The sequence below is a fragment of the Buchnera aphidicola (Aphis nasturtii) genome (assembly GCF_005083345.1).
Taxonomy (GTDB): domain Bacteria; phylum Pseudomonadota; class Gammaproteobacteria; order Enterobacterales; family Enterobacteriaceae; genus Buchnera; species Buchnera aphidicola_R.
The window spans coordinates 173,015-230,685 of the sequence record NZ_CP034888.1; the positions used below are offsets into that span (position 1 = coordinate 173,015).

52 protein-coding genes, 1 other RNA gene and 1 pseudogene (2 of these 54 running past the window's edge) are annotated in these 57,671 nt (G+C 24.3%); 31 read left to right on the forward strand and 23 right to left on the reverse strand.

Translation table 11 applies throughout. The annotated features are described in order from the left end of the window. The 5 genes from nuoL to folC all read left to right on the forward strand — a co-directional run. Positions 1-1,320, forward strand: partial view of an NADH-quinone oxidoreductase subunit L gene (nuoL, locus tag D9V63_RS00830; RefSeq protein ID WP_158368517.1) — the 3' portion only. Its footprint begins 513 nt before the window's first position; 1,320 of the gene's 1,833 nt are visible here — the last part of the coding sequence; the start codon falls outside the window, past its left edge; the stop codon is at positions 1,318-1,320. Between the two features lie 56 nt (positions 1,321-1,376). Beyond that, positions 1,377-2,906 (forward strand): NuoM family protein, encoded by a 1,530-nt coding sequence (locus D9V63_RS00835; protein WP_158368519.1) that lies wholly within the window; start codon positions 1,377-1,379, stop codon positions 2,904-2,906. A 6-nt stretch (positions 2,907-2,912) separates the two neighbouring features. After that, the gene (locus D9V63_RS00840) at positions 2,913-4,373 is read left to right on the forward strand and encodes an NADH-quinone oxidoreductase subunit N (protein ID WP_158368521.1); all 1,461 of its coding nucleotides are present in this window, start codon (positions 2,913-2,915) and stop codon (positions 4,371-4,373) included. A 93-nt stretch (positions 4,374-4,466) separates the two neighbouring features. After that, positions 4,467-5,405: a TerC family protein gene (locus D9V63_RS00845; protein ID WP_158368523.1), complete on the forward strand. Its 939-nt coding sequence runs from the start codon at positions 4,467-4,469 to the stop codon at positions 5,403-5,405. Positions 5,406-5,485: 80 nt separating this feature from the next. Continuing rightward, on the forward strand, positions 5,486-6,733 hold the full coding sequence (gene folC, locus D9V63_RS00850) for a bifunctional tetrahydrofolate synthase/dihydrofolate synthase (protein WP_158368525.1): 1,248 nt from the start codon (positions 5,486-5,488) through the stop codon (positions 6,731-6,733). 545 nt (positions 6,734-7,278) lie between these two features. On the opposite strand, the gene D9V63_RS00855 is transcribed toward folC, so the two are convergent. Next, positions 7,279-8,226, reverse strand: coding sequence for a ribose-phosphate pyrophosphokinase (locus tag D9V63_RS00855; protein WP_158368527.1), 948 nt, complete (start codon positions 8,224-8,226; stop codon positions 7,279-7,281). Between the two features lie 22 nt (positions 8,227-8,248). Beyond that, positions 8,249-9,145, reverse strand: coding sequence for a 4-(cytidine 5'-diphospho)-2-C-methyl-D-erythritol kinase (ispE, locus tag D9V63_RS00860; RefSeq protein WP_158368529.1), 897 nt, complete (start codon positions 9,143-9,145; stop codon positions 8,249-8,251). Between the two features lie 190 nt (positions 9,146-9,335). Here ispE and prfA point away from each other — a divergent pair, with 190 nt between their 5' ends. The 3 genes from prfA to sirB1 all read left to right on the forward strand — a co-directional run bounded on the left by prfA (position 9,336) and on the right by sirB1 (position 12,179). Then, positions 9,336-10,421 carry a peptide chain release factor 1 gene (gene prfA / locus D9V63_RS00865; protein ID WP_158368531.1) on the forward strand — a complete coding sequence of 362 codons (1,086 nt, stop codon included), beginning with the start codon at positions 9,336-9,338 and terminating at the stop codon, positions 10,419-10,421. Continuing rightward, entirely contained in the window at positions 10,418-11,245 is an 828-nt protein-coding gene (gene prmC, locus D9V63_RS00870) for a peptide chain release factor N(5)-glutamine methyltransferase (protein ID WP_158368533.1), read from the forward strand. Before prfA ends, prmC begins: the two co-directional genes overlap by 4 nt. Before the next feature lie 124 nt (positions 11,246-11,369). Then, the gene (gene sirB1 / locus D9V63_RS00875; protein ID WP_158368534.1) at positions 11,370-12,179 is read left to right on the forward strand and encodes an invasion regulator SirB1; all 810 of its coding nucleotides are present in this window, start codon (positions 11,370-11,372) and stop codon (positions 12,177-12,179) included. Between the two features lie 8 nt (positions 12,180-12,187). Here the strand turns inward: sirB1 and nadE are convergent, their stop codons facing one another. After that, complete coding sequence (gene nadE, locus D9V63_RS00880; RefSeq protein WP_158368536.1) at positions 12,188-12,994, reverse strand: ammonia-dependent NAD(+) synthetase; 807 nt, start codon at positions 12,992-12,994, stop codon at positions 12,188-12,190. 168 nt (positions 12,995-13,162) lie between these two features. Between nadE and D9V63_RS00885 the strand changes: the two genes are divergently transcribed. Together D9V63_RS00885 and pta are read left to right on the forward strand one after the other, a co-directional pair. Then, positions 13,163-14,371: an acetate kinase gene (locus tag D9V63_RS00885; protein WP_158368538.1), complete on the forward strand. Its 1,209-nt coding sequence runs from the start codon at positions 13,163-13,165 to the stop codon at positions 14,369-14,371. A gap of 40 nt (positions 14,372-14,411) precedes the next feature. Further along, the gene (gene pta, locus D9V63_RS00890; protein WP_158368540.1) at positions 14,412-16,541 is read left to right on the forward strand and encodes a phosphate acetyltransferase; all 2,130 of its coding nucleotides are present in this window, start codon (positions 14,412-14,414) and stop codon (positions 16,539-16,541) included. Between the two features lie 10 nt (positions 16,542-16,551). Here pta and yfaE read toward each other — a convergent pair whose 3' ends face one another. The 4 genes from yfaE to gyrA form a co-directional block, all read right to left on the reverse strand. Next, positions 16,552-16,812, reverse strand: coding sequence for a class I ribonucleotide reductase maintenance protein YfaE (yfaE, locus tag D9V63_RS00895; RefSeq protein WP_158368542.1), 261 nt, complete (start codon positions 16,810-16,812; stop codon positions 16,552-16,554). Position 16,813: 1 nt separating this feature from the next. After that, positions 16,814-17,944: a class Ia ribonucleoside-diphosphate reductase subunit beta gene (gene nrdB / locus D9V63_RS00900; RefSeq protein WP_158368544.1), complete on the reverse strand. Its 1,131-nt coding sequence runs from the start codon at positions 17,942-17,944 to the stop codon at positions 16,814-16,816. Between the two features lie 42 nt (positions 17,945-17,986). Further along, positions 17,987-20,275 carry a class 1a ribonucleoside-diphosphate reductase subunit alpha gene (gene nrdA, locus D9V63_RS00905; protein WP_158368546.1) on the reverse strand — a complete coding sequence of 763 codons (2,289 nt, stop codon included), beginning with the start codon at positions 20,273-20,275 and terminating at the stop codon, positions 17,987-17,989. Positions 20,276-20,380: 105 nt separating this feature from the next. Beyond that, complete coding sequence (gyrA, locus tag D9V63_RS00910) at positions 20,381-22,891, reverse strand: DNA topoisomerase (ATP-hydrolyzing) subunit A (protein WP_158368548.1); 2,511 nt, start codon at positions 22,889-22,891, stop codon at positions 20,381-20,383. Positions 22,892-23,144: 253 nt separating this feature from the next. Between gyrA and D9V63_RS00915 the strand changes: the two genes are divergently transcribed. Further along, on the forward strand, positions 23,145-23,876 hold the full coding sequence (locus D9V63_RS00915; RefSeq protein WP_158368550.1) for a DUF2076 domain-containing protein: 732 nt from the start codon (positions 23,145-23,147) through the stop codon (positions 23,874-23,876). 96 nt (positions 23,877-23,972) lie between these two features. Here D9V63_RS00915 and D9V63_RS00920 read toward each other — a convergent pair whose 3' ends face one another. Continuing rightward, a complete protein-coding gene (locus D9V63_RS00920) occupies positions 23,973-24,569 on the reverse strand; it encodes a peroxiredoxin (protein ID WP_158368552.1) in 597 nt (198 codons plus the stop codon). Positions 24,570-24,719: 150 nt separating this feature from the next. Between D9V63_RS00920 and ung the strand changes: the two genes are divergently transcribed. Then, on the forward strand, positions 24,720-25,319 hold the full coding sequence (gene ung / locus D9V63_RS00925; RefSeq protein ID WP_261979540.1) for a uracil-DNA glycosylase: 600 nt from the start codon (positions 24,720-24,722) through the stop codon (positions 25,317-25,319). A gap of 93 nt (positions 25,320-25,412) precedes the next feature. On the opposite strand, the gene D9V63_RS00930 is transcribed toward ung, so the two are convergent. Further along, positions 25,413-25,988: a nucleotide exchange factor GrpE gene (locus D9V63_RS00930; RefSeq protein ID WP_158368555.1), complete on the reverse strand. Its 576-nt coding sequence runs from the start codon at positions 25,986-25,988 to the stop codon at positions 25,413-25,415. Between the two features lie 114 nt (positions 25,989-26,102). On the opposite strand from D9V63_RS00930, the gene nadK reads away from it, so the two are divergent. Both nadK and D9V63_RS00940 read left to right on the forward strand, forming a co-directional pair. Next, positions 26,103-26,981 carry an NAD(+) kinase gene (gene nadK / locus D9V63_RS00935; RefSeq protein ID WP_158368557.1) on the forward strand — a complete coding sequence of 293 codons (879 nt, stop codon included), beginning with the start codon at positions 26,103-26,105 and terminating at the stop codon, positions 26,979-26,981. Positions 26,982-27,083: 102 nt separating this feature from the next. Beyond that, a complete protein-coding gene (locus D9V63_RS00940; protein ID WP_158368559.1) occupies positions 27,084-27,401 on the forward strand; it encodes an outer membrane protein assembly factor BamE in 318 nt (105 codons plus the stop codon). 28 nt (positions 27,402-27,429) lie between these two features. Here the strand turns inward: D9V63_RS00940 and ssrA are convergent. After that, positions 27,430-27,802, reverse strand: a transfer-messenger RNA (tmRNA) gene (gene ssrA / locus D9V63_RS00945). Between the two features lie 150 nt (positions 27,803-27,952). Here ssrA and grxD point away from each other — a divergent pair. Then, positions 27,953-28,276, forward strand: coding sequence for a Grx4 family monothiol glutaredoxin (grxD, locus tag D9V63_RS00950; RefSeq protein WP_158368561.1), 324 nt, complete (start codon positions 27,953-27,955; stop codon positions 28,274-28,276). A 109-nt stretch (positions 28,277-28,385) separates the two neighbouring features. On the opposite strand, the gene rnt is transcribed toward grxD, so the two are convergent. Then, positions 28,386-29,027 carry a ribonuclease T gene (gene rnt / locus D9V63_RS00955; RefSeq protein ID WP_158368563.1) on the reverse strand — a complete coding sequence of 214 codons (642 nt, stop codon included), beginning with the start codon at positions 29,025-29,027 and terminating at the stop codon, positions 28,386-28,388. Between the two features lie 201 nt (positions 29,028-29,228). Here rnt and D9V63_RS00960 point away from each other — a divergent pair, with 201 nt between their 5' ends. The 3 genes from D9V63_RS00960 (at position 29,229) to ychF (ending at position 31,660) form a co-directional block, all read left to right on the forward strand. Next, the gene (locus D9V63_RS00960) at positions 29,229-29,840 is read left to right on the forward strand and encodes a Fe-Mn family superoxide dismutase (RefSeq protein WP_158368565.1); all 612 of its coding nucleotides are present in this window, start codon (positions 29,229-29,231) and stop codon (positions 29,838-29,840) included. 133 nt (positions 29,841-29,973) lie between these two features. Then, positions 29,974-30,507, forward strand: coding sequence for an aminoacyl-tRNA hydrolase (pth, locus tag D9V63_RS00965; RefSeq protein ID WP_158369273.1), 534 nt, complete (start codon positions 29,974-29,976; stop codon positions 30,505-30,507). 64 nt (positions 30,508-30,571) lie between these two features. After that, a complete protein-coding gene (gene ychF / locus D9V63_RS00970) occupies positions 30,572-31,660 on the forward strand; it encodes a redox-regulated ATPase YchF (protein ID WP_158368567.1) in 1,089 nt (362 codons plus the stop codon). 85 nt (positions 31,661-31,745) lie between these two features. Here the strand turns inward: ychF and thrC are convergent, their stop codons facing one another. Genes thrC through thrA form a run of 3 tightly spaced genes read right to left on the reverse strand, consistent with a single transcriptional unit; the run spans position 31,746 to position 36,437 of the window. Next, positions 31,746-33,035: a threonine synthase gene (thrC, locus tag D9V63_RS00975; RefSeq protein WP_158368569.1), complete on the reverse strand. Its 1,290-nt coding sequence runs from the start codon at positions 33,033-33,035 to the stop codon at positions 31,746-31,748. Between the two features lie 3 nt (positions 33,036-33,038). Continuing rightward, the gene (gene thrB, locus D9V63_RS00980) at positions 33,039-33,968 is read right to left on the reverse strand and encodes a homoserine kinase (protein WP_158368571.1); all 930 of its coding nucleotides are present in this window, start codon (positions 33,966-33,968) and stop codon (positions 33,039-33,041) included. A gap of 21 nt (positions 33,969-33,989) precedes the next feature. Next, positions 33,990-36,437: a bifunctional aspartate kinase/homoserine dehydrogenase I gene (gene thrA / locus D9V63_RS00985; RefSeq protein ID WP_158368573.1), complete on the reverse strand. Its 2,448-nt coding sequence runs from the start codon at positions 36,435-36,437 to the stop codon at positions 33,990-33,992. A 681-nt stretch (positions 36,438-37,118) separates the two neighbouring features. Between thrA and hpt the strand changes: the two genes are divergently transcribed. After that, complete coding sequence (gene hpt, locus D9V63_RS00990) at positions 37,119-37,652, forward strand: hypoxanthine phosphoribosyltransferase (protein WP_158368575.1); 534 nt, start codon at positions 37,119-37,121, stop codon at positions 37,650-37,652. A 9-nt stretch (positions 37,653-37,661) separates the two neighbouring features. On the opposite strand, the gene panC is transcribed toward hpt, so the two are convergent. From panC to dksA, 3 genes are all read right to left on the reverse strand, one after another. Next, the gene (gene panC / locus D9V63_RS00995) at positions 37,662-38,519 is read right to left on the reverse strand and encodes a pantoate--beta-alanine ligase (RefSeq protein ID WP_158368577.1); all 858 of its coding nucleotides are present in this window, start codon (positions 38,517-38,519) and stop codon (positions 37,662-37,664) included. Positions 38,520-38,549: 30 nt separating this feature from the next. Next, entirely contained in the window at positions 38,550-39,341 is a 792-nt protein-coding gene (panB, locus tag D9V63_RS01000; protein WP_158368579.1) for a 3-methyl-2-oxobutanoate hydroxymethyltransferase, read from the reverse strand. A 101-nt stretch (positions 39,342-39,442) separates the two neighbouring features. Then, positions 39,443-39,898 carry an RNA polymerase-binding protein DksA gene (gene dksA / locus D9V63_RS01005; protein WP_158368581.1) on the reverse strand — a complete coding sequence of 152 codons (456 nt, stop codon included), beginning with the start codon at positions 39,896-39,898 and terminating at the stop codon, positions 39,443-39,445. Positions 39,899-40,164: 266 nt separating this feature from the next. Between dksA and truA the strand changes: the two genes are divergently transcribed. The 8 genes and pseudogenes from truA (at position 40,165) to D9V63_RS01040 (ending at position 46,409) form a co-directional block, all read left to right on the forward strand. Continuing rightward, positions 40,165-40,977: a tRNA pseudouridine(38-40) synthase TruA gene (truA, locus tag D9V63_RS01010; RefSeq protein WP_158368583.1), complete on the forward strand. Its 813-nt coding sequence runs from the start codon at positions 40,165-40,167 to the stop codon at positions 40,975-40,977. An 809-nt stretch (positions 40,978-41,786) separates the two neighbouring features. Then, positions 41,787-42,014, forward strand: a pseudogene (locus tag D9V63_RS01015) (transglycosylase domain-containing protein); the annotation flags it as partial. Further along, a complete protein-coding gene (locus D9V63_RS01020) occupies positions 41,962-42,270 on the forward strand; it encodes a hypothetical protein (protein ID WP_158368587.1) in 309 nt (102 codons plus the stop codon). The pseudogene D9V63_RS01015 and the gene D9V63_RS01020, both read left to right, overlap by 53 nt. Continuing rightward, positions 42,257-42,484, forward strand: coding sequence for a hypothetical protein (locus D9V63_RS01025; RefSeq protein WP_158368589.1), 228 nt, complete (start codon positions 42,257-42,259; stop codon positions 42,482-42,484). Before D9V63_RS01020 ends, D9V63_RS01025 begins: the two co-directional genes overlap by 14 nt. 138 nt (positions 42,485-42,622) lie before the next feature. Then, on the forward strand, positions 42,623-42,757 hold the full coding sequence (locus D9V63_RS03140; RefSeq protein WP_261979542.1) for a hypothetical protein: 135 nt from the start codon (positions 42,623-42,625) through the stop codon (positions 42,755-42,757). A 45-nt stretch (positions 42,758-42,802) separates the two neighbouring features. Continuing rightward, positions 42,803-43,096 (forward strand): hypothetical protein, encoded by a 294-nt coding sequence (locus tag D9V63_RS01030; RefSeq protein WP_158368591.1) that lies wholly within the window; start codon positions 42,803-42,805, stop codon positions 43,094-43,096. A gap of 269 nt (positions 43,097-43,365) precedes the next feature. Further along, positions 43,366-45,984 carry a preprotein translocase subunit SecA gene (gene secA, locus D9V63_RS01035; protein WP_158368593.1) on the forward strand — a complete coding sequence of 873 codons (2,619 nt, stop codon included), beginning with the start codon at positions 43,366-43,368 and terminating at the stop codon, positions 45,982-45,984. A gap of 131 nt (positions 45,985-46,115) precedes the next feature. Continuing rightward, positions 46,116-46,409, forward strand: coding sequence for an NUDIX domain-containing protein (locus D9V63_RS01040; RefSeq protein WP_261979553.1), 294 nt, complete (start codon positions 46,116-46,118; stop codon positions 46,407-46,409). Between the two features lie 13 nt (positions 46,410-46,422). On the opposite strand, the gene coaE is transcribed toward D9V63_RS01040, so the two are convergent. Then, positions 46,423-47,076 carry a dephospho-CoA kinase gene (gene coaE, locus D9V63_RS01045; protein ID WP_158368595.1) on the reverse strand — a complete coding sequence of 218 codons (654 nt, stop codon included), beginning with the start codon at positions 47,074-47,076 and terminating at the stop codon, positions 46,423-46,425. A gap of 152 nt (positions 47,077-47,228) precedes the next feature. Between coaE and D9V63_RS01050 the strand changes: the two genes are divergently transcribed. The 4 genes from D9V63_RS01050 (at position 47,229) to lpdA (ending at position 53,825) form a co-directional block, all read left to right on the forward strand. Then, the gene (locus D9V63_RS01050) at positions 47,229-48,278 is read left to right on the forward strand and encodes a GMP reductase (protein ID WP_158368597.1); all 1,050 of its coding nucleotides are present in this window, start codon (positions 47,229-47,231) and stop codon (positions 48,276-48,278) included. A gap of 230 nt (positions 48,279-48,508) precedes the next feature. Next, positions 48,509-51,172, forward strand: a complete 2,664-nt coding sequence (gene aceE / locus D9V63_RS01055) for a pyruvate dehydrogenase (acetyl-transferring), homodimeric type (RefSeq protein WP_158368599.1) — start codon at positions 48,509-48,511, stop codon at positions 51,170-51,172. Between the two features lie 13 nt (positions 51,173-51,185). Further along, complete coding sequence (locus D9V63_RS01060; protein WP_261979543.1) at positions 51,186-52,349, forward strand: 2-oxo acid dehydrogenase subunit E2; 1,164 nt, start codon at positions 51,186-51,188, stop codon at positions 52,347-52,349. Between the two features lie 51 nt (positions 52,350-52,400). Further along, positions 52,401-53,825, forward strand: coding sequence for a dihydrolipoyl dehydrogenase (lpdA, locus tag D9V63_RS01065; protein WP_158368601.1), 1,425 nt, complete (start codon positions 52,401-52,403; stop codon positions 53,823-53,825). A 124-nt stretch (positions 53,826-53,949) separates the two neighbouring features. Here lpdA and speD read toward each other — a convergent pair whose 3' ends face one another. The 5 genes from speD to ftsZ form a co-directional block, all read right to left on the reverse strand. Next, on the reverse strand, positions 53,950-54,756 hold the full coding sequence (speD, locus tag D9V63_RS01070; RefSeq protein WP_158368603.1) for an adenosylmethionine decarboxylase: 807 nt from the start codon (positions 54,754-54,756) through the stop codon (positions 53,950-53,952). A gap of 27 nt (positions 54,757-54,783) precedes the next feature. Further along, positions 54,784-55,644 (reverse strand): polyamine aminopropyltransferase, encoded by an 861-nt coding sequence (gene speE / locus D9V63_RS01075; RefSeq protein ID WP_158368605.1) that lies wholly within the window; start codon positions 55,642-55,644, stop codon positions 54,784-54,786. A 207-nt stretch (positions 55,645-55,851) separates the two neighbouring features. Further along, the gene (locus D9V63_RS01080; RefSeq protein WP_158369278.1) at positions 55,852-56,562 is read right to left on the reverse strand and encodes a 5'-methylthioadenosine/adenosylhomocysteine nucleosidase; all 711 of its coding nucleotides are present in this window, start codon (positions 56,560-56,562) and stop codon (positions 55,852-55,854) included. A gap of 33 nt (positions 56,563-56,595) precedes the next feature. Continuing rightward, positions 56,596-56,940 (reverse strand): iron-sulfur cluster insertion protein ErpA, encoded by a 345-nt coding sequence (gene erpA / locus D9V63_RS01085; protein ID WP_158368606.1) that lies wholly within the window; start codon positions 56,938-56,940, stop codon positions 56,596-56,598. 234 nt (positions 56,941-57,174) lie between these two features. Next, on the reverse strand, positions 57,175-57,671 hold the end of the coding sequence (ftsZ, locus tag D9V63_RS01090; RefSeq protein ID WP_158368608.1) for a cell division protein FtsZ. Its footprint extends 658 nt past the window's final position; 497 of the gene's 1,155 nt are visible here — the last part of the coding sequence; its start codon lies beyond the right edge, outside the window — the gene reads right to left on this strand; its stop codon occupies positions 57,175-57,177.

A 57,671-nucleotide genomic window follows, 5' to 3' on the forward strand; every position in this document is an offset into this window, starting at 1 on the left:
ATTTTAACACGCATTTCAGATATATTTTTAATCATTGCAATTTTTTTAATATTTCAAAAATACGGAACTTTTGATTTTCAAAAAATAAAATTTTTATCAAATTTTATCCGTGTAGATAACTCGATTATAAATTTTATAACATTTTTTTTGTTAATAGGAGTAATTGGTAAATCAGCGCAATTTCCTTTACAAACTTGGTTATCAGATGCTATGGTGGGCCCCACCCCTGTTTCAGCTTTAATTCATGCCGCGACTATGGTAACAGTAGGTATCTATTTGATAGGAAGAATGTATTTTTTATTTTTATTAACCCCAAATATATTATATATTATGAGTTTTATTGGTGTTATAACAATATTACTTTCGAGTTTTTCTGCATTAGTTCAGACAGATATAAAACGTATTCTTGCATATTCTACTATGAGTCAAATAGGATATATGTTTTTATCGTTAGGTGTGCAAGCATGGTCCGCTGCAATTACACATTTAATTACACATGCTGTTTTTAAAGCATTACTGTTTTTGTCTGCTGGTTCTTTAATTATTTCTTGTAAAAATGAAAAAAATATATTTAAAATATCGAAAATAACTATAAAATGCCCGATTTTATATATAAGTTTTATTTTTGGAGGAGCATCTTTAATTTCATTTCCATTAATTACATCTGGTTTTTATAGCAAAGGTAATATTTTATATAGTGTATTACAAAGTGGTCATATTAATTTGTTTTTATTTGGTTTATTTGGTTCATTATTAACATCTATTTATACATGTAGAATGATTTTTGTTTTGTTTTACAAATGTAGTTTTTCTAATTTTTTAGGTAAGAAAAGATTAGCACATAATTTTCCATTGTTCGTTTTGTTAATACTTTCTAGTATTCTCGGTATTTATATTGTACCTTCACTATCTTTTGTATTTCCTATATTTAAATATTCGATAAATGAAAAAATTTTATTTGAAATTGTATCTAGTTCTGTATCTTTTTTAGGAATTTGGATTGCATATTACTTATGGGTGAAGAATACAAATTTTATTGGTAAAATATTAAAATTAAAAATTTTTCGATCTATACATTATTTTTTATTAAATGGATGGTGTTTTGATTCGTTATATAATTTGTTTTTTGTTAATTCATATTTATATATTTCTAATATTTTATTTTCTGATCCATTTAATAAAATTAATATTTTTTTTATTAATATGATTAAAAATTTTAATTTAATTTTATTAAAAACTGTTAATGGAAATGTAAAATGGTATATAGAATCAATGATATTAGGAGTAAATTTAATTTTTATATTAATTTTATTTTCATAAAAAATTAACTGATTAATTATATAAAATTTTTTATAAATTATAGGAATATATCTCTGATGTTGCTTTCTTTATTAGTTATCATTCCATTTTTTGGCAGTATTATCTCTTTTTTTTCTTTTAAATTAAAAAAATGTATTCCGCGCTATATTGCGATACTAAGTATAGTATTAACACTTTTAATTTCTATTAAAATGTGGTTTTTTGGAGATTTATATACGTATCAAATAAATTATTATCCTAATTGGCATCGTGAATTAATACTAAGTTGGATCCCAAGATTTGGAATTGAATTTCATTTAGCTATTGATAGTTTTTCGATCATCATGTTATTTCTAACTTTTTTTTTAGGAATTATTGCTATTTTATGTTCATGGAACGAAATTAAAGAAAACGAAGGATTTTTTTATTTTAACTTGATGTTAGTTTTAACTGGAGTTATAGGAATTTTTATTGCTTTTGATTTGTTTTTGTTTTTCTTTTTTTGGGAAATTATATTGGTTCCAATGTATTTTTTAATTTCACTATGGGGGAACGATAAAAAAAATAAAACGAATGCGATACATGCTGCAAATAAATTTTTTATATATTCTCAAATATCTGGTTTAATAATGTTAATATCAATTTTTTTATTAGTTTTTAACTATTATCAAAATACTCATATTTTAACATTTAATTATAATTTATTGTTATTTAGTTCGATTAATCCGAATATAGAATATATTGTTATGTTAGGTTTTTTTATTTCCTTTATTATTAAAATACCTATTGCTCCATTTCATGGATGGTTAGCGGATTTTCATGCTGAATCTACATATTGTGGCGCAGTGGATATAGTTGGAGCTTTATTAAAAACTGCTCCTTATGCACTTTTACGTTATAATATGACGCTTTTTCCCAATACAATAGAAAAATTTGCTCCTATTGCAATGTTCCTAGGTTTATTTAGTATTTTTTATGGGGCTGTACTTGCTTTTTCTCAAATAAATATTAAACGTTTAATTGCGTATGCTTCTATTTCTCATATGGGATTGATTTTGATTGCTGTTTATAGCAATAGTGAAATTGCTTTTCAGGGAATAGTTATACAAATAATATCTAGTAGCTTATCTACTTCTGCTTTATGTATTATATCAGGTCAAATTTATAAATATTTTAAAACTCAAAATATTCTTAAAATGGGTGGATTATGGTCCAATATTTATTGGATTCCTGCTTTTTCTTTATTTTTTGCTTTAGCAAATTTAGGGCTACCAGGAACAGGAAATTTTATTGGTGAATTTTTAATTTTATTTGGAATTTTTAACACATATTCGATTGTTTCTATTATTGCTATAATAAGTATTGTTTTTTCTTCTATTTATTCTTTATATATGATTCAAAGAATTTATTATGGTTCTTCGCAAAAAAATTATTCAATAATTTTTCCTAATATTAAAGAATTTGGAATATTAATAATTTTAATCTTTGCATTATTTTTTCTAGGTTTAATACCTCAAAAAATATTAAATATTTCGAAAGATACTATATCTTCTATATACTATTTTCAAAAAAAATTTGTGAATTCTATTTCAAAAACAAGGTTATAATAACAAATGATAATAAATTTACGAGAATTAATTGCTTTATTGCCTTTTTTGATTTTAATAGCAGGTTTAGTAATAGTTATATTTTCTATTTCTTATAATCGAAATCATTTTTTCATTGCTATATTAAGCATATTTATTTTAATTACAACATTTCTTTCATTATATTTTTTAATTTCAATTGTTCCTATAAATATTACTATTTTATTTAATATTAATAGGTATTCTATTTTTTATATTGCTATTATTTTAATTTCTAGTATTGCTACTTGTGTTTTTTCATATTCATGGCTATTAAATTATCCTTTTAATAAAGAAGAATTTTATTTACTACTCCTTCTTTCAACATTAGGTGCAATTTGCTTAACTGTTTCTAATAATATGTCATCAATATTTATTAGTATCGAATTAATGTCATTACCCGTTTTTGGTTTAATCGCATATTCAAATTATGCAAATTACGCTTTAGAAGCGTCTTTTAAATACCTGATTTTATCGGCTATATCTTCTTCTTTTCTATTGCTTGGTATTTCTTGGATATATGTTATTTCTGGAGATTTAAGCATTTCCTCTATTCATGGTTATTTATCATTAACACCTAATAATGAAAAATTAGTTTTATTGTTTGGAATAGTAATGGTGTTATTTTCTTTTTTATTTAAATTATCGTTAGTTCCATTTCATTTATGGACATCAGATATTTATCAAGGTACACCTTCTTCAATTTTATCATTTTTTTCTGTTTCTGGAAAAGTAGCTCTTTTTAGTGTGTTATTAAATATATTTTCATGTAATTTTTTTGAAAATAATACAATGTTATATGTACTATTATCATTAGTAAGTATTTTTTCGATATTATTTGGTAATTTAATGGCTATTTTTCAAGTGAATATGAAAAGATTTTTTGGATATTCATCAATATCGCAATTAGGTTATTTATTAATTGTGTTACTTGCTTTAAAAAACAATTACATTTTTTCTTTAGAAACAGTTATTATTTATCTATTTAATTATTTGTTTATTAACATATCATATTTTGGTATTATTAATTTGTTTTCCCGTTCATCTAATGATTTAGATTTAATTAATTCATATAGAGGATTGTTTTGGTCACAACCTATTTTAAGTTCCATTATGACGCTTGCTTTACTTTCTTTAGCTGGAATTCCTATAACTCTAGGTTTTATTGGAAAATTTTATATTTTATCTATTGTAATAAAAAACCATTTATGGTTAATTGGATTAAGTTTTTTATTTGGAACGATATTAGGTTTCTACGGTTATTTTAGATTAATTATTAATTTGTATTTAAAACCATCAAATCAATTATTAATTAATAAAAAACTTATATTTAATATGTGGTGCATTGATACTCCCTCTAAAATTTTAATATTATTTTCTGGAATAATGTTATTAATATTAGGATTATTCCCGCATCCATTAATATATTTATTCAATTTAACTGCATAGTTTATACTTAATAAATAATATATGTTATTTTAATGAATTGATAAAAAGTAAACAGTTTTTTAAATAAATTTTAATTAAATAAAGAGAGATTTAATGATTAACTTTTTTTTAACTCCACTGTTATTTGGGGGGATTTTTTTTTTAATTTTAATTAATTTTTTTTTTAAAAAATATAGCTTTACAAATAAAATAAAACAATTTTTTTTTCTAAATCGTTTGATTTTTGGTTATTGTATTTCTTTTTTTTTGTTTATTTCTATATTTTGGTTTGTAATATATAAAATTAGTGGAATTAATATTGCGAATAAAAACATTATTTGTTTTATAACAAGTTATTTATTAGAAATTATACTTTCTATAGATAATATTTTTATTTGGTTTTTAGTTTTTAAATGGTTTAAGATACCAATTATTTATCAAAAAAAAGTTTTATTATGTGGATTACTAGTAGGTTTGGTATTACGTTTAATTTGTTCTTTTTTTGGTGTTTTTTTACTCTCTAAATATCATTGGATTTTGTATTTTTTTAGTATTTTATTTGTATTGATAAGTTTAAAAACACTTTTCATACCAAATAAAATAGAGGATAAAAAAAATATAAGCCTATCTTGGGTTTATAAAATATTTAGAATAAGAAATGATACTGAATGCAAAAATTTTTTTTTAAAAATAAATAATAAAATATTTTTTACTCCTTTATTTTTATCTTTAATTTTTATAGAATTTAGTGATATTATCTTTTCAATAGATAGTATACCTGCGGTATTTGCTATCACTGAAAATTTATTTATTATTTTAATGTCTAATATTTTTTCAGTTTTAACTTTAAGATTTATGTATTCATTCATAGCGCCCATGATAAATAAATTTCCTATGATAGAATATGCTTTATCATTAATATTAATGTTTATCGGATTTAAAATACTATTTGAAAAATTTATAACTATTTCAACTTTGCTTACTTTTAGTATTATATTAATAATTTTAATTATTACATTTGTAGTTAACATTATTTTTACTAAAAACAAATGACATCCTAGCAATTATTGATATTTAATGTTTTTAAAAATTTATATAAATATATAAAATTTTTTTTAAAATAAGCTGAAAATATGTGTAAAAAAAATTTTTCTTTTTCTATGTGGATTAAATATTTAGAAAAATTAGAGAAAAAAAATCAAATTAATTTAATAGATATCAAAAATATTGCAAAAAAATTAAATTTATTAAATTTAAAATCTTTTTTTTTTACTATCGGAGGAACTAACGGTAAAGGTACAACCTGCGCTATGTTAGAGAGATTTTTATTAGATTCAGGCTATACAGTTGGTTTATATACCTCTCCACATCTTTTAAATTTTAAAGAACGTATTAAAATTAATGGATTATATCTAAATGAAATGCAATATATTGAAGCTTTTTATACTATACATTCTGCCAAATTCAATTATTCTTTAAGTTATTTTGAATTTATTACATTGACAGCTTTATTTTTATTTAAACAATATTCATTAGATGTTGTTATATTAGAAGTTGGTTTAGGCGGAAGATTAGATGCAACTAATATTATAGACTCAAATATATCTATAATTACTAATATCGGTATAGATCATACTTCTGTTTTAGGTATAAATCGATTTAGTATAGCTCGTGAAAAAGCAGGAATTTTTAGAAAAAATAAAATTGCTGTAATTGGAGAAAAAAATCTTCCAAATTCTCTATATCAAGAAGCTCAAAAAAATCAAACAATATTAAAAATAATTCATCAAGATTGGCATTGGAAAGAATGGAATAATAGCTGGAGTTTCACTCATCCAAATATAAAACTATACAACTTGCCGATTCCTAAAATACCATTACCAAATGTCGCAATTGCTTTGTCAGCATTGTTTTATTCTAATCTTAAAGTTAATAAAGCAATACTAAGTAATTCAATATCTGAAGTGCAATTACAAGGTAGGTTTCAGATTATCTCTTATTCTCCTATTGTGATTCTTGATGTTGCTCATAATTCTCATGCTTCTTCATATCTTGCTCAAAAAATTAATCAAATGGATATACAAGGGAAAATATATGCAATATTTGGTGTTTTTAAAGACAAAGATATTTTATCCATTATTTCTCCGTTAAAAGATAAAGTTTATTATTGGTATGTATCTATTTTGCCGACAGATCGAAGCGCGACTATTAATCAGTTGAAAAAAAATTTACCTAATCAAAATGCATTTTTTTTTAGCAGTGTTTATCATGCTTGGAATGATTTAAAAAAAACATTAACTAAAAAAGATATAGTGTTAGTTTTTGGATCTTTTATGACTGTTGCGGAATTTATTTCTATCAAAAATAAAGAAATAAAATGATAATATAATAATATTATTTTTGGAAAAACTATGATTTTAATAGATTTTATTGTTCTTATTATTATTTTTTTTTCTGTTTTCTTAGGAATATTAAAAGGTTTTTTAAAAGATTTTACATCTACTGTATTTTGGATTTTTTTTGTTTATTTTTTTGTTAATTATGTATATTTTAGTAAATTTTATCCTAATATTTTCTTAAAAAATGAAAATTATTTAGTAATTTTAATTATTATTGTTTTTTTTTTATTATTAAAATATTATTAAATTTTATTTCTAATAAAATAATTAAAAAATTTAAATTGTTATATATTAATATAATTTTAGGAAGTATATTTGGTTTATTTCGTGGAATAATATTAATCTTTTTTATACTAATTTGTGTTAAACAATGTAGTAATACTGTTTATTTAATTTTATTAAATAAATCTTTTTTTATTAATTTATTTTTTGTAATAATTTTAAATTATAAATTCTGATATTTAATTATTTTTTAAAAATACTAAGCACATTATTTTTAAAGATATAGTGTGCTTAGAATGAATTTTTTAATGTTCAAACATTGCAGAAATAGATTCTTCGTTACTAATTCGTCTTATAGCTTCTGCTAACATTCCAGCTAATGTTAGAGTTCGTACGTTTGGCAATAACCTAATTTTTTCTTGTAATGGTATAGTATCACAAACAACGACTTCATCAATGACAGAGCATTTTAAATTTTCCGGCGCTTTACCTGAAAAAATAGGATGTGTAGCATATGCGAACACTCTTTTTGCTCCTCTTTCTTTAAGGGCTTCTGCAGCTTTACAAAGTGTTCCTCCAGTATCAATCATATCATCAACCAAAATACAATCTCGATTTGCAACATCTCCAATAATATTCATAACTTGAGAAATATTAGGACGAGGTCTTCTTTTATCTATAATTGCCATATCAGTATCATAAAGAAGCTTTGCAATTGCCCTAGCTCTAATAACACCTCCAATATCAGGTGATACAACGATGGGATTTTTTAATTCTCTTTGTAACATATCTTCTAAGAGAATTAAACTACCGAATACATTATCTACAGGTACATCAAAAAAACCTTGAATTTGTTCAGCATGTAAATCTACTGTTAATACACGATCTACTCCGATACTAGATAAAAAGTCAGCTACAACTTTAGCTGTAATTGGAACACGTGCGGATCTTACACGCCTGTCTTGACGTGAATATCCAAAATATGGAATTACTGCAGTAATTCTGCCAGCTGAAGCTCTTCTTAGAGCATCTATCATTACAACAAGTTCCATAATATTATCATTGGTAGGAGAACAAGTTGATTGTATGATAAAGACATCACTTCCTCTAACGTTTTCATTAATTTGAACACTAATTTCGCCATCACTAAATCGTCCTACAGATGCATTTCCTAAATTTATATAAAGTCGATGAGCAATAAATTTTGCTAGTTTTGGAATAGAATTTCCAGCAAATAATTTCATATCTGGCATAAAAAACCTTGTTTTTTATTTTTTATTTTAATATTGATTTTGAATTCAAAATATGAGTATTTCTTTTATAAAAAACTTGATGTAATGAAGAAGTATTAACACCTTTAGCAATAAATCCTTTTACGTTCTGAGGAAGTAAAGAAAATATTTTTTGTGCAGATGTTTTATCATCAAATTCTGAAAAAACACAGGATCCTGTTCCAGTTATTCGAGTAGGCGCATAAAGAGATAGTACAGAAAGTAATGTTTTTATTTTTTTGAATTTATTACTTACTATATCTTCAAAATCGTTACTAAATCGAGATTTTAAAAGTAATTTTATTGGTTTTTTTTGACTTGTACTCTTAAGTAAAGAATTAGAAAATATACTTTTTGTTAAAATATGAATTTTAGGATAGACGACTAGATACCATTTTTCTTTTCTTTGAATAGGATGTAATATTTCGCCTATTCCTTCAACAATAGATGTTTTACCCATAATAAATGCTGGAACATCTGATCCTATTTTAAGACTAAATTTTGCTAATTCTTCTAACGTAAATTGTGTTTTCCATAGTTCATTTAATACAATTAATACTGTTGCAGCATTAGATGAACCGCCTCCCAGTCCACTTCCCATAGGTATTTTTTTGTTTAAAAATATTCTTGCTCCAAGAGTATTACAATTTGTTTTTGCATATAGCAGTGCTTTTGATTTTAACAACTTTGCTGCTCTAATAATAGTATTTTCTGTTGTTAAAATTAGTTTTTTCGCAGTAAATAATTCAATATTTCCAGTATTATTTACAATTATTTTTAATGTATCGCCATAATTAAGAAATTGAAATAAACTTTGGATGTAATGGTAATTATCTGAACGAACACCCGTAACGTATAAAAATAAGTTAATTTTTGCAGGAGAAGGCCATATATATGTCATTTTGTATTTATTTTTAAAAAATTATTTTTATGTTAATATTTATTAAAATTATACTGAAAATTATTAAAAATGATATAATCATTTTAATTGGAAGATTTTAATTTTTCATCATTAGAAAGATATTATTTTATTTCAAGTATATAAATATTATTTGAGTTGTTTTATTGGATTTGAAAAAGGATGATATTGTATGAATCCCTCTATTATTAATAAATTAAAATCTTTGAAATATCGTTGTCAAGAAATTGAAGTGCTACTTACTCAAAAAGATACTATATCGGATCAGAACAAGTTGAGAATCTTATCTCAAGAATATTTAAAACTTTCTGAAATCGTTAAATATTTTATTGAATGGGAAAAAATAGAACGTGATATTAAAAATGTTCATTCTTTATTTGATGATAGAGAATTCTATGATATAGCAAAAGAAGAATATCATATACTTAAACAACAAAAAAAAAAAATAGAGAGACAAATTCAAAGATTATTATTACCTGAAGACCCTAATGATCGGCATAGTTGTTTAATAGAAATTCGAGCAGCTACAGGTGGGGATGAATCGTCTATTTTCGCAGGTCAATTATGTAGAATGTATATAAGATATGCAGAAAGTCATATGTGGAAAACAAAAATTATGAGTTCCAGTGAAAATGAAAAAGGAGGATTTAAGGAAATTATCGTTAAAATTACAGGAAAAGGTGCTTCTGGTCGATTAAAATTTGAATCAGGAGGACATCGTGTACAGCGAGTTCCAGAAACTGAGTCACAAGGAAGAGTTCATACCTCCACTTGTACTATTGCTGTAATGCCTGTTCTTCCTAAAACAGAAAAAGAAGAAATTATTCTATCTGATTTAAAAATTGATACATTTCGTTCTTCTGGAGCGGGCGGTCAACACGTAAATACTACTGATTCAGCAATTAGAATTACTCATCTTCCTACTGGATGTGTAGTAGAATGCCAGGATGAAAGATCACAACATAAAAATAAAGCAAAAGCTTTATCTATTTTGTCTGCTCGCTTATATGCTTCAAAATTAGAAAAAAGCCAACAGGAAAATTCTTCTACGAGACGAATCTTATTAGGAAGTGGTGCAAGATCAGATAAAAACAGAACATATAATTTTCCTCAAAATAGAATTACAGATCATAGAATTAATTTAACTATATATAAATTAGACGAAGTATTGGAGGGAAAATTAGATTTTCTTATTAAACCAATAACCCAAGAATATCAAGCAGATATGCTGGCTTCTTTATGTAAGCTTAAAACATGAAAATATATCAATGGTTAAAACAAACAATTAAAAAATTTTCTCATTTTGAACATCCTCAATATGAAGCGGAAATATTATTAAGTTATGCATTAAAACGTTCGCGTTCTTGGATTATAGCTTTTGATAGAATAGAATTAAATGAATTTAATCAAAAAATATTAAAAAATCTTGTTCATCGTCGGTCACGAGGCGAACCCATGGCTTATATATTAGGAAAAAAAGATTTTTGGTCTTTATCTTTACGTGTATCTCCAGATACTTTGATTCCTAGGCCTGATACAGAAATTTTAGTTGAACAAGTATTATCTAAAATTGATAATAATCAAATGCATATTCTTGATTTAGGAACTGGTTGTGGAGCTATCGCGTTAGCACTTGCAAGTGTTTGTTCAAGTTTCAAGATTATGGCTGTTGACAATTCAAAGAAAGCCATTAAAATAGCTAAAACAAATGCATTAGAATTGCAGTTAAACAATATTACTTTTTTTTATAGTAACTGGTTCTCACATATACATAATAAATTTAATATTATTGTGAGTAATCCTCCATATATTAGTTTAAAAGAAATGAAAATTTTTAAAAAAAATCTTGTTTTTGAACCAGTTAATGCATTGTTGTCAGAAAATAATGGATTAAAAGATATTGAATTAATTATACAGAAAGCAAAAAGTTACTTGTTTCATAAAGGTTGGCTTTTTATTGAACATGGATGGAAACAAAAATTAAAAGTGCAATTTTTATTTAAAAAATATAATTTTTTTAGCATAAAATCTTATAAAGATTATGGAGGTAATGATCGTGTTACTATTGGTCAAAAAAAATAGTGATATTTTTTAGAAAGTTATATAAAAATTTTGAATCTAAAAATATAATTAAATATTTTTTTATTGAAATATTTTAAAAATCAATTTTAATTTCTTTATTACCTATAAATATTAATACAATAATATGAAATCTTTTTCAAAAAATAATTTATCTAAGTTATCATTATTTGATTCTATTATAGCTGCATCTCATTTTATTCGAAAAGATTTTCCTACAGATGCTGTAATTTTAGACATGCGAAATAAAATTCAAGAAGCAAAATCTTATGTTTTATCTGAAATAGAGCCAAATAAAAAGCTAAAAAAATTATTAAATTTATTTTATAAAAAATGGAATTTTGGAAGTGCAAGCGGTATTTATAAAATTTCAGATGTATTATGGATTGATAATGTTCTAAAAACTAAACATGGAACTGCAGTATCTTTAGGTGTACTTTTATTACATATTGCAACAGAATTACAATTACCATTAAATCCTGTAGCATTCCCTACACAATTAATATTAAGAGCTGATTGGTCAGATAAAAAAAAGTGGCTCATTAATCCATTTAACGGCGATATATTAGATCAACATACATTAGAAGTATGGTTAAAAGGAAATATTAGTCCAACAGCTGAGTTATATGAAAATGATTTATATCAAGCTGAATCTATTACTGTTTTTCGAAAAATGCTAAATACTTTAAAGTCAGCTTTAATGGAAGAAAAAAATATGGAATTAGCGTTGAATGTTAGTAATGTTCTTCTACAAATAGATCCTAATGATCCATATGAAATTCGTGATAGAGGGTTAATTTATGCCAACTTAGACTGCAATCATATTGCCTTGAAGGATTTACTGTATTTCGTTGAAAATTGCCCAGAAGATCCTATTAGCGAAATAATTAAAGTTCAAATACATGCAATTGAACAAAAAAAAATGATATTGCATTAATATAAAATTTATCCGATAGTAATGATACTTCTTTTATGCTGCGTACTGAAATAAAGTTTTTCAATTATTTTCTTGTCTAATGTATTGATTTGTTTACCTTCTAAATAGGAATCAATTATATTATATTTAACACCTAGAGAAATTTCATCTGGTTTTTGTGGATTATTATCTTCGAGATCTGCTGTCGGTGTTTTAAGGTATAAATTTTTAGGACAATGTAATTCTTTTAGTAACAATTGCACTTGTCTTTTATTAAGTTGAGATATAAGATTAATATCTGTTCCATGATCTCCATGTTTAGTAAAAAAACCTGTAATTATTTCTACTGCATTTCCTGTTCCTATAACTATTCCATTGTACATTGCAGCGATGCTATATTGTACTTTCATTCTTTCTCTTGCTTTTTCATTGCCTTTAACATAATCTGAAATTTTTATTCCTGCTGTATTTAATGATAATTCACTGCTTAAAACAGCTTTTTTTATATTGATTGTAAAAATTTTATCTGGATTGATGAAATTAATTACTTTTTTACAATCTTCTTCGTCTTTTTGAATACCATATGGTAATCTTAATGCGATAAATTGATAAGATGAATTTTTTTTTTCCTTACGTAATTGATCAATTGTTATTTGGCATAATTTTCCTGTTAATGTCGAATCTTGACCTCCACTAATAGCTACAATTAAAGATTTTAAATGAATATTTTGAAGCAAATATTTTTTTAAGTGTATAATACGATTTTTAATTTCTATTTTTGGTATAATTATTGGTTTTACATTTACTAGTTTAATAATTTTTTTTTGTAATATCATGTTGTATTTAGCTTTAAATTAATAAAAATGTTATAAAAATATTTATTTTTTAATAGATTATCTTGTTTAAAATTAATGATTATATTATATATTAAAATTAATAATTTTTAAAATATGTATTAAAAAATTATTTTTACTTTTTAGAATTTAATAAAACATCGGTAAAAAATATTGAATAATTTAATTTTTGTACTAAATTGTGGTAGTTCTTCTATAAAATTTTCTATATTAAATCCACAAAATAAAAAAAAGTATTTATCTGGTTTAGTAGAATGTTTATTTTTAAAAAAAACATATATTAAATGGGAGTATTCAGGAGTAAAATATAAAAAATATATAGGTTCTTATATATCTCATGAACATGCTTTAAATTTTATTTTAAATCAAGTTTTGTCAAAAGAACAGAATTTATATAATAATATTATTGGAATAGGACATAGAGTAGTTCATGGTGGAAATAAAATAAATCAATCTGTTTTAATTAATGATGAAATTATAAGTTTTATCGAACAAGCTATTCCTTTTGCTCCATTACATAATCCTGCAAATTTAATAGGAATTAAAATAGCTATAGAAAAATTTCCTGTTTTATCAAATAAAAATATAGCAGTTTTTGATACTTCTTTTTATCAGAAAATGCCTAAAACTTCATTTTTATATGCTATTCCTTATATTTTTTATAAGAAATATCATATTCGACGTTATGGAGCTCATGGAATTAGTCATGATTATGTATCACATGAAGCATCTATTATATTAAATAAAAATTTTAGTTCATTAAATGTTATAACATGTCATTTAGGTAATGGATGTTCTGTTGCTGCTATCCGAAATGGAGTTTGTGTAGATACCTCTATGGGTTTAACACCTTTAGAAGGTTTAGTAATGGGTACTCGAAGTGGCGACATAGATCCTTCTATTATTTTCTTTATGCATCAAAAAATTGGTATAAGTATTGATCAAATTAATACAATACTAAGTAAGGAATCTGGCTTATTAGGATTAAGTGGAATCAGTAGTGACTTTCGTTATCTCGAAAAAAATTACTCTTCTAATAAGGACGTAAGATTATCTGTAGATATTTTTTGTCATCGGTTATCTAAATACATTGCTTCTTATATTTGTTTGATGGATAAACATTTAGATGCAGTTGTATTTACTGGCGGAATTGGTGAAAATGTATCATTGATTAGACAAATCACTTTATCAAAATTGCATTTAATAGGTGTAAAAATTGATATAGAAAAAAATATGTTAATTAAAAATGGAAAAGTAGGATTAATTAGCAAAAATAATTCTATTCCAGTTTTAGTTATTCCGACAGACGAAGAGTTATTAATAGCAAAAAAAACAATGAAAATAATTAGTTCAATATAATTATTTATGAGTTTTAACATTTTAAGATAATAAGAATATTATGCGACGTATTATAATGTTAGTGCCTTTAAATGAAAATGTTAGTTTAACAACTATTACTTTGAGTTTAATTGATTTAATTAGTAAAAAAATAAAAAATAATTGTTTTAAATCTTTTTTTTATTTTTCTCTCATAGATAATTCAATAGATCAAACTAAATTTATTATTAATAAATATTTTTTAAATCATATCGTGACCTTAAAAAATATAGATTTTTCAAATCAATATTTTAATTCTGATAAATATCACATACTTATTAATCAAGTTATAGAACAATGTAATACAAAACAAGATGTTAATGGATTGATCTTGATTCAAGGTATAAATAGAAAGGAGCATCCTGATTTTAATAAAATAAATTATGAAATCTCTCAAAATGTAAATGCTGAAGTAATATTTTTAGAAAATTTAAAAGAATATTCTTTAGAATATATTAATAAAAAAGAGAATGAAATAAAAGTATTTTTAAAATATAATAAATATAAAAAAGTTTTAGGTTTTATTTTTAATAATATAAATTCTCCTTTTTTAGAAAAACAATATGATTTTATAGAAAAATTAAATATTTTATATAATTTAAAACAAAATAAAACTTCTTTCAACATTAAAAAAAATATTTTTTTTAAAGACAAATTTTTTTCTATATTAGCTTTGATTCCTTGGAATAAAAACTTATTAAAGCCATCTATAATAGAAATTTGTCATTTTCTAGATGCAAAAATTATTAGCATGAATAATAAAAATAATTCTATTGTTAAAAACATAATAATATTTGATGAAAATTATAAAAAAATAACAATAAAAAATTATAATAATTCTTTATTTTTAATTTGTTTCAGTCGTTTAGAAACGTTTATAACTGATTTATTGCTTAAATTAAAAACAAATAAAATTAGTGGTATTCTTTTAACAGGTGTATCTAAACTTACAAAAAGAATTTTATATTTAGTGAATTTTTTAAAAGATATTAATATTCCTATTTTTTTTATTAATACAAATACAATAACAACTCTTTCTCGATTGCAAAAATTTAATTTTCATATTAATTTCTACGATAAATTATATATTCATAAAATATTAAAATATACTTCTAGTTATTTTAACAATATTAATTTAAGTTTTGTTCAAGATGAGATAGTTAATTATGATAAAAAATATTCACCTAAAGAATTTTGTTATCATTTAAAAACATTATCAAAAAAAAATATAAAAAAAATTATACTTCCTGAATCATATGAACCTCGTATATTAAAAGCGGCTTTAATTTCTAATGATTTAGGAATTGCAGACTGTATCTTGTTAGGTAATGAAAAAAAAATTTTTGAAATAGCTAGTGATCATGGGATTGATTTAAGTAAAAATATTCAAATAATAAATCCTGATGCTGTACGAAAAAACTATATTTCAAGATTGTTAGAGTTAAGAAAAAATAAAGGCATAACTGAATTTTCTGCAATAAAACAATTACAAGATAACATTATGCTAGCTACATTAATATTAGAATCTCATCAAGTTGATGGATTAGTGTCTGGATCAATAAATACAACAGCTAATACTATACGTCCAGCATTACAAATTATTAAAACGAATCCTATTTATTCTTTAGTTTCTTCGATATTTTTTATGTTGTTTCCTGAAGAAGTATTTATTTATGGAGATTGCGCAATTAATGTAGATCCAACAGCAGAAGAATTAGCAGAAATTGCAATTCAATCCGCTAATTCAGCTAAAATCTTTGGTATAGAGCCACGTATAGCAATGTTATCCTATTCTAGCGGGTATTCTGGGTATGGTTTACAAGTAGAAAAAGTTAGAAATGCAACTTCTATTATAAAATTAAAACAACCTAGTTTAGTTGTTGAAGGCCCTATTCAATATGATGCAGCTATTTCGAAAAAAATTTCTAAATTAAAAACTCCAAATTCATCTCTGGAAGGATCCGCAAATATTTTTATTTTTCCAGATTTAAACTCTGGAAACATAACTTATAAAGCAGTACAACGTTCTTTAGGTCTAATTTGTATTGGACCTATGTTACAAGGACTAAAAAAACCAGTAAACGATTTATCAAGAGGCGCATCAATTGAAGATATTGTTTATACTATTGCTTTAACTGCAATTCAAGCGTAGTTTATTTAAATTATATTTTAATTATAATATCTCCTTCTGGTTTGCAACAGCATGGAAAAATTTCATTTTTTTTAAATAAAGCAGCTATAGGCTGTTTTATTGAGTAAATGATTTTACCTTTTATTATTTGTATACGACATGTCCCACAATATCCAGATTTACATTGATATCCTATATGTATGTTGTGTTTTTTTAAGATAGATAACAGTGAAGTATGCTTTTTATAAATAATTGTTTTTGTATTTAATATTTCAATGATGGAATAGTTCATTTTATAATTTAAATTTTTTAAATTCTTGATTAGATACCTTAGAATCAATTTGACCTACTAAGTAAGAGCTAATTTCAGTTTCTTGAGGAGCATTTTGTATATAATCTGAATTTAACCAAGAATCAATCCAAGGAATAGGATTTGATTTTTTTTCAAAAGGTATTTTTAAACCTATTGCATCCATTCTAATGTTAGTAATATATTCTATGTACTGACATAATATATCTTTATTTAAACCTAGCATTGAACCGTCTTGAAACAAATATTCTGCCCATTTTTTTTCTTGTTCTGCAGCTGATATAAAAATTTGAGTGGCTATTCCTTTGCATTCTTCAACAATATTATTCATGTTTTCATTATTTTTTTTATTACCTAAAAGGTATAAAATATGTTGAGTACCAGTTAAATGTAACGCTTCATCTCTTGCAATTAATCTAATAATTTTTGCATTTCCTTCCATAATTTCTCTTTCTGCAAAAGCAAACGAACAAGCGAAGCTAACATAAAACCTAATAGCTTCCAAAACATTAACACTGATTAAGCATAGATATAATTTTTTCTTTAATAAATTTAAATTAACATAAATTTTTTTTTCATTAATAATATGGTGTCCTTCTCCTAATAAATGCCAATAACTAGTCATATTAATTAGATCATCATAGTAAGTAGAAATATCTTTTGCTCTTTCATTAATATTTTTATTAGTTATAATATCATCAAAAATAATTGATGGGTTATTTATTATATTTCTAATTATATGAGTATAAGAACGCGAATGAATTGTTTCTGAAAATGACCATGTTTCAATCCATGTTTCTAATTCAGGAATAGATATAATAGGTAAAAAAGCAATGTTTGGACTTCTCCCTTGAATTGAGTCAAGTAATGTTTGATATTTTAAATTGCTAATAAAAATATGCTTTTCGTGCGAAGGAAGATTTTGAAAATCTATTTGATCTTGTGATAAATCTATTTCTTCTGGCCTCCAGAAAAACGAAAGTTGTTTTTCAATTAACTTTTCAAAAATATTATATTTTTGTTGATCATATCGAGCTATGTTTACAGGTTGCCCAAAAAACATAGGTTCTATCAGTTGATTGTTTTTTTTCTTAGAAAATGTTGTATAAGACACTTTTTTATACCTAAAATAAATTTTTATATTTTATATTTTTTATTATATAATACAAGAACCACTTGTACAATTATCTTCGTTATTTGTTTCAGATTGATAAAATTTATAATTATCTTCAGCTCCATCTCTAGTATTTTGGTAATATAAAGTTTTAATTCCTAATTTATACGCTATAAGTAAATCATGTAATAGTTGTTTCATAGGTATTTTTTCATTTATAAAGCGTTTTGGATCGTAATTAGTATTAACAGAGATAGACTGATCAATAAATTTTTGCATAATTGCCACGAGTTCTAAATATCCAGTATTATTTGGGATATTCCAAAGCAATTCATATTGTGATTTTAATTTTTTATATTCTGGTACTACTTGCTTTAACATTCCATCTTTTGAGGCTTTTATACTTATAAACCCTCTTGGTGGTTCGATACCATTAGTAGCATTAGAGATTTGAGAAGATGTTTCTGAAGGCATTAAGGCAGATAAAGTAGAGTTTCTTAAACCATACTTTTTAATTTTTTTTCGTAGCACATTCCAGTTTAAGTGTAATGGTTCATTACATATTATATCTATATCTTTTTTGTATGTATCTATTGGCAATTTACCTAAGTAATAATTGGTTTGATGAAATAATACACATGATCCCTTTTCTTTAGCTAGCTCACAAGAAGCTTGTAACAAATAATATTGTATTGCTTCAAAAGTTTTATGTGTTAAACTTTTTGCGCTACCATCAGAATAGCGAACTTTGTTTTTAGCTAAATAATATGCGAAATTAATAACCCCAATACCTAAGGAACGTCTTGCAATAGAAGAATTTTTTGCCGATATTATTGGATAATTTTGATATTCTAATATTTCATCTAATGCTCTTACAGATAAAATAGATAATTCTTCAAGCTCTTTTAAGTCTTTAATTAAACCTAAATTTAAAGCTGATAATGTACAAAGTGCTATTTCTCCATTTTGATCATAAATATCATTTAATGGTTTTGTGGGTAATGTAATTTCTAGACATAAATTAGATTGTTTTATTGGGGCTAATTTAGGATTAAATGAACTATGCGAATTACAATGATCTACATTTTGTATATAAATACGTCCAGTAGAAGTTCTTTCCTGCATAATTAAAGAAAACAAATCAACTGCTTTAATATTTTTTTTCCTTACAGTTTTATTTTTTTCATATTGAATATATATTGCTTTAAATTTTTTTTGGTCAGAAAAGAAAGTTTCATATAACTCTGGTACATCAGAAGGACTAAATAATGTAATATTTTTTCCTAATAACATTCTTTGGTACATTAATTTATTGATTTGAACAGCGTAATCAAGATGGCGAACTCTATTTTCTTCGATACCTCTATTATTTTTTAAAACTAATAAATTTTCAATTTCAAGATGCCATATAGGATAAAACACTGTCGCTGCACCTCCTCTAACACCTCCTTGTGAACAAGATTTTACAGCGCTTTGAAAATGTTTATAAAAAGGAATACATCCTGTGTGAAATGCTTCTCCATTTCGAATTGGACTTCCTAATGCTCTAATTTGACCAGCATTAATCCCAATTCCTGCCCTTTGTGAAACATATTTGACAATGCAACTCGTTGTTGCATTAATAGAGTTTAAATTATCTGCACATTCAATTAAAACACAAGAGCTAAATTGACGAGTTGGAGTTCTTACACCTGACATTATTGGTGTGGGTAATGAAATTTTAAAAGTAGAAATAGCATTGTAAAAGCGTTGAATATAATTCATACGAATATTTTTAGGGTATTTAGAAAATAAACATGCAGATATTAAAATATATAAAAATTGTGCGCTTTCGTAAATTTTTCCAGTGATACGATTTTGTAATAAATATTTTCCTTCTAATTGTTTTACAGCTGCATAAGAGAAATTCATATCACGACAGTGATCAATAAAAGAATTCATTAATACATATTCTTCAAAAGAATAGTCTTTTAGTAAATTTTTATCATATTTTCCTAAATTGACTAATTTTTTTACATGATTGTATAGTATTGGTGGTTCAAATTGACCGTAAGCTTTTTTTCTAAGATGAAAAATAGCAAGTCTAGCAGCCATATATTGATAGTCAGGTGTATCTTGAGATATTAAATCTGCTGCTGCTTTAATAATTGTTTCATGTATATTAACAGTTGTTATATTATTATAAAATTGGATACGTGAGCGCAACTCTACTTGAGAGACAGATACATCTTCTAATCCTTTAGCTGCCCAATTTAAAACTTTATGAATTTTATCTAAGTTGATTTTTTCTTTTTTTCCATTTCGTTTAGTCACAAATAGACTATTTTTCATATTTACTTAACCTGTTTCAAAAACATAATTTTATATAAAAATTTTTGAATTTTAAAAATATTACTTTTTTATAATATAAATTATAAATATATTTCATTATATCGTTTATATAATGGGCTCAACAATTCTTTGCAAAGCAACAACTTTTTCATTTTTTGATGTTCGTATTAAAATCACACCCTGTGTATTTCTTTTTAAAACTCCTATTTCAGAAACTCTAATTCTAACTAATGTTCCTGCATTAGTAATCATCATAATTTGGTCTTTTTCTACTACTTGTATAGCTCCAATAATTTGTCCTTTTTTTTTCGTTATTTTTATTGAAATAACTCCTTGTGTTGCACGTGATTTAATTGGAAAATCAGAGATTTTTGTACGTTTTCCGTATCCGTTATTAGTTGCTATTAAAATACTTGATTTTTCGTGCGGAACAATTAATGAAACTACTTTGTCATTTTTCAAGATTTTTATACCCTTTACCCCAGAGGCTGTTCTACCCATAGCTCTAACACTATTTTCTGAAAATTGAACTACTTTTCCATTTTGTGTAAATAACATAATATTATTATTTCCATTAGTTAATGCTACTCCAATTAATTCATCATTAGTTCTTAAATTAATAGCTATGATTCCAGTAGATCTAGGTTTTTGGAAATTTTTTAAAGAACTTTTTTTTACTACACCTTGAGCGGTAGCCATAAAGATATTGAGATTATCTTTATATTCGTGGACAGGCAAAATAGCTGTAATTCTTTCTTTATTATTTAATGGCAATAAATTTACTATAGGTCTACCTTTTGCATGTCTGCTGGATTCTGGTAAATGATATACTTTCATCCAATATAAAATACCTCGACTAGAAAAACATAAGATAGTATCATGTGTATTTGCAATTACTAAACTTTGTATAAAATCTTCTTCTTTAATTTTTGCAGCTGATTTTCCTTTCCCCCCTCTTTTTTGTGCATTATAATCAGAAATAGGTTGGTATTTTACATATCCTGAATGAGATAATGTAACTACTACATCTTCTTGATTAATTAAATCTTCAATATTAATATCATTATGATGTTCAGTTATTTCTGTTTTTCTTTGATCATTAAAATTGTTTTGTATTAGTAATAGTTCTGTTTTGATAACTGCAAGCATACGATGTGGATGTTTTAATATTTCTTCAAGTTCTATAATTTTTTTTATTAAATTATTATGCTCCAAAATAATTTTATCTTGTTCTAAATTAGTTAATCTTTGTAATTTTAAATCTAAAATTGATTGTACTTGTTTTTCGCTAAAGTAGTAATAATTGTTTTTTTGATTTGTTTTTTTTGTTTCTATAGTATTTAGGATATTATTTTTTATACTTTTATTTATCCATTTTTTTTCTATAATAAGTTTTTTTGCTTCTATTGAATTTTTAGCTTGTTTTATTAAATTAATAATCAAATGAATATTCATTAAAGCAACGTTTAGTCCTTCAAGAATATGAGTACGTTGCATTGTTTTTTTTAGCTCAAAAATACTACGACGTGTTACAATTTCTTTTCTATGTGATATAAAATGTTTTATTATTTCTTTTAAAGATAAAGTTTTTGGTTGTCCTCGATATAATGCAACCATGTTTATTCCAAAAGATACTTGTAGTTGAGTAAGAGCGTATAATTGATTTAAAATGATTTCTGATAAAGTTTCTTTTTTAATTTCAATTACAATTCTCATTCCGTCTTTATCAGATTCATCACGTAAAGCTGTAATCCCATCAATTTTTTTATCTTTTACTAATTCTGCTATTTTTTCTATTAAACGTGATTTATTGACTTGATAAGGAATTTCATAAAAAACAATACTTTCTTTATTATTTTTTTTATTTTTTTCAATTTTATTACGTGCGCGAATATAAATTTTTCCTTTTCCAGTACGATATGCTTCTTCAATTCCTTTTTTTCCATTAATAATTCCTGCGGTTGGAAAATCTGGACCTGGAATATACTTTATCAATTCTGTTAAGGTAATATCTTTGTTATCTATATATGCTAAACATCCATTGATTACTTCATATAAATTATGAGGAGGAATATTCGTTGCCATTCCAACAGCTATTCCAGATGATCCATTGATCAAAAGATTTGGTATTTTAGATGGTAATATTTCAGGAATATATTCAGTTCCATCATAATTAGGGATGAATTCAACGGTATTTTTTTCCAGGTCAGCTAATAACTCATGAGCAATCTTAGACATGCGAATTTCTGTGTATCGCATTGCTGCAGCGGCATCTCCATCTACTGATCCAAAATTTCCTTGACCATCTATCAACATATATCTTAATGAAAAATTTTGAGCCATACGAACTATTGAATCATAAACTGCAGAATCACCATGTGGATGATATTTTCCTATTACATCACCTACTATTCTAGCAGATTTTTTATATGATTTATTCCAATCATTATTTAATATATACATTGCAAACAGTATTCTTCGATGCACTGGTTTTAAACCATCTCGAACATCAGGTAAAGCTCTTCCAACTATAACAGACATGGCATAGTCTAAATAAGAACTTTTTAATTCCTCTTCAATATTAACTTGTATGATTTCTCGTGCAAGTTCTTTCATAGTAACTATTTTCTCTTTTAAAATTAATAAAATTAAGTAAAAATTATAACATAATTAATATATTGGATGCATTGAAAGAAATAAATTCTATGTTTAAAACGTTTTCATTTAGTTCAATGATAGTTAAAAACATTTTTATATTGTTTATTTTAAATGAAAGTATTAAAATAATAGCTTATTAAAATTATTTTATTAATGTTTATCAATATTAAAAATAATATTTTTTAATTATAATTAAATATGAGATTTTTTTATGAAAGATGAAGAAAAAAAATTAATAGAAAATTTATTTTATCGTTTAAAAAACACTGAGTTAAATTCTTCTGAACGAGATGTTGAAGCGAATATTTTAATTCAAGATTTAGTAAAAAAGCAACCATATTCTTCTTATTACATGACACAAACAATATTAATCCAAGAAACTGCAATAAAAAAATTAAGTTTGAAAGTTGAAGAATTAAATAAGAAAATATCAAATTTAAACTTAAATACAACAACTAAAAAATCAAGTTTTTTATCTAATTTTTTTAAAAAAGAGCCAATTTCTCCAGAAATATCTAATAATTCTTGGAAAAGTAATCAAAATGTTTCAGGATCATATCATCCCTTACCAACATCTTCTTCAACTATTAGTAGCAGCGCAGGTAGTAGTAATGGTTTTCTTAAAAACGCTTTACAAACAGCAACTGGCGTAGCAGGAGGGATGATTCTGGGTAATATGTTAATGAATGTTTTTAATCATAGCAAACCTGAAGAAGAGGTTTTTGATACTATTAATGAATCTTCTATATCTAACATAGAAGGAAATGAATTTTATACAAATAATGAACATGATTTAGTTGACTATAGCGATAAAAGTGATTTTGATGTTTCTGATAGTACATCTAATTTTAATGATGAATATATCGATAATGAAATAAGTAATACAAATAATATCAGTGATGTTAGTGATATGAGTGATGTAAATGATGATAATTTTATTTAATTTTTAACATATTTTTATAGAAAGAATGATGTTGTATTTAATAATTTAAATAAAGCCAGCATATTTTTTTGCTGACTTTAAAATATAAAGAAATTTTTAAGAAAAATGTTTATCTAAATATGAAGAAATTCCTTTTAAAGAAGTAGTTATCCCATCTTTTCCTGGTTCCCAATTTGCAGGGCATACTTCTCCATATTTATTATGAAATTCTAAAGCATCTATCATTCGTATTATTTCATTTATATTACGTCCGAATGGGAGATCATTAACAACTTGATGACGTATTATCCAATGTTCATCAATTAAAAATGAAGCTCTTAAAGCTATGTTCAATTCTGGGTGTTCAATCTCGTAAGATTTTTGAATTTCATGTTTTGTATCGGATATCATTGGAAACTTAATTTTTCCGATTCCTCCATTTTTAGGAGCAGTATTTTGCCATGCTTGATGAACAAAAACACTATCAACAGATACACCTACAATTTTTACATTTCGTTTATGAAATTCTTCATAAGCTTTATTAAATTCCATAATTTCAGAAGGACATACAAAAGTAAAATCCATCGGCCAAAAAAATAATATTGTTGATTGACCATTAGAATATTTTTTAAAATCAAAAGTATTTGTAATTTCACCGTTACTTAAAATTGCTGGAGCTATAAAATTTGGAGCTTTTTTTGTTACTAAAACCATTTTTCTCTCCTTTTATTTTGAAATAAAATTAAATTTATACTTTTTAAAAAATATTTTATTTAATTAATTTAAAAAAGAGTTTCTTATGAATACTAGTTTAACTTGGAAAGATATTTTATCTCAAGAAAAAAAAAATATTTTTTTAATATGATGAATTATATTAAAAAAGAACGTTTAAAAAAATTAATATATCCTCCTTCAAAAGATATATTTAATGCTTTTTTATTCACTTCTTTTGATAAAATTAAAGTGGTTATTATTGGGCAAGATCCTTATTTTTCAAATGATCAAGCGCATGGATTAGCATTTTCAGTTCCAAGAAATAAAAATATACCACCTTCTTTAAAAAATATATATAAAGAATTAAATAATGATTTTAAAAAAAATTATATATTTAATCATGGTTGTCTTGAAAATTGGGCTAAACAAGGCGTTTTTTTATTAAATACTATTTTAACTGTTGAATCAGGAAAACCAAAATCTCATAATAATATAGGATGGGAAATATTTACTAATCAAGTAATTTATTACATTAGTCAATATAAAAAATCTATTATTTTTTTACTCTGGGGTAACGATGCTCAAAAAAAATGTAATTTAATTGATATTAATAAGCATTATATTTTAAAATCATCTCATCCATCTCCATTATCAGCTTCTCGAGGTTTTTTTGGATGTAAACATTTTTCTAAAACTAATAAAATATTAATTAAATGTAAAAAAACAGAAATTAATTGGTTTAGTATTTGAATAAATATGTAAAAATAGAAAAAATTTTTTAAATTTTTTCTATTTTTTTGTGTTCAGTAATATTAATACTTGATAAGTAAAAACATAATTTTTTTAAATTTTAGAGATTGTTACTAATGCTTTTCGAAGCACGATGTTATTAAAGCTCAAACCTATTCGTTGTATTGAAATAACATGATCAGGTTGTATTTCTGTTGAATTTTCGGTTAATATAACATTGTGAATTTTTGGATTAAAAATTTCGTTTTTTCTACCTTCTATTTTTACTCCAAATTGATAGATTATTTTAAATAAAGACTCTAATATTAATTGAATACCTTGTATTAATGGTTCTTTATCTAAATTTAATTTTTTAGATAAAGATAAAGTATCTTCTAATATGTTAATAATAGGAATGATTTTTTTAAAAAATTCTTCTTTTTTTATATTTTTTATATTTTTTATTTCTATTTCAGCATTTTTTTTAATATTTTCTATATATGCTAAGTGTCTTAATTGTATATCATGTATTTTTTTTTGATTTTTTGATAATTTTTCTTTTAATTCATTTAATTGATTTATATCAATATTTTTAATCTTAGTATTATCATTTGTGTTTTCTGCGACTTCTGTTTTTATATCTTTTTTTTCAATATTTTTGCTTTTTGGTTGTTTGTCTTCAGTATCCATAATATCACCGTTTTAAACATTACTGATTAGTTAAATATAGATTTATTGATATGTTTTTTAAGTTAATTCATGTATTAATTAAATATATATATATTCATTAGGGATTTTAATGCAATGAAGCAATATTTTAATTGTATCGGTATTGTTGGACGTCCTCGTCATTCTAATGCATTAATAACACATGAGATACTTTATAAATGGTTAACGAAAAAAGGTTATAAAGTTTTTATTGAATATAATATTTCCAAAAAATTAAAGTTAAAAAATCCAAAAACTGCTACATTAATAGAAATTGGTCAACTTTGCGATTTAGCTATAGTAATCGGTGGAGATGGAAACTTATTATGTACAGCTCGAATTTTATCATATTTTAACATTAAAATCATTGGTGTTAATCGAGGTAATTTAGGTTTTTTAACAGATTTGAATTCTGATAATCTATTTAAAAAATTATTAGAAGTTTTATCTGGAAACTATTTTATAGAACATCGTTTTTTATTAGATGTAAAAATTTATAAGAAAAAAAAGCTTTATAAATCTAGTATAGCTGTGAATGAAGTTGTTTTACATCCTAAACATGTAGCTCATATGATAGAATTTGAAGTTTATATTGATGAAAAATTTGCTTTTTCACAACGCTCGGATGGATTAATTATTTCAACTCCCACTGGTTCAACGGGTTATTCACTTTCTGCAGGAGGACCGATTATAGAAACTTCTTTAGAAGCTATATTACTAATACCTATGTTTCCTCATACTTTATTAGCCCGACCATTAGTAATTAGAAGTGATAGTGTAATTTGTTTAAAATTTTCTAATTCAGAAAAAAGTTTAAAAATTAGTTGCGATAGTCAAATAGTTTTTCCTATTAATAAAAATGAATGTGTTTTACTTCAAAAAAGTAACTATTATTTAAGTCTTGTTCACCCTAAAAGCTATAACTATTTTGAAACTTTAACTTCGAAATTAAATTGGTCTAAAAAATTTTTTTAAAAAATTAAATCAAATTTTCAGATTGTATATTTTATAACAGCATTACTGTGAAAATTATTGTTAACAATATTTTTATATAAAATACTAGGAAATAATTTATTAATGAATATTCAGATTTTTATAATTAAAATATTATTAATAACTTTTTTATTGACTAGTTGTTCATTTTTAGGCAATAAAAATTATAATTCTAATAATATAGATGAATTTTATTTAAGTTTAAGTGAGTTTAAAAAAAATTATAAAGGCATGACAAGAGAACAAATAATTTATATTTTTGGAACGCCAATTATTTCTGATTCTTTTAGCGATACCTATCATTATATTTTTTGCGAAAGATTTAAAAAAGATATATGTAAAAAAACAACATTGAACATTTTTTTTAAAAAAGATAAAGTTTTTTATTTTAGTGTCGAATAATTTAAATAAATTTTAATTTTCAAAACTTTTGGAGCTGGCGGGATTTGAACCCGCGTCCAAAATTTCTATAAATAAAGATATTACATGCTTAGTTTTTCTTAATGTGCAGTTCTTTTCCTAATTTAGAAAAACGCATTTTAGGAATATATCTTAAAAATATTTTTTTCGTGTTATTATTAAGCTTTATTTTCACGTTTTCTCTTTAATTAGTGACCTTTAATAATTTCTCGCTATAAAAGAGATAATATTGAGAATAAAGGGCATAAAACAGTTTTTTAAGCTGCTAATGCGTAGTTTTGTTTATTATTTGTAGCTATTTTTTTACGGCTTTTTACGAGGCAAACCGTTCCTCGGCATGCACTTTATTTGTTTGATAATTTTGTCGAATCCAAAACAGCCCCATACAATTAAAATATAAAGATAAATAAAATATTTAATTTATTAGTATTACAAAAAAAAATAAAGTTGTCTATAAAATATTTTCAAAGTATTTAAACTTGAAAATTTGTTTTAATATCCTTAGATTGATGAATTTCAAAATGGAGCAAAGTATGGATATAATTAAAAAAATAGAAAATCAAATTAAAAACAATATTATTTTAATTTACATGAAAGGCACGCCAGATGCTCCTAGTTGCGGTTTTTCTGCTCAAGCTGTACAAGCTTTATCAGTATGCGGGGAAAAGTTTGCATATGTAGATGTTTTAGAAAATGAAGATATTAGAAGAGAATTACCTAAATATGCAAATTGGCCGACATTTCCCCAGTTATGGGTAGATGGCGAACTTATAGGAGGTTGTAGTATTATAATGGAAATGTTGCAAGATGGAGAGTTGCAGAAGTTAATATCTAAAACAATGAGTAAATATAAATAATAAAATTTAATTTATAAAATTATTTTAATAAAAGATATGATATTATAATAATACATTATTATTAATATCATATCCTTTGATAATATTAAAATTATATAACAAATAAAAATTATTTTTTTACATTCATTGGCCATCCGCCTAAGTGTTTCCAGCGATTGACTAACTTACAAAAAAGATTTGCAGTTTGTAATGTATCATAAAGCGCAGAATGAGCTTGGTTATTATCAAATGTTAATCCAATAGCTTTACATGCTTTTGCTAATACTGTTTCTCCAACAACTAATGCACTTAGTGTTGCTGTGTCAAATGTAACAAATGGATGAAATGGATTATGTTTAATTTGAACTCTTTGTATTGCAGCCATCAAAAAATTATGATCAAAACTAGCATTATGTGCTACTACAATACTTTTTTTACAACCTTCTATTTTTATTCCCTTATTTACTGTTTCTAATATTGATTGAATAGCTAATTTTTCACTAATAGCACCACGTAATGGATTAAATGGATCAATTTTGTTAAATGCAATAGCATCAGAATTAATAATAGAACCTTTAAAAGGTTTAATATGGAAGTGAAGTGTGTTTTCTGTGTGCAACCATCCTAATTTATCCATTTTTAATGTTATCAATGCAATTTCTAATAATGCATCAGTTTTTGGATTAAAACCAGCTGTTTCAATATCAATAACAACAGGATAAAAATTTCGAAATCGATTACTTAATAGATTAAATTCTTGCGTTATAGACATTTACATCTCATTTAAAAATTGTCGTTTTGATTTAATAAATTTAATTTTTTTAATATGTATATAGTTGAAATACTATTTTTATATATTTATTATGATTCTTGTTTATTATTCAATAATTGTACTATAATTTAATACAATATTTAAAATGAAATTTTTTAATTTAATTTTTATATACATCGTATATTTTAATAGGAAAATAAAATGAGTTATTTTTTACCTTCTCTGCCATATTCATATAATTCATTAGAACCTTATTTTGATCAAGAAACAATGAAAATTCATCATACAAAACATCATCAAAATTATATTAATAATACTAATGCTATTTTAACAAATACAGCTTTTTCTTCTCTTTCTATTGAAGAGCTTATGTCTATATTTAATGAAATTAGTTTAGAAAATAAAAATGTACTGCGCAATAACGCTGGTGGACATATAAATCATAGTTTTTTTTGGAAATGTTTGAAAATCAATACGATATTAAATAAAAATATCAAATTAGAACTAGAAAAAAGTTTTGGAAGTTTTGAGTCTTTCAAAAACCAATTTGAAGACATTGCTATGAAGCATTTTGGTTCGGGTTGGGTTTGGTTAGTTAATCAAAATGGAAAACTTAATATAGTATCTACTATTAATCAAGATAACCCATTAATGGGAAAACTAATATCAAATACTTACGGTGATCCTATTTTAGGTTTAGATATTTGGGAACATGCATATTATTTAAAATATCAAAATAGAAAACTAGATTATATTAAGGCATTCTGGCATGTAGTAAATTGGGATGAAGTAGATAGTCGTTTACAAAAATAGAATTTTTTATTAATTATATTTTAATAAATAAAATATTTAAATTTTATATTTTAAAACATATAGTATATATTATTATATGTTTTAATAAAACATTAAAAATATTAAAAGGTTATTTTATTTGAGTAATATTAAAATGATTACAGGATTATCTAATCCTAAAAATACATATCATAATACACGTCATAATCTAGGTTCTTGGTATATTTATGCTTTAGCAAAAAATTTTAATGCATTGTTAAAAGAAGAAAAAAAATTTTTTGGATTTATTACTTCTATTAATATAAATTCAAATAATATTCGTTTGTTTATACCTAATATTTTTATGAATATTAATGGTAGTGCAATATATAAAGTAGCTGCATTTTATAATATCAATCTAAATGAAATATTAGTAGCACATGATGATTTAGATTTAGAGTGTGGCATATCAAAGATCAAATATAGTTATGGGCATAGTGGTCACAATGGTTTAAGGAGTATTATAAATCATTTTAATAAAAAAATAAATTTTTATAGATTTAGAATTGGCATTAGTCGTCCAAAAAATCAAAAAGAAATATCATCTTTTGTACTTTCATATCCTACAACGGAAGAAGTTAATTTAATTAATACGTCCATTCAGTATGCTGTAAAAGAAACACTTATATTATTAAGTAATATTTCTTAATTAAATCAGAATTATTTTATCATTTTAATATAGAATCAAATTGTTGATTTTAAGGTATATAAATATGGGTTTTAAATGTGGTATTATAGGGCTTCCCAATGTAGGCAAATCTACTTTATTTAATGCCTTGACCAAAGGAAACTCTACTGTTGCAAACTTTCCGTTTTGCACTATTAAACCAAATATTGGAATAGTTTCAGTTCCTGATATTCGTATCAATACACTGTCTAAAATTATTTGCCCAAAAAAAATAGTAAACGCATATATAGAATTTGTAGATATTGCTGGTTTGGTTAAAGGCGCATCTCAAGGTGAAGGTTTAGGTAATCAGTTTTTAAGTAATATTAAAGATACCCAAGCTATCGCACATGTTGTACGTTGTTTTAAAGATGATAATATTAGTCATGTTTATAATGAAATTAAACCTAAAAATGATGTAGATATAATCAATTCTGAGCTTATATTATCTGATTTCCACACTTGTGAAAAATCTATATTAAGATTACAAAAAAATCTAAAACATAACACAAAAGAGATCGAAAAAAAATTAATTGTTTTAAATAAATGTATAAATCATTTAAAAAATTTTTTAATGTTGAAAACTTTAAAATTAAGCAAAATAGAAAAAAAGATAATTAGTGATTTTCGGTTTTTAACTTTAAAACCAACAATGTATATTGCAAATATTAATGAAGATAAAGAATCTTTAATTTTTTTAAATGAATTAAATGAAATAGCAGAAAAAGAAAATTCTTTAGTAATTCCAATTTTTTCTAATTTAGAACTAGATTTAGTTAATATGAATACAAAAGAACAAAAAGATTTTATGAAAGCCTTTAATATAGAATACTTAGGATTAAATAAAATTATTCAATGTGGTTATCAAATACTTGATTTAATAACTTTTTTTACAGTTGGAGCTAAAGAAATTCATGCTTGGCCTATATCTAATGGTAGTACAAGTGTTCAGGCGGCGCATAAAATTCATAGTGATTTTAGTAAAGGTTTTATTCGCGCCCAAATTATTAAGTACTTAGATTTTATTCAATATAAAAGTGAAATTAAAGTTAAAGAAGTAGGTAAATGTAAAATTGAAGGAAAAGATTATAAAATGCAAGATGGTGATATTGTTAATTTTTTATTCAATATTTAAAAAAATTCATGATTTAAAAACTTATTATATTTCATTAATTTATTATTCTCTTTATTAGAGAGGAGAAATAATCCTCTCTAATTTTTTATATATCTAATAAAAATTTTTTTAATTTATTAAAATCTGGATTGATATTATAAGACAATAGTGGTAAATTAACTCTATTTTTAATTTCATCTGGTAAAGTAATACTATTTTTTAAAATTTTTTCAACAGTATCTTTAAACTTAGATGGATGCGCAGTGCCTAAAAATAAACCGTATTCATCTTTTTTTAATTGATCATTTAGTAATCGGTATGCAATTGCAGCATGTGGTTCAGAAGTATATCCTAGTTTAAAAAGTTCTTTCATCGTTTCTTCAGTACTTTTATCTGATACGCTTCCAAATCTTAAATCATCTAAATTCCAGTTATTTCGACGAAACAATTCTTCAATTCTAGGCCAATTATTTGGCTGACTAATATCCATAGCATTAGAAATTGTAGATATAGTTTTTTTCGGTTTCCATTCTTTATTTTTTAAAAATCTTGGAACAGTATCATTTACATTTGTACATGCTATAAAAGACTGAATGGGCAAACCCAGAGATTTTGCTAGCAATCCAGCTGTTAAATTTCCAAAATTTCCACATGGAACAGCTATAACTAAATTTTTTCGTTGTGTTTCTGAAATTAATGAAAAAGCTTCGAAATAATAACATATTTGTGCTAATAAACGACTTATGTTAATAGAATTAGCAGAATTTAAACCTATTAATTCTTTTAGTTTTTTATCATCAAAAGCTTTTTTTACTAAATCTTGACAATCGTCAAAACTTCCATTAATTGATATAGTTGTTATATTTTCACCTAAAGTACAAAATAGTTGTTCTTGTAATAGACTAATTTTCCCCTTTGGATACAAAATGATTACTCGAACATTTTTCATTTTATAAAATGCATGTGCAACTGCAGCCCCAGTATCACCTGATGTTGCAGTTAAAATAGTAAATAATTCGTTTTTTTGATTTAGAGAAAATATCATTTGAGCCATAAAACGGGCTCCAAAATCTTTAAATGCTAATGTTGGGCCATGAAATAGTTCAAAACAACTGATATTTTTTTTAATTGAAACTTTTAATGGCTTTTTAAAGGAAAATGCTTTTTTTACATGTTCATACAATGTTTTTTTAGATATTTCACTATCAATAAATTTAGAAAGTATTTCAGTGCTTCTTGTAATAAAATCCATTTTGAGTATTTCTGATAATTCAAAAGGTGTAATAGTTGGTATATTTACTGGAAAAAACAATCCTTGTTGTTCTCCCAGTCCAAGTTTTATAGCAGTTTCAAAATTAACTTGTTCGCTATGGTTTTTTAAATTATAAAGTTTCATTTTTTATCCTATTTTTCTAGCACCTTTTGTATCTATATAACAAATATGAACAAATCCTGTGTTATTTTGTAGATAATTTTTTGAAAGCCATAAAGATACTTTTTCAGCAATTTTAATGTCTTCTGCAACGGCAAAAACAGTTGGTCCCGAACCAGATATACCGAAACTTATCGCACCTAATTTTTTAATTTCTTCTTTACTTTCAAAAAAATTTGGTAGTAATTTACTACGATATGGTTCCGCTATAAGATCTTTCATACATCTTGCTGCTAAATTAGATTGTTTGCTATATGATGCATGAATAAAACTAGCTAAATAACGACTATTTTTGATACAAATGTCTTTTGTATATTTTTTAGGTAAAATTTTTCTTGCTTCTGCGGTAGATAATTTAATTCCTGGCCAAGCTACTATCCAAAACCAATTGTTGAAATCTGGTATTTTTTGACTAATTATATCAGACTTTTCTAAAATTAATTGAAGACCTCCAAGATAAGATGGAGCTACATTATCATAATGAATACTTCCTGATATTTCTCCTTCTACCTCGCCCATAAGTAAGAGAAGTTCCTTTGAATTTAATGGATTGTCAAAAATTTCATTAATTGCAACTAAGGTAGCAACAATTGAACAAGCGCTAGATCCCAGTCCTGATCCAATTGGTAAATTTTTTTCTAGAATTATAGAAACTGGAATATTTTTTTTTATTATATTGCAAAATTTATACCAACATTTCCAGACAATATTTTGTTCATTATTTGTAGGTAACTGATTAGAAAAAATTCCTTTATTAAGTAATTGAAAATTTTCTGATAATTTTATTGTTATGCAATCACCTAATAAATCACCATTTATTGGTTTAATGGCTGCACCTAAAATATCAAATCCAACTCCAACGTTACCAATAGAAGCTGGTGCGTAAATTTTAATCATTACTGTACTCCACACTGACGTTTATAATATTATACGTAGTAGGTCAGAAAATACTCCAGAGGCAGTAACATTATTACCAGCACCATATCCTCTTAATACAAGAGGGATCGGTTGATAATAATTTGTATAAAATGTCAGTGCATTTTCACCATTTTTAACTTTATATAATGGATTATTACTATTGATTTCTTCAATTTTTACTGAACATTTTCCTCCTTTTTCTATTGTTCCAACAAAACGTAATACCTTTCCTGAGTTTTTTGCTTTTTTTACTCTTTCTATAAAAATTGCATCCATTTCTTTAAGTTTATATAAAAACTCTTCGGTGTTGTGATATTTTTTAAAATGTTCAGGTAATATCGGTTCAATTTCAATATCTTTTAGTTCTATTTCATATCCTACTTCACGCGCTAAAATTAATAACTTTCTAGCAACATCTATACCTGATAAATCATCACATGGATTTGGTTCTGTAAAACCTAAATCTTTAGCTTGTTTAGTAGCATCTGATAATAAAATATTTTCTTCTAATTTACCAAATATAAAAGATAGAGATCCAGATAATATACCTTTAAAGCAAATGAGATTATCACCTGTATGAAATAAATTTTGCAATGTTTGTATTACAGGCAATCCTGCTCCAACATTAGTTTCGTATAAAAATTTTTTATTTTCTTTTAATGCAGTATTTCTAATTTTATTATAATATTCTAACGAACTAGTATTAGCTTTTTTATTGGATGCAATAACATGTAATCCTTTTGAAATAAAGTTAACATATTGTTTAGATAAATTTTCATCAGAAGTGCAATCAATCACAACAGAATTTAAAAAACAATTATTTTTTAACGATTTGTTTAAAATCTCAAGATTAAATTTTTCTTTTGACTCTTTAAAATATTTTTCCCAATGTTTTAAATCAATACAGTTATTTAAAAATAATATTTTTTTAGAATTGGCAATAGTACGTATTTTAATTTCTATATTTTTATTTTCTAAAAATTTTTTTTGTTTTAATATTTGATTTATTAATGATTTACCTACTCCACCGATGCCAATTAAAAAAACATTTATAATTGTTTTATTATAAAATAATTCATCGTGAATAGTTTGCATACTTTGTAAAATATTCTTTTTTTTGATTACTACCGATATAGAATATTTTGACGACCCTTGTGAAATTGCAAGAACATTAATTTTAGATTTTCCTAAAGAAGAAAAAATTTTTGAAGTAAGATTAGATTTTTGAAAAATATTAAAACCAATTATAGATAATATAGATAAATTTCTAATTATATTAATATTATTTAATAATTTTTCTTTTAATTCTAATTCATATAATTGGTTTAGTAAAATCATTGTTCTTTTTGTATCTTTTTCTAAGATACAAAAATTAAAATTATTTTTTGATGATGATTGAGTAATTAATATAATATTAATATTTTCTTTTTTAAGTATATCTAATATCTTTGAAATTAGATTATTGTTTTGCTTGATCAAATCACCAGACACTATAAACATTGCAATATCATCTATATTAGTAACACTTTTTAGCATGTTTTCATTGGAATTATTTTTTTGACAAATTAATGTACCTTTGGATTTAATATTCGAAGTGTTTTTAATAATACATGGTATATTGAAATCTTTAAGTGGTTCAATAGTTCGAGGATGCAATACCTTAGCTCCAAAATAAGACAGTTCCATTGCTTCTTCATATGATATTGATTTTAATAAAAAAGTATTAAATATTTTTCTTGGATCTGCAGTAAAAACACCGTCAACATCTGTCCATATTTCACATAACTTTGAATTTAAACAACAAGCTAATATTGCTGCAGAATAATCTGATCCGTTACGTCCTAATATTACTAATTCACCTTTGTTATTACCAGCAATAAAACCTGCCATTAAAATAATATTATCATTTTTGATATTTATTTTACTAATACATTTTTTAGATGCATTTATATCTACTTTAGAATTTAAAAAACTTCCTTTAGATATAATATTTTCAACAGGATTTATAATAGTAACTTGATGAAATCGAGATATTAATATATTTTTCATAATCTCAATTGAAAGTATTTCCCCGCGAGACATTATAATAGCTTGTATATTTTCAGGGTATTTTTTTAACGATGCAAAATTATATATAATGTTTTGTAATTGATTAAATTCTGTTTTAATTATTTTTTTTGTTTCTTCATATAAAAAGTTAGATTGTATTTTTTTGATATTTTTTATGATTTCAATACATATCTTTTCTGAAAGTTCAATTTGTTCTAACGCTTGATTGATGTTAATATTATTTTCAATAATATTAACTAGATAGTTAGTTATTTTAGCTGGAGCAGAAAGAACTATCGCAACTTGTTCATGATTTTTATTTTTTTCTATAATATCAGCTACACATAAAAATTTTTTTGCATTAGCTAATGAAGTGCCACCGAATTTTAATAGTTTCATATTTTATGAATCCTTAAATTTATTTCATAAAAAATTTATATTATTTATAATAAATTTTTATTAAAATATATTACTCATAAATTATATACGAGTTCATTTATAACAAATTAGAATAGTTACTCTATTGAGATAAGATTGTAAATAGATATTAATATTCTTGTGTAATACCTTGAAAGGTAAAATTAATAAATGTTTTTAAAGTAATTTAATTATTTTATTAGGCAGTTTTTAATAAGAATTAGATTTGTAATTGAAAATATATTTAAATTTTTTTATTATTAGTATAACTTATATGTTATTAATTTTATCATAAATTTAGTTTATTTTTTTTAAATAATATTAGATGAAATAATTTATTATTAGAAATTTTTTTATATTTATAAAATTATTTTAAATTATAAAATTTTTTATTAAAATATTTATGTTGATATTTTAAAAAATATATATTTTAAGATATAAAATGAAATAAAAAATAATTATATGTAGTATTTAATTAGTATTACAATAATTTTTTATAAAATAATAATTATTATTGTAATGTTTAAAGAAATAAAGATTTGAATTTTTAATTTCACATTAAAAAAATTATTTTTGATATATTCTTTTTTCTTTTAATACAGATCAATTAGATCATTTTTAGTATAATAAAATGTAATTTAAATTAAAAATTTAGTTAATATTATGAAACATACTATTAAAGTTATTTTTTCTGAAAAAGAGTTAAATGTACGTGTTCGTGAATTAGGAGAAGAAATTACTAGAAAATATAAACATAGTAAAAACAAAATGATATTAATCGCTTTATTACGCGGTTCGTTTGTATTTATAGCAGATTTGTGTCGTAATATTACAATTGAACATGAAGTTGATTTTATGACGACTTCTAGTTATGGACGTGGCATTATATCAAGTGGCGATGTAAAAATTATCAAAGATTTAGACGAAGATATTTATAATAAAAATGTATTAATTGTAGAAGATGTCATTGATTCTGGAAAAACTTTAAGTAAAGTATTGGGTATTTTAAAATTAAGGAATCCAAAATCTTTATCAATTTGTACACTTTTAGATAAGCCTGAATGTCGTGAAGTAAATATTAATATTGATTTTATAGGTTTTTCTATACCTGATGAGTTTATAGTAGGTTATGGTATAGATTATGCTCAATGTTATCGTTATTTACCATATATTGGAAAAGTTGTATTTCAGAAATAAAAGCATTTTTTAATTTAGTAATATAAATTTTTCATTGTCAATTAAACGAGTATTACCTAACCAAACAGACGCAAGAATGATATTTTTTTTATTTTTTTTAGAAAAAAAATTTAATGTTTTTAAATTGTATACATTAAATATATCAACTAGAAATCCTTTTTGTATTAAAGATTGTTTTGCGAAATCAATCGTTTCATGTAATTTATTTCCATTATTTTTTATGATAATATTTATTGTTTTTTTTATAGTTTTATACAAAAAAGGCGCTTTCTTAAGTTCTAAATTATTTAAATATCTATTTCTTGAACTAAAAGCCAATCCATTTTTCAATCGAATTGTAGGCATACTAATTATCTTTATTGGGTAGTTTAATTCTTTAACAAAAGTTTTTATAATTAATAACTGTTGATAATCTTTTTCCCCAAAAAATGCAAAGTTTGGCTGTATTAAATTAAACAACTTTCCAATTATTGTTGTTACTCCTGTAAAATGTCCAGGTCGTGATTTTCCTTCAATAATTTTAGATAATTTAGGTACTTCTATATATGTATGCATGTTTATACTATTTGGATAAATTTCGGGTGTTTCAGGTGCAAATAAAATATCTATTTTTTCTTTTTTTAATATTAAGTAATCTTCTAAAAAAGTTTGAGGATAGTTTTTTAAGTCTAATGTATTATCAAATTGCATAGGATTAATAAAAATACTTACGATAACAATATCTGCATGTTTTTTAGCTAGTAAAATTAATTCTATGTGACCTTTATGTAAATTACCCATCGTAGGTACTAATCCTAATGTTTTTCCTTTTTTCTTAAAAAATTGAATTTTTTTATATAAACAATCTATTGTTTTTATTATATACATAATAGTCCTATTTAATGATATTTGAATTTTTCAAAAACTATATTTTTTATTAGGAAAAATACCGTTTTTTACTGCATTAATATATGCTTTAATTGCATTTTGAATACTACCGTTATTTGAAAGAAAATTTTTTGTAAATTTTAATTTTTTCCCTTCAGTAATTCCTAATAGATCTTGCATTACCAATATTTGTCCGTCGGTTTGATTTCCAGCTCCTATTCCAATAACTGGAATAGATAATCTTTCAGTAATTTCTTTTGATAGTTTTGCAGGAATACACTCTAATACCAGCATTTTAATTCCCGCTTCTTCAAGTAATAAAGCGTCTTCTATTATTTTATTTGCATCTTTTTTAGTTTTTCCTTGAATTTTATATCCACTTAAATAATCTATATATTGCGGAGTAAGTCCTATATGTCCACATACTAGTATTGAATTGCGAGATAGTTCTTGAATAATATGAATTAAATTTTTTCCGCCTTCTATTTTAATCATATTAGCACCAGATTGAATTATTTTAGAGGTATTTTTTAATGCTTGATTAATGTCATAATAAGACATGAATGGCAAATCAGATATTAAGAAAACATTAGGCGCGCCTTTTCTGACTGCTTTTGTATGGTATTCAATATTTTTAACTGTTACAGGTATTGTTGAGTTATGTCCTTGAATTGTCATACCGAGAGAGTCGCCTACAAGTATAACTGGAATGCCTTCATTCGCAAATAATTTAGCAAAGCTAAAATCGTAAGCTGTAATTGCAGCAAATTTATTTTTTTTATTTTTCCAGTTTTGTAATGTAGAAATATTAATATATTCCATATTAGACCTAATTATTGAAAAGTTAATGTTTAAATATAAATTAATTGAAAGGATACTCGAGATAATTTAATATATCAATCGAATATCCTAATCTATATGTATTAACCAGCCATTTGTTTTTCTCTAATTTCTGCTAATGTTTTACAATCAATACATAAACTTGCAGTTGGTCTGGCTTCTAAACGACGTATTCCAATTTCAATTCCACAAGAATTACAATAACCAAAATCATTATTTTTTATTTTTTTTAAAGTCATTTCAATTTTTTTAATTAATTTTCGACTTCTATCTCGATTCCGTAATTCTAAACTAAATTCTTCTTCTTGTGCAGCTCGATCAATTGGATCTGGAAAATTAGTCGATTTATCTTGTATATAGAGTAGAGTATGATTGACTTCAAATTTTAGTTGATTTTTCCATGTTTCAAGAATTGTTTTGAAATGTAACATTTGACTTTCATTCATATATTGTTCATCTATTTTTTTTTGATAAGGGCTTAATCCAGCAATAGAAAGAACATTTAAAGAAGATTTTTTTTTTTGTTTTTCTTTTTCCATAGTTTTTTCCTATTAAAAAAATTCATATCAAATTTAAAAGATATTATTCTTTAGAATAATAAATATGTATTATAAATAATTTATAAACATTTTATATGTAATATATTTATTTTTTATAAATAATTTTTATCAGTACAATATTTTATTATAAAATTATTTAATCCTAATTTTAACACAAACTTTAATTAAATATCTTTTTATAAAACTATAGATTTATAAATTGAAACTTGGTCTAACTACTTACCTATAAATAAGGATGATTTTAAATGATAGAGAAAGAAGTAAAAAAATTTGCTTTAGGAGTTGAATATCATGGAGAATATTATCATGGTTGGCAACGTCAAAAAAACTATTCTTCTGTTCAAGAGGAAATAGAACGATGTTTATCTAAAATCGCAAATCATAAAGTTAACGTTATTTGCGCTGGAAGAACTGATTCCGGTGTTCATAGTATAGGGCAAGTAATTCACTTCAAAACTACTTCTATAAGAAGTCAGTACGCTTGGACAGTAGGGGTAAACACTTATTTATCTAAAAATATTTCAATAAAATGGGTTAAAGAAGTTCCTATTCATTTTCATGCACGTCATAGTGCTATTAGACGAACTTATCGCTACCTAATATATAATGATATTTGTCGTTCTAGTATTTTATATAAACAATCGAGTCATATTCATAAAAAGTTAAATATTTCTAAAATGTACTCTGAAGCACAGCATTTACTAGGTAATCATGATTTTTCTTCCTTTCAAGCATTAGGATGTCAATCATATTCAGCTCGAAGGGAAATCACAAAAATAAATGTTTATCGTATTCATCATTTCGTTGTTATTGATATTACAGCAAATTCTTTTCTTTATCACATGGTGCGTAATATTGTTGGTTCTTTAGTTCAAATTAACTCTATAAATAAAGAAAATATTATGAAAAATTTATTGAAAAAAAAAAATAGAAGTTATGCAGGTCCTACCGCTCCAGCTAAGGGTTTATATTTATTATCTGTTCAGTATCCAGCATGTTTTAACTTACCAAAATCTGAAGATATTTTATTAAAACAAAATAATAATTTTTTTAGATAAAATACACTTTAAGAATTTATTTAAATTTTTAAATAAAATATAATTTTTCTAAATAAAAAATTTTTATATCAATAAGGTCTTAAATGTATATGAATAAAAAAAATAAAATTATTAGAAAAAGTTTTTATTCTAATATTAATTTTAATAATTTTTTATGTTGTTTTTATATATGAAGATTCATTATGTAATTAATGACAAGGTATAGTATTTTCCTGCTTAAACATATAGTCAAATAATAAACTTATAACTAGACAGTTTATTTTCTCAAAAAGAAATTGAAATTTTTTATAAGTACAATGTGTAAAAAAATTAATAAAATTATGCTTCCTGAAGAATATAAAAGATAAGATAAAAGTATAAAACTTATACACTGGTCTTTTAATTCATAGATATTCATGAAAGTGAACTTCATATAAAATTAGCTTTTAATAGAAATTTTTATTAAAAATTCAAAACATTGAAAATTGTCGTGATTTTAATTTGTTTCGATTAGAACCAAAGTTCATTAGTATGCTAAAATCTTTTAAAAAACCTATTTTTCTTTCTTGATCTAAATATCCTATGATTTTAATTAAAACATTATTAATAATTGAAGATAGAAAGTTTTACAAGCATGATAGCATTAATATATCATCTTATTATAGTCTTATTAGTTAATATTATGGAAGGTAAAATAATACAAAGAGGTAGCAAGCTTAATCTACAGTTAGTTAAAATTTTTTTTTAAAACATGCTTGTTTAGTATGGAGAAAAATAAATGAAATGTATATAACGTTGATTTTAGATTGGTTTTATAAAAAAATCGTTTTTTAGAATTATATTTTAATAAAGTTTATTTGGAGCAAGCTGGTAATGAACAGATTGGAGGTTTTTCACTCGCTAGTTTTTGTTATTTTAGCCGACCAATTGATAAATTAAATTTAGATCAATATGCTTTATTAGTAGCTATGGTTAAAGGCTCTTCTTTATGTAATCAAGGTTCAATTGAAAAAAAATTATTTAAAATTATCGCAAAAACCTTTAAAAATTCATTCTAAAGGGTTTATAATTTCAGATAATCTAAATTTTTTACAATTTCTTCAGAAGCAGGTCAAAGAAAAATTAAGAGATAAAGCTACAAGATTAGAAATTTTTAAAATATTTACTACTTTAGACTCTGTATCTCAAAACACTATTGAAAAATTTGTTTCAGTAAGTATATCTGAATTAAAAAAACAAAAAAAATTAAAATATTTAGAAATTGAAACGATTGTACTAGATAAATTCAATGGTGAAATTAATGCTCTTAATTAGTGTTACTTATCCAATATTTTATTATTATAATCGTGTTTCAAAAGCTTGTCGTTTTATTGGTTCTTTTTATAAACCCGTTATTTACTTAAAAGATTTATCTAATCTAAAAAAATATCATTTAAATAGTTGGATATCCAATTATCTCATTTCAATTAAATTAGAAAATGGTGCATATTGGATTACTAAAAATAACAATCATCAGTTTAATAGATGAGTAATACTTTTAGTATCATTAAATAGTTCTATAAATATATCTATAGTTAGTTTAAGCATTGATATAGGTTTAAATTTATTAATAGAATATTGGATTTATTTGTATATTTTCAGAAAATATTTAAACTGTTTTCCTTCAATGTCATTAAGATCAATTAATTTGATATTTATTGAAATTGCTCAATTTTTTCAAGTAATTTCAAATGAATGCTATCAAGCATTATTATCTTTAGTAAGATTTGTTATTTCTGATAACAGGGAAATATTATATTAAAATTTACCACAATTTAAAAAAATATTTTTTTCTGAATCAGAATACTTGATAGTATATGCTATTCAAAAGGTTTTAAACTCTGGAATATCTAAATCCTTAGGTACTTTATTTAACGAGTTATGTTTATCTGAAAAAACTGGAATTACTAATAATTTAGTAAATAGTTGGTTCGTAGAAGCAGATAAAAAACAAATTGTAGTTACTTGGATAGGACAAGATTATAATAAATCTTCGAGATTATATGGACTTTTTGGAGCAATGCAAGTTTATCAAAAATATCTTGAATATCAACACCCGACTCCGTTAATATTAAATTCTCCAAAAAACATCCGTATATGAATAATAATGGAAAATTATTTTATAAAACAATGATGAATATAAAGAATATATACTAATGGTTTTCAAATACTCAAAATTTATATAATAACAATATAGAAGATAATTTTAAAAAAATAGTAAATATAAAAAGAATTTTTTATATGAATTTAATTTTAATCTTTTAAATTAATATATTTAAAATTTAATAGATATTTGAAAATACATTTATTCATTAAAAATTATATAAAAATTATTAAATTTAAATAAAAATATAATTTGAGAATTATAATATGTTAATTAAATTTTTAAAGAAAATTTTTGGAAATTATAATGATCGTATTTTAAAAAAATACAATAAAATTGTTTCTGAAATTAATTATTTAGAAAAAACCTTTGAAAAGTTTTCAGATATACAGCTTAAAGAAAATACAAAATTATTTCAATCTCGATTAAAAAAAGGAGAACATTTAAACAATTTATTAGTAGAATCTTTTGCTACAGTTAGAGAAGCAAGTAAACGTGTTTTTAATATGCGTCATTTTGATGTTCAAGTTCTTGGGGGGATAGTTTTAAATAAACAATGTATTGCAGAAATGCGAACAGGAGAAGGAAAGACTTTAACATCTACCCTTCCTGCATATTTAAATGCTTTACCTGGAAAAGGTGTGCATATAGTTACAATGAATGATTATTTAGCAGAACGAGATGCTAAAAAAAATACTCCATTATTTGAATTTCTTGGACTATCAGTGGGATTAAATTTATCTGATATGTCTTTTTCTGAAAAAAAATATGCTTATTCTTGTGATATTACTTATGGAACAAACAATGAATATGGATTTGATTATTTACGTGATAATATGATTTTTTGTAATGAAGAGAGAGTACAGCGTCAATTATATTACGCGTTAATAGACGAAGTAGATTCGATTTTAATAGATGAAGCTAGGACACCTTTAATTATCTCAGGTCCTTCAGAAGATAGTTCTTTTTTATATAAAGAAATTAATAAAATAGTACCTTTTTTAATTTCTCAAAAAAAAGAAGATTCTGATGATTTTCAAGGGCAAGGTCATTTTTCAGTAGATGAAAAATTAAAACAAATTTACTTAACTGAAAGAGGGTTAATTAAAATTGAAAAATTATTAATTCATAAGAAATTAATGAAAAAGAATGAATCATTATACTCTTCTAATAATATTATATTAATGCATCACGTTATATCAGCTTTACGTGCTCATCAATTATTTATTCGAGATGTAGACTATCTTGTAAAAAATAATAATGTAATAATTGTTGATGAACATACAGGTAGAACTATGCCGGGAAGAAGATGGTCGGATGGTTTGCATCAAGCAATAGAAGCTAAAGAACAAGTCAATATAAAAAATGAAAATCAAACTTTAGCATCGATTACATTTCAAAATTATTTTCGTTTATATAATAAAATAGCAGGTATGACAGGTACTGCAGAAACAGAAGCATTCGAATTTAGTTCTATTTATAATTTAGATACAATTGTTATACCTACGAATAAACCCATGATTAGGAAAGATATGCCTGATTTAGTATATATGACCGAGAAAGAAAAAATATATGCTATTTTAAAAGACATTCAGAATTGCATTAAAAATAATCAACCAGTTTTAGTTGGAACAGTATCTATTGAAAAATCAGAAGTGATCTCAAAAAGATTAAAAGAGTTAAATATTAAACATAGTGTTTTAAATGCAAAATTTCATGCGAAAGAGGCTGAAATTATAGCTCAAGCTGGAAAATCTAAGTCAGTTACCATTGCTACTAATATGGCCGGAAGAGGTACGGATATAGTTTTAGGTGGCAGTATAAATTTGGAATTAAATAACAAAATATCTTTAAAAGAAATTACAATGATTCAAAGGAAATGGAAAAAAGAACACGATTTAGTTGTATCATCTGGAGGTCTTCATATTATTGGAACTGAACGTCATGAATCGCGCCGTATTGATAATCAATTAAGAGGACGATCAGGTCGGCAAGGAGATAGTGGCTCTTCTCGTTTTTATTTGTCCATGGAAGACTCATTAATGAGGATTTTTATCTCCGAAAAAATTATTAATATGATGCGTAAATTAGGTCTTTCTGAGAATGAAGCTATCGAACATCCTTGGGTTACTAAAGCAATTGAAAATGCTCAAAAAAAAGTAGAAAATAGAAATTTTGATATTAGAAAGCAATTACTAGAATATGATGATGTATATAATGAACAACGTCGAATCATTTATGCTCAACGTAATAAATTAATTAATTCAAAAAATATAAAAAAAATTATTAATGATATTTTAATAGATGTATTGAATTTGACTGTAAAAAAATACATCAATAAAAAAATTGAAAAAGATAGCTGGAAAACTTTAGAGCTAGAAAATAAATTAAAAGTTGAATTTAATATATATGTATCAATTTTAGATTGGATAAAAAAAGATTTTAATTTAACTATAGATAACATTATAGATCGAATTATTAATATTGCACAAAAAAATTATGAAGACAAAGAAGTTTTAATAGGAAATTCTAATATGAGAATTGTAGAAAAATCTATTATGTTGCAAACATTAGATGATCTTTGGAAAGAGCATTTATCAGCTATGAATTATTTAAGACAAGGAATTCATCTACGTGGTTACGCACAAAAAGATCCTAAACAAGAATATAAAAGAGAATCTTTTGATATGTTTTCTAGCATGTTAGGATTACTTAAATATGAAGTTATATCTTTTCTTAGCAAATTAAATGTATCTTCTACAAAAAAATATTTTAATTTTAAAGATAATTTAGATAAATCATTGAATAATATTAAAATTGGAAGGAACACGTTATGTTTTTGTGGTTCTAAAAAAAAATATAAATATTGTCATGGTATTATATAATTATATATTTTAAATATATTATTTTTAACTTACATTATATTTATGACTTATAAAAAAATAGCAATTGGAATTATTATAAAAAAAAAAAAATTTATATTACTAAAGCAAATAAAATTAAATACAAGAAAAACATTTGGGAATTTCCAGGTGGAAAGGTAAAAGAAAATGAAAATGTTATATGCGGATTAAGACGTGAATTATTAGAAGAAGTGGGTATAAAAATATTAAAGTTTAATTTTTTTCAAGTTAAAAAAATTTTTTATAAAAAAATTAAATTATATTTTTTTTTAATAACAAAGTGGAAAGGTAAAGCATGTAGCCAAGAAGGATATAATTACAGTTGGGTTGATTTAAAAAAAATAAAATTTAAAAAATTTCCAAATGCTAATTTTACTATAATAAAAAAATTAAATAGCATTAAGTAAAAATTAACATTAATTAGTATAATTTAGTTAAATAATTTTTTTTAAAAATTTTTTTTTTGAATTTATATTTACTAAATAAATATGTATAAAAATTATTTAAATAATAAACGTATGTATCTAATATTTTTATATTTTTATTCTTATTAAAAATAATATCATCTGAAATTAAAATTCTTTTATTTCTTCTAGTTTGTTGATAAATTATTTTTTTTGCTTGATATCGACTAATTTTATCTCGTATTATTATACGTTGTATTTGAATTTTTTCAGGTGTATCAACTAATAGAATTCGATCTGCTATTGTATTTAGTTTTTTTTCAATTAGCAATGGAACAACCCATAGGCACCAAATTGCGTTTACTAATTTTATTTGTTTTTTACTCTCTTTATAAATTTCAGGAATTAACATATTTTCTAACCATAATTTTATTTGCTTATCATTAAAAACGTACTTTCTAAGTAATTTCCGGTTTATTGAATGATTTGAATTTAATATGCTATTTCCAAATTTTTTTTTAATAGAATTAAATATTTCTATGTTTTTTTCTACTATTTTTTTTCCGATAATATCAGTATCAATAACATTTACACCTATTTTTTTAAAGCTATTAGAAATAGTAGTTTTTCCGCTACCAATGCCTCCAGTAAGTGCTACAATATAAGTCATAATTATTTTTTATTTAAGATTATTTAAACATATAAAATATTTATTATCTTAATTAAAATATATAGTATTTCAATAACAATATTTAATAAATTTAAAAAATATGTCTATTTTATATATTTTTTATTTTCATATTATTTTAGGAAATTAATTATATGCGTATAGAAGAAGATATTAAGCTAGGTTTTAAAGATGTTTTAATTAGACCAAAGAGATCTACTTTAAAAAGTCGATCTGAAGTTGATCTTGTTCGTCCTTTTACTTTTAAATATTCTGATAATAAATGGTCTGGTATCCCGATTATTGCTGCCAATATGGATACTATTGGAACATTTGATATGGCTTTATCTTTATCAAATTTTCACATTTTAACTGCAATACATAAATATTATTCTTTTGATGAATGGAAAGTTTTTATCAATAAATCTACAGAACAAACATTAGAACATGTTATTGTATCTATCGGAACATCTGATTTAGATTTTTTAAAAATTCAAAAAATTTTATTATTATCCTCTCAATTAAAATATATTTGTATTGATGTTGCTAATGGTTATTCAGAATATTTTGTTTCTTTTTTAAAAAAAGTAAGAGATATGTTTCCTAATAAAATTATTTGTGCTGGAAATGTTGTTACTGGAGAAATGGTTGAAGAACTAATTTTATCTGGAGCTGATATAGTTAAAGTTGGTATCGGGCCAGGTTCAGTTTGTACTACAAGAGTTAAAACAGGTGTAGGTTATCCTCAACTTTCGGCTATTATAGAATGCGCAGATGCGGCACATGGATTAAATGGCCAAATTATTAGTGATGGTGGTTGTATTGTTTCTGGAGATATAGCAAAAGCTTTCGGAGGTGGTGCGGATTTTGTGATGTTAGGCGGTATGTTATCAGGTCATTATGAATGCGCAGGAAAAGTTATTAAAGAAAATTTAAAAAAATTTATGTTATTTTATGGCATGAGTTCTATTTCAGCAATGAAACGTTATACTGGTAAAATTAGAGGATATCGAGCTTCAGAAGGTAAAACAGTGAAGATACCTTTTCGGGGCAATGTCGATATAACTATACGTGACATTTTAGGCGGACTTAGATCTGCTTGCACTTATGTAGGCGCTCAAAAGTTAAAAGAGTTAACTAAAAGAACTACTTTTATAAGAGTAGGAGAACAAGAAAACTGTGTTTTTAATAATTTTACATATTGAGATAAATTATATATTATTTTAAAAAATTCAAAAATAATAAAATCAATAAAATTAATTATTATATAGTTGATTTTATTGATTTTTTTTAGAAATTAATAATTAATTATTTTATAAAATAGACAAGAAATTTTATTTAAAATATTTAATTCTATATCAAGTAATAATTAACTTAATATTTTGAATTTAATTTAAATTTTATAATTAAAAATAATATATAAGGAACTTGTACCATGTCAGAAAATTTTTATGATGACGTGGATCCAATTGAAACTAATGATTGGATGCAATCAATTGAATCTGTTATTAAAAAAGATGGTATTAAAAGAGCTCGTTTTTTAATTGAAAAAGTTTTACAACAATCTAAAATAAATAAATCAAATTTTTTTAAATGTTTTTTTACTAGTAATTATGTTAATACAATTAATGATGAAGATGAAGTTGAATATCCTGGTGATTTAATTCTAGAAAAAAAAATTCGTTCCGCTATTCGTTGGAATGCTATTATGATGGTATTGCGTGCATCAAAAAAAAACTTAGAATTAGGTGGTCATTTATCTTCTTTTCAATCATCAGCAACTATATATGAAGTGTGTTTCAATCATTTTTTTCGTGCTAGAAACGATTATGATGGGGGTGATTTAGTTTATTTTCAAGGTCATATTTCTCCTGGAATTTATGCACGATCGTTTTTAGAAGGTCGTTTATCTATTAAGCAAATCGATAATTTTAGACAAGAAGTTGATGGTAATGGGTTATCTTCTTATCCTCATCCTAAATTAATGCCTAATTTTTGGCAATTTCCGACTGTTTCTATGGGGCTCGGTCCTCTTTTTTCTATTTATCAAGCTAAATTTTTAAAATATCTTCATAATCGAGATTTAAAAAATACTTCAAAACAAACAGTTTATGCTTTTTTAGGTGATGGTGAAATGGATGAACCAGAATCTAAAGGAGCTATCTCTATTGCAGTTCGAGAAAAGTTAGATAATTTAATTTTTATAATAAATTGTAATTTGCAAAGATTAGATGGTCCAGTTATAGGAAATGGTAAAATTGTAAATGAATTAGAAAGTTTTTTTTATGGAGCTGGATGGAAAGTAATTAAAGTAATATGGGGCGGGAAATGGGATATTTTGTTAAAAAAAGATAAAACTGGGAAGTTAATTCAATTAATGAATGAAACAATAGATGGTGATTATCAAACATTAAAATCCAAAAATGGTGCTTATGTTAGAAAACATTTTTTTGGAAAATATAAAGAAACGCTAGAATTAGTTAAAAATATGACAGATGAAGAGATATGGAATTTAAATCGAGGCGGTCATGATCCTAAAAAAATGTTTAATGCAATAATAAAAGCCAAAGAAACTAAAGGAAAACCTACAGTTATTTTAGCACATACTATAAAGGGTTATGGTATGGGCATGATTGCAGAAGGTAAAAATATTGCACATCAGATAAAAAAAATAAATATTAATGGAATTATGTATATCAGAAATCGTTTTCATATTCCTATATCTGATGAGGAAGTAGAAAAATTACCTTATATTACTTTTAAAAAAAATTCTAAAGAATATTGCTATATGCAATATCAAAGAAAAAAGTTAGGTGGTTATATTCCATTTCGTTTATCTAGATTTACTAAGCCATTAAATCTTCCAAATTTAATAGATTTTCAGTCATTGTTAGAAGAACAAAACAAACATATTTCTACTACGATAGCTTTTATTCGTGTTTTGAATTTAATTTTAAAAAATGATTCCATCAAACATTTAATTGTTCCTATTATTGCTGATGAAGCACGTACATTTGGAATGGAAGGCTTGTTTAGAAAAATTGGAATTTATAGTTCTGATGGACAAAAATATATTCCCCAAGATCGTGAACAATTAGCATATTATAAAGAAGAAAAAAAAGGACAAATATTGCAAGAAGGAATTAATGAATTAGGAGCTGCTTCATCTTGGCTTGCTGCTGCAACTTCTTATAGTACTAATAATTTTCCTATGATTCCTTTCTATATTTATTATTCAATATTTGGTTTTCAACGAATTGGTGATCTTTTTTGGGCTGCAGGCGATCAACAAGCAAGAGGTTTTTTAATTGGAGGGACATCAGGAAGAACAACTTTAAATGGAGAAGGTTTACAACATGAAGATGGTCATAGTCATATACAAGCTTTAACAATACCAAATTGTATTTCTTATGATCCTGCTTTTGCTTATGAGGTCGCAGTTATTATACAAGATGGTCTAAGAAGAATGTATGGCCCACTTCAAGAAAATATATATTACTATATCACCACGATCAATGAAAATTACTATATGCCAGCTATGCCCAAGGGTGTGGAACAAGGAATTTGTAAGGGAATTTATAAATTAAAAACATTAAATTCTACTGGATTAAAAGTACAATTAATGGGTTCTGGAGCTATTTTACGGTGTGTATGTGAAGCTGCCGAGATTTTATCTAATGATTATTCTATCACTACTGATATTTATAGTGTGACTTCTTTTACAGAATTAGCTAGAGATGGAGAAGAATGTATCAGATGGAATATGTTGCATCCAAAAAAAGAAAAGAAAATTGCTTATATAAACAAAATTATGAATTCAGCTCCTGCTGTTGCTGCTACCGATTATATGAAATTATTTGCAGAGCAAGTCCGTAATTATATTCCTTCAAAGGAATATTATGTGCTAGGTACAGATGGTTTTGGGCGATCAGATAGTCGTGAAAAATTACGTAATCACTTTGAAGTTAGCGCTCATTATATTGTATTAGCTTCTTTAAGTTTATTAGTTAAATTGAATCAGATAAATCAAGAGGTGGTAGAAGATGCAATTATTAAATTTAATATTAATGCGGATAAAATTAATCCGCGTTTAGCTTAAGGAGTGAGATAAAGTGCATATTGAAGTTAAAATGCCTGATATTGGTTTAGATCAAGTAGAAGTAATAGAAATCTTAGTTAAATTAAATGAAGAAGTTCAAATAGAACAAGGATTAATAACTGTTGAAGGCGAAAAATCTTCTATGGAAATACCGTCTCCAATATCCGGAGTGGTAAAAGAAATCAACGTAAAAATTGGAGATAAAGTTTCTACTAATGCTATTATAATGATTTTTACAACTAATGAAAAAAATCCTAATAATCAAAAAAAAGACGACATTGATATTCTTAATATTAAAACATCAACTATTAATACTGAAAAAAATATAGTACATGCAACACCATCAATTAGGAGATTAGCGCGTGAATTAAATATTAATTTAAGTGATATTTTAGGTTCTGGTAGAAAAAATCGCATTTTAAAAAATGATCTTGAATTATATACAAAAAATGTTTGTCATGATAGACATCAATTAAAAGTAGAAACAATTGAAATCAATCATTTACAAAAGATTGTTGGAAATAATTTGTATAATAATTGGATAAATATACCTCATGTAACACAATTTGAAGAGGTAAATATCACTACATTAGAAGAATTTCGTAAGCATTATAATACAGAAGAATGTAAAAAAAATATTCATCATAGCAATATTACTATATTAATTTTCATTATTAAAGCAGTATCGCGAGCATTATTGGAATTTCCGATTTTTAATAGCTCTTTATCTGTAGATAAAAAAACAATTATTTTTAAAAAATATATTAATATTGGAATTGCTGTAGATGTTTCAAATGGTTTACTTGTTCCAGTATTAAAAAATGTTGATAAAAAAAGTATTATTAATTTATCGTCTGAATTAATATCACTTTCTGAAAAAGCACGTAAAAATAAATTAGATAAATTAGATATGAAAAACAGTTGCTTCACAATTTCAAATTTAGGAGGTATTGGTGGAAATTGGTTTACGCCAATTATTAATTCTCCTGAGGTTGCAATTCTGGGAGTTTCAAAAGCAGTTATTAAACCAGTCTGGGATGGTAAAATATTTATTCCATCTTTGATATTACCTTTATCGTTATCTTATGATCATCGTGTTATTAATGGAGCAGACGCAGCTCGTTTTATTTGTTTTCTCAAGAAATTATTATCTGATATACGATTTTTAGTTATGTAATTTTATATTGATCAAACATCTTTTATAAAATTAATCATTAAAGAGGTTTTCATGCATCAAAAAATTCAAGCAGAAGTAGTAGTTTTAGGATCAGGACCTGCTGGTTATTCTGCGGCTTTTCGGTGTTCTGATTTAGGTTTAGAGACTGTTTTAATAGAACGTTATGAAAATTTAGGAGGTGTTTGCTTAAATGCAGGATGTATTCCTTCAAAATCTTTATTACATATAGCAAAAGTAATAAAAAATGCAAATGATTTATCTAAAGCAGGAGTATTTTTTAATAAACCTTCTATTGATATTAAAAAAATTCAAGATTGGCAAAAACATATCATTAATAAACTTACAAATGGTTTATATAATATAAGTAAAAAAAGAAATATAAGATTTATTCAAGGGACGGCTTATTTTGAAAATGATCATAATATTATTGTAGAAAATAATAAAAATCAATTTGAAGTATCTTTTAAATATGCTATTGTTGCCACTGGTTCTCATTCAATTAAAATACCTTCATTACCAGCACAAGATTATAGAATTTGGGATTCTACAGATGCTTTGTCATTGAACAATATTCCTAATCGTTTTTTAATTATAGGAGGAGGAATTATTGGTTTAGAAATGGCAACAATATACAGCGCGTTAGGATCCAAGGTAGATATTGTAGATCGTTTTAATGTTTTTCTTCCTGCAGTAGATCAAGATGTGTCTGAAATGTATATTAAATCGATTAATAAAAGATTTAATTTGTTTTTAAATACTCAGGTTAAAAATATTGAATCTAACGAAAATGGTTTAATTGTTTCTACAGAAGGTAATAATCAAAGTTATAATATTTGCTATGATAATGTTTTAGTTGCAGTAGGACGTAATCCTAATACTAAAAATTTAGCATTAGATAAAATTGGAGTGAAATTAAATGATTTTGGTTTTATTGAAGTAAATAACCAACTTAGAACTAACATATCTAATATTTATGCAATTGGTGATGTTATAGGTTTTCCTATGTTAGCTCATAAAGCTATTCATGAGTCACATATTGTTGCTGAAGTAATTTCTGGTAAAAATCATTATTATGAACCTAAGGTAATACCTTCTGTAGCTTATACTGATCCTGAAATTGCTTGGGTAGGTTTTAATGAAAAAGATGCTATAAAATCAAATATTGATTACGAAGCTTCTGTTTTTCCTTGGAATTCTTCTGGAAGAGCAAATGCTTCAAATTGCACAACAGGTATGACAAAGTTAATCTTTAATAAAAAAAATAAACAACTAATTGGAGGGGCTATAGTAGGTGAAAATGCTGGAGAATTGATTAATGAAATTACATTAGCAATTGAAATGGGATGCGATGTAGAAGATCTTTCCCTTACTATTCATGCTCATCCAACCTTAAGCGAATCAATTTGTTTAGCATCGGAGATTTTCCAAGGTACAATAACAGATTTATTAAATTTAAAAAAAAATACTTTTACATAATATTTAATATAATTCTTTTAGAACAAGAAAAGATTATAGAAATTATATTTCTATAATCTTTTCTTGTTCTAAAAGAATTATATTAAATATTAATTTTTTAGAAATATATAAAATTATATAAATTTTATATCGATTCTATCATTGGAATGTTTCTACCATGATATATTTCTCTCATTTCTTTCCATAATAAATCCACAATATACGAAGACTCTTTTTTTGACAAATCTTGTACATTAATATTAAATAAATAATTTTGTAAATTAAATTCCTTTAATAACATTCGAGTATGAAAAATATTTTCTTGGTATACATTTACATCAACCATTTCATACATAGATTTGATTTTATTAGACATAAAGTTTTGAATAGAGTTGATTTTGTGATCAATAAAATGCTTAATTCCATCGATATCTCTGGTGAACCCCCTAACTCGATATTCAATTGTCACTATATCTGATTCTAACTGATTTATAAGATAATTTAATGCGTTAAGTGGAGATATGATCCCACAGGTTGAAACTTCAATATCTGCTCGAAAAGTACAAATCCCACTTTGAGGATGACTTTCGGGATATGTATGGACACAAATATGACTTTTGTCTAGATGAGCTAAAACAGAAGATGAAATAATATTTTTATTTTTTTTTTCAACGTCGACTGTATCTAAAGTTATTGGTTCCTCACATACTAATATAGTCACACTAGCGCCTTGTGGATCATAATCTTGATGAAATATATTTAGCACATTAGCACCAATAATTGAACATGTTTTTTTCAATATTTTTGTCAATCGGATAGCATTATATTGTTCATCAATATATGCAATATAGCTATTTCTTGAGTTATTAGTATTTGCATAACAAATATCATAGATACAAAAACTTAGGCTTTTTGTTAAATTATTAAAGCCATATAATTTTAGTTTTTGCAATTTAATTACTCTCCTATGAAAGGATTTCTAACTTTCATTTAACATATTAATTATATATTGAGGCAAAGCAAAACTGCTTATATGTGTTTGAGGGTTATAGTAGTTAAAAATTAATTTTGTTTTTTTTATACGAGATTTCAATTGTTCAATATGAGTTAAACGTAGTTTTATATTATCAGAGCCCCATGCAAACATCATTGTTCCTCCATAATAACTGGGAATTGCTGCTTGATAAAAACTAGTATCATAAAAATATTTTTTTAAATTTTTATAAGTTGAAACAATTTCATCTTTTTGAAAAAAAGAAATACCATTTTGTGCCACAAAAATTCCATTTTTTTTAAGAATTTTTTTACAATATAAATAAAACTCTGAAATAAATAAATTTTTCCCAGGTCCAATTGGATCTGTGGAATCAGATATAATTAAGTCAAATTTATTAGTAGTTTTTTTGACAAAATGCAATCCATCATCAATGATGAGCTTTAAACGAGGGTCTTCATATGCATTATTACTATGTTTAGGGAAGTATTTTTTACATAAATTAATAATATTAATATCAATTTCTACCATCGTAATATTATTAATATTTTTATGCCTACATAGTTCTCGTAATATACCTCCATCACCTCCACCTATTATTAATACATCTTTTATGTCTCCATGAGAAAATATAGGTATATGACTTAACATTTCATGATATATGAATTCATCTTTTTCTGTTGTTTGTACAATATCATCTATTGTCATCATTTTACCCATAACTGAATTATTAAATATTTTAATGTCATGGTGTTTATTTTTTTCTTGATATAACATTTTATCAATTAAAAAATATTGTCCAAGATGACAATGAAGTTTTTCATGCCATATTTTGTTATTAATCATGGTATTTTTTACCCTTAAATATATTAATAATAAATTATTTAGTAATTGATTTTGAGTGTATTGAAACAATAGAGTTTGCTTTTAGATTTTTTAAAGAAGGATAATGATTTTTGTTAAATATTTTAAATATTGTATAATTATTTTTTTTTATTCAAAAATATTTAAATTTAATAAAGATTATCAAAAATATTAAAATAATTCTATTATTTATTCAATAGATTCATAAAATTGTGTATTTTCTAATATTAATTGAACTAAATTAAAAGATTGTAATGATGCAAGAGATATATTTTTGTTAAAATTTGATGTAGCTTGCGTATCAGATAGATCAGATATTGACTTGACAACAATTAATGGAATATTAAATTGATAACATACTTGAGCTATTGCTGTAGACTCCATTTCTACTGCGATCGCATAAGAAAATTGTAATTTTAATTTGTTAATAAAGTTTTCTCCTCTAACAAATGAATCTCCGGTAATAAGTAAACCTGTAGCAAATTTAAAGTTGAATTTTATAGCAGTTTCTATAAGAACATGATATAAATTTTTATTTATTTTAAAAGTTTTTGGGTATTGAGGTATTTGACCTCTAGCATATCCAAAATTTATTAAATTTACATCATAATAACATAACTTATTAGGAATTATAATATCTCCTATTTTTAACTCAGGATGTAAACTTCCTGCTGAACCGCTATTGATAATAATATTAATTTTAAAGAAATTTATAAGTATCATAGCTGCAATACTGGCTGAAACTTTGCCAATACCTGATTTTATTAAAAAAATATTATTTTTTTTAAATTTTCCTATATAAATTTGAAATTGTCCAATATTTTTTACTTGTTTATCAATTATAACTTTTTTAAATATTTTAATTTCTTGATCTATAGCGCCAATAATTCCAATATTTATATTCATATTAATTATTTTTAATTATTTAATTTTTTATATATTAAACGATGATCCACATCCGCATGTATTTTTTGCGTTTGGATTATACACTATAAACTTTGATCCTTCGAAATTTTCTATATAATCTATTTTACCACCATTTAAATATTGTAAACTAATAGGGTCTACAATTAAAGAAACATCTCCTTCGTTAATTAATATATCGTCTTGATTTATTTTATCATCTAAAACAAATTGATATTGAAACCCACTACATCCGCCTCCAAGAATATATATTCTTAATTTTAAGTGTTTATTTGTTTTAGTTAAAGTAAGGTGTTTAATTTTTTTAATTGCATTTTTTGTTAATTTAATATGATTATTAATAATGTGTTTCACTTTCAATATATTCTCGAAATATTTAGATATTGTTTAAAATAAGATATCATATCTTATCATGAAATAAATAATTTAAAGAAATGAATATAGATTAAGTATAAATAATTTATTTAATCCTTGCGCCGATAGATTATTTTTTTATTGGCGCAGGTTAATTATATAATAAAAAATATAGAAAAATAATATAACTGAACTATATTTTATAGTTAAATTTTTTATTTTTCATTTGAAAAATTAATCAGATCTTTTTCTAAGAAATGCAGGGATATCTAAATATTCTGGTTCTTTACGTTTTATTTGCTCTTTTTCTTTAATTTCATTTTTTATATGTTTTTTATCTAATATTGTAGATGACGTATTTAAATATTGATAACGATAATCCATTAATGTTTCTTTAGAAGATTTTTGTTTAATTTGATTAATATCTGAATATTTTTCCATTCCAATTCCAGTTGCTACTACTGTTACGCGGAGTGTATCATTCATATCAGGATCTAAAGATGTTCCTATAACAACTGTCGCATTATCTGAAGCAAAAGATCTAATAGTATTTCCGACAGTTTCAAATTCATCTAATTTTAAATCAAAACCAGCAGTAATATTAACTAAAACACCTCTGGCTCCTGATAAATCTATATCTTCTAATAAAGGACTAGATATTGCTATTTCTGCAGCTTCTTCAGCGCGATTTTCTCCAGAAGATATTCCTGTTCCCATCATTGCATATCCCA

Coding starts and splice junctions, on each gene's coding strand:
- nadE (WP_158368536.1), bottom strand. CDS start 12,994: ATGATATTACAAAAAAAAATTATTAAACTAGTAAATGTAAAACCAATA.
- D9V63_RS01025 (WP_158368589.1), top strand. CDS start 42,257: ATGCTCTTAATTAGTGTTACTTATCCAATATTTTATTATTATAATCGT.
- panC (WP_158368577.1), bottom strand. CDS start 38,519: ATGTATATAATAAAAACAATAGATTGTTTATATAAAAAAATTCAATTT.
- hpt (WP_158368575.1), top strand. CDS start 37,119: ATGAAACATACTATTAAAGTTATTTTTTCTGAAAAAGAGTTAAATGTA.
- D9V63_RS00915 (WP_158368550.1), top strand. CDS start 23,145: ATGAAAGATGAAGAAAAAAAATTAATAGAAAATTTATTTTATCGTTTA.
- rnt (WP_158368563.1), bottom strand. CDS start 29,027: ATGTCTATAACGCAAGAATTTAATCTATTAAGTAATCGATTTCGAAAT.
- D9V63_RS00930 (WP_158368555.1), bottom strand. CDS start 25,988: ATGGATACTGAAGACAAACAACCAAAAAGCAAAAATATTGAAAAAAAA.
- D9V63_RS03140 (WP_261979542.1), top strand. CDS start 42,623: ATGTCATTAAGATCAATTAATTTGATATTTATTGAAATTGCTCAATTT.
- D9V63_RS00845 (WP_158368523.1), top strand. CDS start 4,467: ATGATTAACTTTTTTTTAACTCCACTGTTATTTGGGGGGATTTTTTTT.
- dksA (WP_158368581.1), bottom strand. CDS start 39,898: ATGGAAAAAGAAAAACAAAAAAAAAAATCTTCTTTAAATGTTCTTTCT.
- gyrA (WP_158368548.1), bottom strand. CDS start 22,891: ATGAAAGAACTTGCACGAGAAATCATACAAGTTAATATTGAAGAGGAA.
- D9V63_RS01050 (WP_158368597.1), top strand. CDS start 47,229: ATGCGTATAGAAGAAGATATTAAGCTAGGTTTTAAAGATGTTTTAATT.
- pth (WP_158369273.1), top strand. CDS start 29,974: ATGATTACAGGATTATCTAATCCTAAAAATACATATCATAATACACGT.
- speE (WP_158368605.1), bottom strand. CDS start 55,644: ATGATTAATAACAAAATATGGCATGAAAAACTTCATTGTCATCTTGGA.
- thrB (WP_158368571.1), bottom strand. CDS start 33,968: ATGATTAAAATTTACGCACCAGCTTCTATTGGTAACGTTGGAGTTGGA.
- coaE (WP_158368595.1), bottom strand. CDS start 47,076: ATGACTTATATTGTAGCACTTACTGGAGGCATTGGTAGCGGAAAAACT.
- lpdA (WP_158368601.1), top strand. CDS start 52,401: ATGCATCAAAAAATTCAAGCAGAAGTAGTAGTTTTAGGATCAGGACCT.
- D9V63_RS00835 (WP_158368519.1), top strand. CDS start 1,377: ATGTTGCTTTCTTTATTAGTTATCATTCCATTTTTTGGCAGTATTATC.
- D9V63_RS00940 (WP_158368559.1), top strand. CDS start 27,084: ATGAATATTCAGATTTTTATAATTAAAATATTATTAATAACTTTTTTA.
- grxD (WP_158368561.1), top strand. CDS start 27,953: ATGGATATAATTAAAAAAATAGAAAATCAAATTAAAAACAATATTATT.
- pta (WP_158368540.1), top strand. CDS start 14,412: ATGCGACGTATTATAATGTTAGTGCCTTTAAATGAAAATGTTAGTTTA.
- nrdA (WP_158368546.1), bottom strand. CDS start 20,275: ATGAAAAATAGTCTATTTGTGACTAAACGAAATGGAAAAAAAGAAAAA.
- panB (WP_158368579.1), bottom strand. CDS start 39,341: ATGGAATATATTAATATTTCTACATTACAAAACTGGAAAAATAAAAAA.
- aceE (WP_158368599.1), top strand. CDS start 48,509: ATGTCAGAAAATTTTTATGATGACGTGGATCCAATTGAAACTAATGAT.
- D9V63_RS00855 (WP_158368527.1), bottom strand. CDS start 8,226: ATGCCAGATATGAAATTATTTGCTGGAAATTCTATTCCAAAACTAGCA.
- nadK (WP_158368557.1), top strand. CDS start 26,103: ATGAAGCAATATTTTAATTGTATCGGTATTGTTGGACGTCCTCGTCAT.
- D9V63_RS00840 (WP_158368521.1), top strand. CDS start 2,913: ATGATAATAAATTTACGAGAATTAATTGCTTTATTGCCTTTTTTGATT.
- thrA (WP_158368573.1), bottom strand. CDS start 36,437: ATGAAACTATTAAAATTCGGTGGCACTTCATTAGCTAATGCAAAAAAA.
- ispE (WP_158368529.1), bottom strand. CDS start 9,145: ATGACATATATATGGCCTTCTCCTGCAAAAATTAACTTATTTTTATAC.
- yfaE (WP_158368542.1), bottom strand. CDS start 16,812: ATGAACTATTCCATCATTGAAATATTAAATACAAAAACAATTATTTAT.
- ychF (WP_158368567.1), top strand. CDS start 30,572: ATGGGTTTTAAATGTGGTATTATAGGGCTTCCCAATGTAGGCAAATCT.
- prmC (WP_158368533.1), top strand. CDS start 10,418: ATGAAAATATATCAATGGTTAAAACAAACAATTAAAAAATTTTCTCAT.
- truA (WP_158368583.1), top strand. CDS start 40,165: ATGATAGAGAAAGAAGTAAAAAAATTTGCTTTAGGAGTTGAATATCAT.
- prfA (WP_158368531.1), top strand. CDS start 9,336: ATGAATCCCTCTATTATTAATAAATTAAAATCTTTGAAATATCGTTGT.
- folC (WP_158368525.1), top strand. CDS start 5,486: ATGTGTAAAAAAAATTTTTCTTTTTCTATGTGGATTAAATATTTAGAA.
- ung (WP_261979540.1), top strand. CDS start 24,720: ATGAATTATATTAAAAAAGAACGTTTAAAAAAATTAATATATCCTCCT.
- D9V63_RS00920 (WP_158368552.1), bottom strand. CDS start 24,569: ATGGTTTTAGTAACAAAAAAAGCTCCAAATTTTATAGCTCCAGCAATT.
- thrC (WP_158368569.1), bottom strand. CDS start 33,035: ATGAAACTTTATAATTTAAAAAACCATAGCGAACAAGTTAATTTTGAA.
- sirB1 (WP_158368534.1), top strand. CDS start 11,370: ATGAAATCTTTTTCAAAAAATAATTTATCTAAGTTATCATTATTTGAT.
- secA (WP_158368593.1), top strand. CDS start 43,366: ATGTTAATTAAATTTTTAAAGAAAATTTTTGGAAATTATAATGATCGT.
- D9V63_RS00960 (WP_158368565.1), top strand. CDS start 29,229: ATGAGTTATTTTTTACCTTCTCTGCCATATTCATATAATTCATTAGAA.